The sequence below is a fragment of the Pollutimonas bauzanensis genome (assembly GCF_900129885.1).
Taxonomy (GTDB): Bacteria; Pseudomonadota; Gammaproteobacteria; order Burkholderiales; family Burkholderiaceae_B; genus Pollutimonas; species Pollutimonas bauzanensis.
In genome coordinates this window covers 1-56624 of sequence record NZ_FQXE01000001.1, presented here as the reverse complement: position 1 = coordinate 56624, position 56624 = coordinate 1, and the positions used below count along the sequence as shown (strand labels likewise).

At 62.0% G+C, this 56624-nt stretch carries 56 protein-coding genes and 1 tRNA gene (1 of these 57 running past the window's edge); 36 read left to right on the top strand and 21 right to left on the bottom strand.

What is annotated here, in order from left to right:
• The 4 genes in view from BUB23_RS00290 to BUB23_RS00275 are tightly spaced (at most 21 nt apart) and all read left to right on the top strand, a layout consistent with a single transcriptional unit that may run on beyond the window.
• Positions 1 to 35 carry the end of an ABC transporter substrate-binding protein gene (locus BUB23_RS00290; protein ID WP_073100887.1) on the top strand. The gene continues 1003 nt to the left of window position 1, outside the view, so 35 of the gene's 1038 nt are visible here — the last part of the coding sequence; its start codon lies beyond the left edge, outside the window; the stop codon is at positions 33 to 35.
• A 21-nt stretch (positions 36 to 56) separates the two neighbouring features.
• Entirely contained in the window at positions 57 to 1124 is a 1068-nt protein-coding gene (locus BUB23_RS00285; protein WP_073100885.1) for an ABC transporter ATP-binding protein, read from the top strand.
• Positions 1117 to 2013, top strand: coding sequence for an ABC transporter permease (locus BUB23_RS00280; protein WP_073100883.1), 897 nt, complete (start codon positions 1117 to 1119; stop codon positions 2011 to 2013). The genes BUB23_RS00285 and BUB23_RS00280 overlap by 8 nt, the downstream gene beginning before the upstream one ends.
• 11 nt (positions 2014 to 2024) lie before the next feature.
• Complete coding sequence (locus BUB23_RS00275) at positions 2025 to 2819, top strand: ABC transporter permease (protein ID WP_073100881.1); 795 nt, start codon at positions 2025 to 2027, stop codon at positions 2817 to 2819.
• Between the two features lie 41 nt (positions 2820 to 2860).
• Here the strand turns inward: BUB23_RS00275 and hisI are convergent, their stop codons facing one another.
• The 14 genes from hisI to BUB23_RS00205 all read right to left on the bottom strand — a co-directional run bounded on the left by hisI (position 2861) and on the right by BUB23_RS00205 (position 14885).
• The gene (hisI, locus tag BUB23_RS00270; RefSeq protein ID WP_245801114.1) at positions 2861 to 3397 is read right to left on the bottom strand and encodes a phosphoribosyl-AMP cyclohydrolase; all 537 of its coding nucleotides are present in this window, start codon (positions 3395 to 3397) and stop codon (positions 2861 to 2863) included.
• Positions 3394 to 3849 carry a ferric iron uptake transcriptional regulator gene (gene fur / locus BUB23_RS00265; RefSeq protein WP_073100879.1) on the bottom strand — a complete coding sequence of 152 codons (456 nt, stop codon included), beginning with the start codon at positions 3847 to 3849 and terminating at the stop codon, positions 3394 to 3396. Before fur ends, hisI begins: the two co-directional genes overlap by 4 nt.
• Positions 3846 to 5261 carry a dihydroorotase gene (locus BUB23_RS00260; protein ID WP_073100878.1) on the bottom strand — a complete coding sequence of 472 codons (1416 nt, stop codon included), beginning with the start codon at positions 5259 to 5261 and terminating at the stop codon, positions 3846 to 3848. The genes fur and BUB23_RS00260 overlap by 4 nt, the downstream gene beginning before the upstream one ends.
• Entirely contained in the window at positions 5258 to 5632 is a 375-nt protein-coding gene (locus BUB23_RS00255) for a hypothetical protein (RefSeq protein ID WP_073100876.1), read from the bottom strand. Before BUB23_RS00255 ends, BUB23_RS00260 begins: the two co-directional genes overlap by 4 nt.
• Before the next feature lie 6 nt (positions 5633 to 5638).
• Complete coding sequence (locus BUB23_RS00250) at positions 5639 to 6199, bottom strand: gamma carbonic anhydrase family protein (protein ID WP_073100874.1); 561 nt, start codon at positions 6197 to 6199, stop codon at positions 5639 to 5641.
• Positions 6196 to 7257 carry an arsenic resistance protein gene (locus BUB23_RS00245; protein ID WP_073100872.1) on the bottom strand — a complete coding sequence of 354 codons (1062 nt, stop codon included), beginning with the start codon at positions 7255 to 7257 and terminating at the stop codon, positions 6196 to 6198. The genes BUB23_RS00250 and BUB23_RS00245 overlap by 4 nt, the downstream gene beginning before the upstream one ends.
• Positions 7251 to 8372: an NAD(P)/FAD-dependent oxidoreductase gene (locus BUB23_RS00240; protein WP_073100870.1), complete on the bottom strand. Its 1122-nt coding sequence runs from the start codon at positions 8370 to 8372 to the stop codon at positions 7251 to 7253. The genes BUB23_RS00245 and BUB23_RS00240 overlap by 7 nt, the downstream gene beginning before the upstream one ends.
• Positions 8372 to 8518: a type B 50S ribosomal protein L36 gene (gene ykgO, locus BUB23_RS00235; protein ID WP_073100868.1), complete on the bottom strand. Its 147-nt coding sequence runs from the start codon at positions 8516 to 8518 to the stop codon at positions 8372 to 8374. Before ykgO ends, BUB23_RS00240 begins: the two co-directional genes overlap by 1 nt.
• 95 nt (positions 8519 to 8613) lie before the next feature.
• Positions 8614 to 8793, bottom strand: coding sequence for a membrane protein insertion efficiency factor YidD (locus BUB23_RS00230; protein ID WP_073100866.1), 180 nt, complete (start codon positions 8791 to 8793; stop codon positions 8614 to 8616).
• Positions 8790 to 9941, bottom strand: coding sequence for a CobW family GTP-binding protein (locus tag BUB23_RS00225; RefSeq protein WP_073100864.1), 1152 nt, complete (start codon positions 9939 to 9941; stop codon positions 8790 to 8792). The genes BUB23_RS00230 and BUB23_RS00225 overlap by 4 nt, the downstream gene beginning before the upstream one ends.
• A gap of 12 nt (positions 9942 to 9953) precedes the next feature.
• Complete coding sequence (locus BUB23_RS00220; RefSeq protein WP_073101591.1) at positions 9954 to 10451, bottom strand: SufE family protein; 498 nt, start codon at positions 10449 to 10451, stop codon at positions 9954 to 9956.
• A gap of 13 nt (positions 10452 to 10464) precedes the next feature.
• Positions 10465 to 11694, bottom strand: a complete 1230-nt coding sequence (gene zigA / locus BUB23_RS00215) for a zinc metallochaperone GTPase ZigA (protein ID WP_073100862.1) — start codon at positions 11692 to 11694, stop codon at positions 10465 to 10467.
• Between the two features lie 158 nt (positions 11695 to 11852).
• Positions 11853 to 12269, bottom strand: a complete 417-nt coding sequence (locus tag BUB23_RS00210; RefSeq protein WP_073100860.1) for a Fur family transcriptional regulator — start codon at positions 12267 to 12269, stop codon at positions 11853 to 11855.
• Positions 12270 to 12602: 333 nt separating this feature from the next.
• Positions 12603 to 14885 (bottom strand): TonB-dependent hemoglobin/transferrin/lactoferrin family receptor, encoded by a 2283-nt coding sequence (locus BUB23_RS00205; RefSeq protein ID WP_073100858.1) that lies wholly within the window; start codon positions 14883 to 14885, stop codon positions 12603 to 12605.
• Between the two features lie 70 nt (positions 14886 to 14955).
• Between BUB23_RS00205 and BUB23_RS00200 the strand changes: the two genes are divergently transcribed.
• The 8 genes from BUB23_RS00200 to BUB23_RS00160 all read left to right on the top strand — a co-directional run bounded on the left by BUB23_RS00200 (position 14956) and on the right by BUB23_RS00160 (position 25947).
• The gene (locus tag BUB23_RS00200; RefSeq protein ID WP_084135597.1) at positions 14956 to 19746 is read left to right on the top strand and encodes a cobaltochelatase subunit CobN; all 4791 of its coding nucleotides are present in this window, start codon (positions 14956 to 14958) and stop codon (positions 19744 to 19746) included.
• Positions 19743 to 20411, top strand: coding sequence for a hypothetical protein (locus BUB23_RS00195; protein WP_073100855.1), 669 nt, complete (start codon positions 19743 to 19745; stop codon positions 20409 to 20411). The genes BUB23_RS00200 and BUB23_RS00195 overlap by 4 nt, the downstream gene beginning before the upstream one ends.
• Position 20412: 1 nt before the next feature.
• Positions 20413 to 21015 carry a MotA/TolQ/ExbB proton channel family protein gene (locus BUB23_RS00190; protein ID WP_073100853.1) on the top strand — a complete coding sequence of 201 codons (603 nt, stop codon included), beginning with the start codon at positions 20413 to 20415 and terminating at the stop codon, positions 21013 to 21015.
• Between the two features lie 50 nt (positions 21016 to 21065).
• A complete protein-coding gene (locus BUB23_RS00185) occupies positions 21066 to 21377 on the top strand; it encodes a DUF2149 domain-containing protein (RefSeq protein WP_218598801.1) in 312 nt (103 codons plus the stop codon).
• Positions 21378 to 21856: 479 nt separating this feature from the next.
• Complete coding sequence (locus BUB23_RS00175; RefSeq protein WP_073100849.1) at positions 21857 to 22816, top strand: Bug family tripartite tricarboxylate transporter substrate binding protein; 960 nt, start codon at positions 21857 to 21859, stop codon at positions 22814 to 22816.
• A 144-nt stretch (positions 22817 to 22960) separates the two neighbouring features.
• A complete protein-coding gene (locus BUB23_RS00170) occupies positions 22961 to 24121 on the top strand; it encodes a mandelate racemase/muconate lactonizing enzyme family protein (protein WP_073100847.1) in 1161 nt (386 codons plus the stop codon).
• Between the two features lie 56 nt (positions 24122 to 24177).
• Entirely contained in the window at positions 24178 to 25128 is a 951-nt protein-coding gene (locus tag BUB23_RS00165) for an NAD(P)-dependent oxidoreductase (protein ID WP_073100845.1), read from the top strand.
• 93 nt (positions 25129 to 25221) lie between these two features.
• Positions 25222 to 25947 (top strand): GntR family transcriptional regulator, encoded by a 726-nt coding sequence (locus BUB23_RS00160; RefSeq protein ID WP_178372236.1) that lies wholly within the window; start codon positions 25222 to 25224, stop codon positions 25945 to 25947.
• A 194-nt stretch (positions 25948 to 26141) separates the two neighbouring features.
• On the opposite strand, the gene BUB23_RS00155 is transcribed toward BUB23_RS00160, so the two are convergent.
• Positions 26142 to 26218 (bottom strand) — tRNA-Val (locus BUB23_RS00155).
• A 365-nt stretch (positions 26219 to 26583) separates the two neighbouring features.
• Between BUB23_RS00155 and thrS the strand changes: the two genes are divergently transcribed.
• The 6 genes from thrS to ptsP all read left to right on the top strand — a co-directional run bounded on the left by thrS (position 26584) and on the right by ptsP (position 32638).
• Complete coding sequence (gene thrS, locus BUB23_RS00150; protein ID WP_073100841.1) at positions 26584 to 28506, top strand: threonine--tRNA ligase; 1923 nt, start codon at positions 26584 to 26586, stop codon at positions 28504 to 28506.
• Positions 28460 to 29110, top strand: a complete 651-nt coding sequence (infC, locus tag BUB23_RS00145) for a translation initiation factor IF-3 (RefSeq protein WP_143160828.1) — start codon at positions 28460 to 28462, stop codon at positions 29108 to 29110. The genes thrS and infC overlap by 47 nt, the downstream gene beginning before the upstream one ends.
• 63 nt (positions 29111 to 29173) lie before the next feature.
• On the top strand, positions 29174 to 30133 hold the full coding sequence (gene gshB, locus BUB23_RS00140) for a glutathione synthase (RefSeq protein WP_073100840.1): 960 nt from the start codon (positions 29174 to 29176) through the stop codon (positions 30131 to 30133).
• A complete protein-coding gene (locus tag BUB23_RS00135; protein WP_073100838.1) occupies positions 30134 to 30535 on the top strand; it encodes a PTS sugar transporter subunit IIA in 402 nt (133 codons plus the stop codon).
• Between the two features lie 43 nt (positions 30536 to 30578).
• Entirely contained in the window at positions 30579 to 30848 is a 270-nt protein-coding gene (locus BUB23_RS00130) for an HPr family phosphocarrier protein (protein ID WP_073100836.1), read from the top strand.
• A 98-nt stretch (positions 30849 to 30946) separates the two neighbouring features.
• A complete protein-coding gene (gene ptsP, locus BUB23_RS00125) occupies positions 30947 to 32638 on the top strand; it encodes a phosphoenolpyruvate--protein phosphotransferase (protein ID WP_143160854.1) in 1692 nt (563 codons plus the stop codon).
• Here ptsP and BUB23_RS00120 read toward each other — a convergent pair.
• Positions 32635 to 33861, bottom strand: a complete 1227-nt coding sequence (locus BUB23_RS00120) for an ammonium transporter (RefSeq protein WP_073100835.1) — start codon at positions 33859 to 33861, stop codon at positions 32635 to 32637. The genes ptsP and BUB23_RS00120 overlap by 4 nt on opposite strands.
• An 89-nt stretch (positions 33862 to 33950) precedes the next feature.
• On the bottom strand, positions 33951 to 34289 hold the full coding sequence (locus BUB23_RS00115; RefSeq protein ID WP_073100833.1) for a P-II family nitrogen regulator: 339 nt from the start codon (positions 34287 to 34289) through the stop codon (positions 33951 to 33953).
• 509 nt (positions 34290 to 34798) lie between these two features.
• On the opposite strand from BUB23_RS00115, the gene BUB23_RS26540 reads away from it, so the two are divergent.
• The 5 genes from BUB23_RS26540 (at position 34799) to BUB23_RS00090 (ending at position 41119) form a co-directional block, all read left to right on the top strand.
• Entirely contained in the window at positions 34799 to 35263 is a 465-nt protein-coding gene (locus tag BUB23_RS26540) for a hypothetical protein (protein WP_143160827.1), read from the top strand.
• A gap of 123 nt (positions 35264 to 35386) precedes the next feature.
• Positions 35387 to 35665, top strand: a complete 279-nt coding sequence (locus tag BUB23_RS00105; protein ID WP_073100830.1) for an accessory factor UbiK family protein — start codon at positions 35387 to 35389, stop codon at positions 35663 to 35665.
• Positions 35666 to 36048: 383 nt separating this feature from the next.
• Positions 36049 to 37209 (top strand): ATP-binding protein, encoded by a 1161-nt coding sequence (locus BUB23_RS00100; RefSeq protein WP_245801113.1) that lies wholly within the window; start codon positions 36049 to 36051, stop codon positions 37207 to 37209.
• A gap of 29 nt (positions 37210 to 37238) precedes the next feature.
• Positions 37239 to 38567: a response regulator c-di-GMP phosphodiesterase, NosR family gene (gene nosR, locus BUB23_RS00095; RefSeq protein ID WP_218598799.1), complete on the top strand. Its 1329-nt coding sequence runs from the start codon at positions 37239 to 37241 to the stop codon at positions 38565 to 38567.
• A complete protein-coding gene (locus tag BUB23_RS00090) occupies positions 38564 to 41119 on the top strand; it encodes an EAL domain-containing protein (RefSeq protein WP_084135594.1) in 2556 nt (851 codons plus the stop codon). The genes nosR and BUB23_RS00090 overlap by 4 nt, the downstream gene beginning before the upstream one ends.
• A gap of 33 nt (positions 41120 to 41152) precedes the next feature.
• Here BUB23_RS00090 and BUB23_RS00085 read toward each other — a convergent pair whose 3' ends face one another.
• The 3 genes from BUB23_RS00085 to BUB23_RS00075 all read right to left on the bottom strand — a co-directional run bounded on the left by BUB23_RS00085 (position 41153) and on the right by BUB23_RS00075 (position 43742).
• The gene (locus tag BUB23_RS00085) at positions 41153 to 41752 is read right to left on the bottom strand and encodes a 2-hydroxychromene-2-carboxylate isomerase (protein WP_073100822.1); all 600 of its coding nucleotides are present in this window, start codon (positions 41750 to 41752) and stop codon (positions 41153 to 41155) included.
• 72 nt (positions 41753 to 41824) lie between these two features.
• Entirely contained in the window at positions 41825 to 42820 is a 996-nt protein-coding gene (locus tag BUB23_RS00080) for a tripartite tricarboxylate transporter substrate binding protein (protein WP_245801112.1), read from the bottom strand.
• A gap of 52 nt (positions 42821 to 42872) precedes the next feature.
• A complete protein-coding gene (locus BUB23_RS00075) occupies positions 42873 to 43742 on the bottom strand; it encodes a fumarylacetoacetate hydrolase family protein (protein ID WP_073100818.1) in 870 nt (289 codons plus the stop codon).
• A gap of 108 nt (positions 43743 to 43850) precedes the next feature.
• Between BUB23_RS00075 and BUB23_RS00070 the strand changes: the two genes are divergently transcribed.
• The 11 genes from BUB23_RS00070 (at position 43851) to BUB23_RS00020 (ending at position 52844) form a co-directional block, all read left to right on the top strand.
• A complete protein-coding gene (locus tag BUB23_RS00070; RefSeq protein ID WP_073100816.1) occupies positions 43851 to 44582 on the top strand; it encodes a FadR/GntR family transcriptional regulator in 732 nt (243 codons plus the stop codon).
• Positions 44583 to 44843: 261 nt separating this feature from the next.
• A complete protein-coding gene (locus BUB23_RS00065; protein WP_073100814.1) occupies positions 44844 to 45131 on the top strand; it encodes a BrnT family toxin in 288 nt (95 codons plus the stop codon).
• A complete protein-coding gene (locus BUB23_RS00060) occupies positions 45103 to 45369 on the top strand; it encodes a BrnA antitoxin family protein (RefSeq protein ID WP_073100812.1) in 267 nt (88 codons plus the stop codon). Before BUB23_RS00065 ends, BUB23_RS00060 begins: the two co-directional genes overlap by 29 nt.
• A gap of 147 nt (positions 45370 to 45516) precedes the next feature.
• Positions 45517 to 47028 (top strand): YifB family Mg chelatase-like AAA ATPase, encoded by a 1512-nt coding sequence (locus BUB23_RS00055; RefSeq protein WP_073100810.1) that lies wholly within the window; start codon positions 45517 to 45519, stop codon positions 47026 to 47028.
• A gap of 286 nt (positions 47029 to 47314) precedes the next feature.
• Positions 47315 to 47512, top strand: coding sequence for a 50S ribosomal protein L35 (rpmI, locus tag BUB23_RS00050; protein WP_073101588.1), 198 nt, complete (start codon positions 47315 to 47317; stop codon positions 47510 to 47512).
• A gap of 19 nt (positions 47513 to 47531) precedes the next feature.
• Entirely contained in the window at positions 47532 to 47891 is a 360-nt protein-coding gene (rplT, locus tag BUB23_RS00045; protein ID WP_073100808.1) for a 50S ribosomal protein L20, read from the top strand.
• A gap of 70 nt (positions 47892 to 47961) precedes the next feature.
• Positions 47962 to 48984 carry a phenylalanine--tRNA ligase subunit alpha gene (gene pheS, locus BUB23_RS00040; RefSeq protein ID WP_073100806.1) on the top strand — a complete coding sequence of 341 codons (1023 nt, stop codon included), beginning with the start codon at positions 47962 to 47964 and terminating at the stop codon, positions 48982 to 48984.
• A gap of 116 nt (positions 48985 to 49100) precedes the next feature.
• On the top strand, positions 49101 to 51509 hold the full coding sequence (gene pheT / locus BUB23_RS00035; RefSeq protein ID WP_073100804.1) for a phenylalanine--tRNA ligase subunit beta: 2409 nt from the start codon (positions 49101 to 49103) through the stop codon (positions 51507 to 51509).
• Between the two features lie 14 nt (positions 51510 to 51523).
• Positions 51524 to 51844: an integration host factor subunit alpha gene (locus BUB23_RS00030; protein WP_178372235.1), complete on the top strand. Its 321-nt coding sequence runs from the start codon at positions 51524 to 51526 to the stop codon at positions 51842 to 51844.
• A gap of 81 nt (positions 51845 to 51925) precedes the next feature.
• Entirely contained in the window at positions 51926 to 52324 is a 399-nt protein-coding gene (locus BUB23_RS00025; RefSeq protein ID WP_073100800.1) for a MerR family transcriptional regulator, read from the top strand.
• A gap of 103 nt (positions 52325 to 52427) precedes the next feature.
• The gene (locus tag BUB23_RS00020; RefSeq protein ID WP_073100798.1) at positions 52428 to 52844 is read left to right on the top strand and encodes a helix-turn-helix domain-containing protein; all 417 of its coding nucleotides are present in this window, start codon (positions 52428 to 52430) and stop codon (positions 52842 to 52844) included.
• 19 nt (positions 52845 to 52863) lie between these two features.
• On the opposite strand, the gene prpR is transcribed toward BUB23_RS00020, so the two are convergent.
• The gene (gene prpR / locus BUB23_RS00015) at positions 52864 to 54798 is read right to left on the bottom strand and encodes a propionate catabolism operon regulatory protein PrpR (protein WP_073100796.1); all 1935 of its coding nucleotides are present in this window, start codon (positions 54796 to 54798) and stop codon (positions 52864 to 52866) included.
• 228 nt (positions 54799 to 55026) lie between these two features.
• Between prpR and prpB the strand changes: the two genes are divergently transcribed.
• Together prpB and BUB23_RS00005 are read left to right on the top strand one after the other, a co-directional pair.
• Positions 55027 to 55932: a methylisocitrate lyase gene (gene prpB / locus BUB23_RS00010; protein ID WP_073100794.1), complete on the top strand. Its 906-nt coding sequence runs from the start codon at positions 55027 to 55029 to the stop codon at positions 55930 to 55932.
• Positions 55933 to 55952: 20 nt separating this feature from the next.
• Positions 55953 to 56624, top strand: a 672-nt coding sequence (locus tag BUB23_RS00005) for a citrate/2-methylcitrate synthase (RefSeq protein WP_281255526.1), incomplete at its 3' end; no start/stop codon positions are given.

The following is a 56624-nucleotide window of genomic DNA, read 5'->3' as shown; positions in this document are numbered from 1 at the left end:
GGACTACCCGCTGGAATCGCACCGTCGAACGTTGATTGCGCTGTAGAGGACTTGCCATGAGCTATCTGACACTGAACGGATTGAACAAACGCTACGGCGATCTCACCGTGGTCGAAGACGTCGGCCTGGAGGTGGCGCAGGGCGAGTTCGTATCGCTGTTGGGGCCTTCGGGCTGCGGCAAAACCACCACGCTGCAGATGATTGCCGGTTTCGTCGAACCCACGCGCGGCAGGATTCTGCTCGAAGGCCACGACATCACCGGCTTGCGTCCCGAGAAGCGCGGAATGGGAATCGTGTTCCAGAGCTATGCGCTCTTTCCGCACATGACCGTGGCCGAGAACATCGGCTTCGGTCTGGAAATGCAGGGCATGGCAAGTGCTGAGCGCAAGCGTCGAATCGATGATACGCTCGATCTGGTGCGTTTGAGCGGCCTGGGCGCACGTTACCCGCGCAATCTGTCGGGCGGACAACGCCAGCGTGTGGCGATTGCCCGCGCGTTGGCGATTCGTCCCAAGGTGCTGCTGCTCGATGAACCCATGTCCAATCTGGACGCAAAGCTGCGCGAAGAAATGCACGGTGAGTTGCGCGGCATTCAGAAAACCCTGGGTATTACGACGATCCTGGTCACGCATGATCAGGTTGAGGCGATGACGATGAGCGATCGTATCGCCGTCATGAATGCCGGTCGCCTAGTGCAGGTGTCGGCCCCGTTCGATGCATATGAGCGACCGCAGTCCGCGTTTGCCTCGGGCTTTCTGGGCAAGACCAATTGCATCGACGCAAGCCTCGTGCAACGGCATGCGTTGTGCTGCGAAGTGCAGGCGGGTGCGCTTGCATTGAAGATCCCCCACGGTGGACTGCCCTGTCCGGAGCAGATACAGGTGTACGTGCGTCCGGAGAAGATCCGGCTTGTACCTGCCAACGAAGCACGCGTCACCAGCATCGTGCGTACACGCATGTTCCTCGGCAGTCATTGGGCGCTGGAAGTGGAAGGCGAATTGGGCCGCCTGCGCATCAGCGTGCCTAATGTGGGCGTGGCACCTGCGGCCGAAGGCGGTCAGGTGTACCTGGGCTGGCAAGACGACGATATGCGCATGCTGGCCCCGGAGGCCAACCATGGCTAGCGCTCATCCGGTCGTCGCTGTGCTTATCCGTCCGCGTTTCAACCCGGTTCCGCTGCTGCTCTCGGCACCCGCCCTGTTGTTGTTCATGGGCTTGCTGTTGCTGCCCCTGGCGCTGACGGCCGTATTGTCGTTCTCGGTCTACGACAGCCAACTGGGTGTCGGCGAGGGCCATACGTTCGCCAACTACATGGCGGTGCTGACCGACGATTATTACCACGAGATTTTCACGCGCACGCTATTGATGTCGCTGACGGTCACGGTCTTGTCTGTCGTGCTGGGCGTGCCCGAGGCCATCATTCTGTCGCGCATGCGCAGCCCCTGGCGCGCGATTTTTCTGGTGATCATCCTGGCGCCCCTGCTCATCTCGGTCGTGGTGCGTACGCTGGGCTGGGCGATCCTGATGGGCAATGAGGGCTTGATCAACACCGGCCTGCTGAACCTCGGACTGATCCCGTCACCGATGAAATTGCTCTACACCATGACCGGTGTGACCATCGCCCTGACGCACGTGCTGATTCCGTTCATGATCATCTCGATCTGGGCCTCTCTGCAAAAACTCGATGACTCGGTGGAAAACGCCGGCCTGTCGCTTGGTGCATCGCGCGCCACGGTATTGCGCAGGGTAGTACTGCCGCAAATCATGCCGGGCATTTTGTCCGGCGGCATCATCGTGTTCGCGCTCTCTGCGTCAGCCTTCGCCACGCCGGCAATCCTGGGCGGCCGACGCCTCAAGGTCGTGGCCACCGCCGCGTACGACGAGTTCACCGCCACGCTGAACTGGCCGTTGGGCGCCGCCATCGCCGTGCTGTTGTTGGCAGGCATGCTCGCCGTCATCCTGGGCAGCAATCGCATTATCGAACGGCGCTATGCGCAAGTGTTCGAGAGCTAAGGAGCGACGACATGCAAAAAAATGGCTGGCTGGGTCTGGCGTTCCACGCGCTTTTCATCCTGTTCATTCTGGCGCCGCTGGTGGTCGTGGTGGCTGTATCATTCACCTCGCTGGGCTATATCTCCTTGCCCGCCGCCGGGTTGTCGCTGCGGTGGTTCGAGGAGATTCTGGCGCAACGGCAATTCATCGCTGCTTTTCTGATGTCGGCATGGCTGGCGCTGGTGGCCGCTTCGGTGGCCACCATCATGGCGGTGCCTGCCGCACTGGCGTTGGCGCGCTATCGCTTCCCGGGGCGGGGGGCGCTCACCGCATTTTTTCTGTCACCATTGATGATTCCACACGTGGTGTTGGGGATCGCCTTTTTGCGGTTCTTCAATCTGGCCGGGCTATCGGGATCATTCGAATGGCTCTCGCTCACACACGTGATCGTGGTTTTTCCGTATGCGCTGCGGCTCACACTGGCGTCGGTGATCGGGCTGCCACGCGATACCGAGCTGGCCGCGATGTCGTTGGGCGCGAGGCCTGCCACAGTCTTTCGTCGCATTGTGCTGCCGCTCATCATTCCGGGGGTGGCGGGCGGCTGGATGCTGGCGTTCATTCAGAGTTTCGATGAGGTGACCATGACGATTTTTGTGGCCACACCGGGCACTACGACTTTACCGGTAGCGATGTACAGCTATATCTCGCAGAGTATCGACCCCCTGGTCGCCTCGCTGTCTACAGTGTTGATCGTAGCCACGCTTATCGTCATGTTCTTGATGGACAGGTTGGTTGGCCTGGACCGCGTGTTGGTCGGAAATGGTTGAGGGTAGGCGGTTCATCCGGATGCGGCCATGACAGCTTATGTTCATAGGATAGTGGGATTGGGCGCGTCACCGTAGACCTGCTTCGGGTCAAATGTCTTCTCAGCCTCTGTGTAGATCAGTGCATCGCCGTCCTTGCGCGCCTGACCAATGGGAACCCGCCGGTAGAAGCAGGAACGGTAACCTACATGACAGCTCGCTTTTGTGCCTGCGATACTTACACGCAGCCAGACGGCATCCTGATCGTCATCGATACGAAGCTCCTCGATCCGCTGTATGAGGCCGCTGGTGGCACCCTTGCGCCAGAGCGTTCGGCGTGAACGGCTCCAATAGTGCGCCTCACCGGTCTCAATCGTCATGCGCAACGCTTCGGCGTTCATATAGCCTAACATTAGTACTTCGCCGGTCTGCATGTCCGTGGTGACGCAGGCTATCAAGCCGTCGCGGTCGAACTTGGGGGCAAGGACATGGCCTTCTTCGACCTGCTCAATCGAGATCCTGGGCGCGAATCCGGTATCTGAACGTTGGCTCGTTTGCGGATTGGGTTCAGCCCGCTCTGGGTGAATGTCTCGATTCATCATAATGTCCTTATCGTGTTGTCTGCGGATCCAGAGCGATGCTCGCAATTGGTTTTCATGCAGCGTCCATAGAGAATGAGCGTATGGTCATACAGCTCAAATTCCAGCCTTCGCGCAATACGGCGCTGCCCTTGCCCGATCGCCTGATCCCGAAACTCTTTGACCAGTCCACAGTCCGTACAAACCAGGTGGTCATGATGCTGCCCGTCGTCCAGTTCATAGAAGGCCTTGCCGGTTTCAAAGCGTGCCTGCTTGAGCAGGCCAGCTTGCTGCAACTGCGCAAGCACGCGGTAAACAGTTGCCAAGCCGAATTGAAAGTCGCTCTCCAATAGAAGGCGGTATACGTCTTCGGCGGACAGATGTCGTTGACCCGTCTCTTCGAAGATGTCCAGAATGCGTAGGCGGGGCAGGGTCGCCTTCAGCCCCGCGTCTTTTAGATCTGCTGATTCGCTCATGTACTCTCCTGGCGAGAGTGCTTATGGGTGGCGCGCTGAGCTGAACGTGCTGCGGCGGCCTCCAGGAACTCAATGGCGCGGCCCTGTGGTTGGCCCACCAGCGCTTCGTCCCGCATGACGACGGCACCCCGCACGGCAGTCGTTACAGGCCAGCCTAGCACCTTCTGGCCATCATACGGTGTCCAGCCCGCCACGCTGGCAATCCAACCATTTGTGATGTGACGGCGCGCCGATAGATCGACCAGCGCCAGGTCAGCGTCGTAACCCACCGCAATCCGCCCTTTGCCTGCCAAGCCGAAAATTCGGGCGGGCCCGGCGCTGGTCAGATCCACCAGCCGCTCCAAACTCAGCCGGCCTGCATTGACGTGATTGAGCATGATAGGTAGCAAAGTTTGTACACCGGTCATGCCGCTGGGGGAGTCGGGATAAGGTTTCGCTTTCTCCTGCCGTGTATGAGGGGCGTGATCGCTGCCCAGCACGTCCACAATTCCGCTCCTGATGGCTTGCCAGAGGGCCTCCTGATGGTGGCGCTCGCGCACGGGTGGATTCATCTGCGCAAGACTCCCTAAGCGTTCATAGCAGTCCGGAGCGCTCAATGTCAGATGATGCGGCGTCACCTCGACGCTGACACGGCGCTTGTGCTCCGATAAAAACACCATCTCCTCGGCGGAGGATACGTGCAGAATGTGCAGGCGGCGGTCCACTTCGGCCGCAAGGCGCACGATCCGCCGTGTGGCCGACAACGCGCTCGAGACGTCACGCCACACGGGATGCTGGCATACATCGCCGCTGGCTTGCGCCAGCGCCTTGCGCTCGCGCAGTCGCGTTTCGTCTTCGGCATGGATGGCCATGCGCCGGTGGCCGCGACGGACGATGCGGCGCAGCACGGCTTCATCGTCGGCTAGCAGGTCGCCAAAGGAGCTGCCCATGAAAACCTTGACACCGGCGCAGCCGGGCAGACGCTCCAGATCGGCCAGCTGTTCGGCGTTCACCGCCGAACCTCCGATGTAAAAGGCATAGTCGCACCAGGCGCGGCCTTCGGCGTGATCGAGTTTGGCTTGCAGGTCGGCAGCCGTCAGCGTCAAGGGGTTCGTGTTGGGCATCTCGAAGACCGATGTCACACCACCGAGAATCGCCCCACGGGTACCCGCCTCAAAGGTTTCCTTATGTGTCAGGCCGGGTTCGCGAAAATGGACCTGGCTGTCGATGACACCTGGCAGCACATGCAGGCCGGTGGCATCGACCGTATCGTCGGCGGTCCAGCCGGCGCCATCCAGATCAACGATGCGACCATCCAGGCAAACGACGTTGCAGGCTGTCCGGCCGCTTGGGGTCATGACCGTGCCACCCCTTACCAATAAGTCAGCATGGCGCCGGCGTAGCCGATTCCCTACATCTGTGTGCAAGCTCATCGTGGTATCTCTCCGTAGGCGGGCAGGGTTTGAATACGTGGGCCGTTTTGTGAAGCGCCCACCGTGAAGCCGTAAAGGCTTTGAAAGGCCATGCCCGATAAGCCGAACGCCTCATGAATGACGTCATCGAAATAGCAGCCAATATGCAAGGTCCGCTCGAAATCAGCCAGCTCGGGCAGATGAGCTGCACGCCGGGCGCAAGCCCGTCCACGCGGCAGATTCATGTCGACCTGCATCGTGCCGCACTGCCAGTCTCCATCCATCCGTACCGCCATGGCGGTGCTGAGCTGATCGTGTGCGATCTCTTTCAGTATCTGGAAGGCCGGCAGGATGGCGTCCTGCGCCACGTGGTCCGCTGTGATGTCGTTCATGGAGGCTCAGAGTTCATTTTGGATGGTCTTGTAGCCTAAGACCAGGCTATTATTGATACGCGCCACGTCTTCGGAGAATTCGCTGGCGTCGGCCGAGGTACGGGGGAAGCTGGCCAGGTCCGTCGTCGCCCCGATACGTTCGGTGGACGGCACGTGGAATTTCGGCGGCAGGTGACAGCCGTCGACCACGGCGTTGTAACGGACCACACAGCCGTCCTCCACCGTACAGTTGAACAGCACGCTGTTGAATCCGATGAAGACGCCGTTGCCCACACGGCACGGCCCATGAACGATGGCGCGGTGGGCGATCGACGTGCGTTGGCCGATGGTCACCGGCGAACCGGATTTGGCGTGGATCACCACGCCGTCCTGGATATTGGAGTGGGCGCCGATCACGATCGGCGCAAGGTTGCCTTCGTCATCCACCTCGTCGGCCCGGATGACGGCGTAGGGGCCAATGAAGACGTTTTCCTCGACCACGACTTTGCCGCACAGGATGGCGGTCGGGTCGACGAAGGCGCTGTGGTGGACTTGAGGCAGATCGCCGCGGGGATTCTTACGGATCATGGGTTCCTGGAGGGTAAATTGCGCGGTGGGCCGTTTGACGCCACGGCATGCGGGGTTGGTATTGGGCCAAGCGAGTCGACGTGCCCGTGTTGGCCGCGCCAGCCAAGCAGCACCCGCTGCAATAGCGCGAGATGGGGGAACTCCACCAGCATGCCGATGACGATGGCGGCATAGACCAGCGGCTGGCCGGGTAGCGCCACCATTGTCACGGCGAGCATCAGCGGTGCATTGCGGGCCGCGATGGTCATGGTCAGCAGGGCGTGTTCGGGATAGGCGAGCCGGCCCAGGCGGCTGATCGCCTCGCCGAGCAAAAAGGTGGCGACGAAGAAGACGAATACCGCCAGCAATACCCAGCCGAACACGGCGCTGTGCTGGAGGATGACGGCGATGTTGCCGGCGAAGATCTCCACCACCAGCAGTGCGATGACCCAGGGCGTAGCGAGGTCTGCCCAGCGCAGCAATCGGTCGAACCGCTCGGCGACGAGTAGCCGGCGCAGGAAGTAATGGGCCGCCACCCCCACGGCGAACGGCAGAAAAAACCAGTGCAGCAGCGTGCTGCCGATGACGTCGGCCTGGACAGGAACGGCGTTGCGCGTGAAAAGATAGAGATAGACCGGATACAGCAGAAGCTGCAGCACCATATTGATCGGGATGAGGACCGCGCCCAAGGCAACGTTGCCGCCCGCGAGCCGCGTGAAACCCAGGAACCAGTCCGTGCACGGCGACATGAAGTAGATCACCAGCCCGACCATGAACAGGGGGTATGCCGACAACGCGACCGAGGCAATGGCGTAGCCGATGACGGGAACAAAAAGGTAGGTGGCAAGCAGGGTCAGGCCCAGAAAGCGCAAATTGCCCCAGGCGCGCACGACGGCCTCGAAGCGCACGCCGAAGAAAAGCAGCGCGACCAGCATCAAAAGCGTACCGTCCACGTAATTGCCCAGCGCCTCGCCGGCCGCTGGCCGCTGGTGGCCGACGACTGCGCCACCGAGGATGCTGGCGACGAGCAATACGGAAATCCACGATGATCGGGCAATGTTCTTGAGAGCGCTCAGCATTCGCAGCCCTCGCAGCATTCGCTGTTGCCGAATGGCCCCCAGGCGCCGGCGCCGATTTTCAACGTGCTCGTGTCCCGATCCAGGCACTGGCCGATGCTGTCCGCGATCAAGCCGAAACGCTGGCGAAACTTGTAGATGAAGCAGTAGATGCGCGAGTCGTGGCGCACCTGCGGGCCGACCAGGAAGAGGCCCGGGGTGATGGTCGATTCGTCGGCTTCGGACAGCACCACACGCCCGTCCCCGTCCCAGTCCCAGAGTTCGGCGATCTGCTGGGCGCCGCCGCCTTTGACAAATCCCGTGCCCAGAATGGGGGCCTGCTTTTCATCCCAATACCGGCCGTCGCCCGCATGAATGCGAAAGCCACCGCGGTCGTTCTGCGTCACCCCGATCACGTCGACCCCGAAGAGGATCTCCAGCCTGCCGGTATCGACCGCCTCGTAGAGCCGCTGCCGGGTGTAGGGCGAGAGCGACAGGCTAGGGTCGTGCGGACTTTGCGGGTCCCACGTGGATTTGCGCGCGAGCAGCCGTACCTTGCGCCCGAGCTTGACCAGGCTGACCGCCGCGTCCACGCCGCTCTCGTAGCCGCCGATCACGGTGTAGCGGCGGGCCTTGAAGGTTGACCAACCAGCGACTTGGGCGTAATGCGGGCACCATTGGGCCCCAGGGAAAGGAGCCAGATCGGGAAATTGAAATTCGCCCGTCGCCCAGATCAAGAAACCCGCCTGCAGCCTGCCCCTAGGGGTATCCAGGATGAAGCCGCCGCCTGGCACCGCCGCCACCGCTTCCACCTTGCAATCGCTGGCGATGGGCAGCTCATGCCCCTTGGCGATGAAGGTCAGGTACTCGGCGTACTGGGGGCCGCTCAGATGCTCGGCGCCGGCGTGAATCGCCGGCGAGCTGGGCTCGTTCACGGCGTTCAGGTCCGCCAAGCCGAAGGGGTTGCTGTGAAAGGAGGGCGTGATAAAGCGGGTCTGCGCCGGCCAGCGCCGGAACGATTCGCCGACGCGTCCGGCCTCCAGCACGCCATACTTCAGCCCCGGCACTTTCTGCAGCGCCAAAGCCATGCCTATCCCGGCGGCACCGGCGCCGACGATGGCGACATCCAGGCGGTGCATCAGGCGTTCCTGTTTTTGGCGCCGCCCTGGCGGGCCTTGAAACGAGGGTTGGACTTGCAGATGATGTAGATGCGGCCGCGGCGGCGCACCACCTGGCAATCGCGGTGGCGGGTCTTGGCGTCTTTCAGGGAGGAAAGGACTTTCATGCGGGGCTCCTTTGTAAGCAAAATGGAAGAATCAACAGGTTGGCTTCATGGCGTATCGGTCTTTATTTCAAGGTGGACAGGATCTGGCTCGCGGATCAGTGGGGTAGTTTTTCCGCCCCGCGTCTCGGCGGCACCGGGTCGTAGCCGCCTGGGTGCCAGGGGTGGCAGCGCCCGACCCGGCAGACTGTCAGCCAGCCCCCCCGCAACGCCCCGTGCGTGCGCAGCGGTTCCTTGGTGCGCGTCAAGGTGTTGTACAGATGGATTGCGGGCATCATGCGGCAGCCTCCCGCGCCTGGGGCAAGACATTGCGAAAGGCCCGAAAGGTGTCTTCTATATTTTGACGGCTCACATCCCGGGTGATGAACACCAGCCGCGAGCGCCGATCCGCGCTGGGCCAGGCCGGGAGCGTCGCGGGGGGATGAAAAATATGCTGCACACCGTGGATGACCACCGGCTGGTCGCTGCCTTCGATGTTCAGGATGCCCTTGACGCGCAGGATATTCTCGCCGACGAAACTCATCAGCACCTCCAGCCACGCGGCCAGCAGATCCTCGGGAATTGGTTCGTCCACTGCGAAGCAGAATGCGCGGATGTGATCGTCGTGGCGATTGACATCGTGGTGATGGTGGTGGGCCTCGTGCTCTTGCTCGTCATGCCCATGATGATGGCCGTGCTCATCCTCATAATGGTGGTCATGGGCGTTGCCGACTTCCTTGCCACGGTGATGCGTGTCGTCCGTGTATGCTTCTTCGCGCAGCCAGCGCTCGACGTCGGGCGCCTTGCCCTCGGTCGAGAACAGTCCAAGGTCCAGCACTTTGGCCGCGGCGATTTCGCCGTGGCGCACCTCCCAGCGCGGCGCGGCCGGGTTGATGGCGTCGAGCCGGCGCAGGAGCGCATTGCGCGTCTTGGCATCCACCATGTCCGCCTTAGTCAGCAGCAGGCAATCGGCGATCGCGGCCTGGCGCACGGCCTCTACGTGGCGGTTCAGGGTGGCGTTGCCGGTGGCCAGGTCAAGGGTTGTCACGATGCCGTCCAGGCGGTATCGGTTGACCACCTGGGGGTGGGTCATCAGCGTGTGGACGATCGGGGCCGGATCGGCCAAGCCCGTGGTTTCAATCACCACGCGGTTGAACTGGCGCTGTCCGTTGCGCGAGAAGCGCCAAGTCATGTCCGATAGCGTCTTGACCAAATCTCCCCGTATGGTGCAGCACAGGCAGCCGCTGCTCATTTCCATGACGAGGTTTTCGGCACTATGGGTGAACAGCAGGTGGTCCAGGGAGATTTCACCGAACTCATTGATGATGACCAGCGCGTCGGCCAATTCGGGCTGGCGTACCAGGTGGTTGAGCACCGTGGTCTTGCCGCTGCCCAGAAAGCCGGTCAGCAGCGTAACGGGTATGAGAGGGAAGGTAGAATGGTTCATGCTTATGCTCGATCAGTTGGCGGCATGCCCCAACCTGTCAGATGTATTCATATTGTTGATGGATGGCTGCCGGCTGTATTGCACAGCGAATTCGCGCATGCGCTCGACCATGCCGGCCAAGCCCGTGGCTCGCTGAGGCGATAAATGATGGTGCAGCCCCATTGCTTTGAGACACCAGGGGGAGGTCGTCAACACGTCGGAAAAAGTTCTGCCGGAATAGAGACGAAACAAGAGCGCCATCAAGCCTGCGGCGATCAACGAATCGCTTGTGCCGGTGAAGTAAATGCGGCCATCCCGGCACTCAGGCTTTAACCAGGCACTGGCTTGGCAGCCATGCAGCTTGTACCGGTCGATCCGGTATTCTTGCGCAAACCCCTGCAGCGTCCTTCCCAGATCGATCAAGTATTGGTAGCGTTCCGGCCAATCCGGCATGCAAGCGAAGGCCTGAACCAGCTCAGTCTGGATCGTTTCCTGATCAATATCCGGTTGCGGTTGCGGAGATGCCACCATGCGTATGATCAACTCAGAATGCGGGTTGACGTTCAGGCCACTGGGCGAAGGGGGATGGCCACTGTTGCCAGCCCTCCGGACCCAAGGCCATTTCCTCATCGGTCAGCAGACAGGCATCGAAGTGCGCGCGCAGCGCGCTCTCGTCCATGTCCATGCCGATCAGAACGAGTTCCTGGCGCGCGTCGCCCACACGCTCATCCCATTTTTCGCGGATCAGACGGACGGTTTCCGGGTCTTGCGGCCAGCGCTCTGGCGGCATGGCCGCCCACCAGTAGCCAGCCGGGCCGTGCCGGACGATGGCGCCTGCTTGTGACCAAGAGCCGGCCAGCGTGGGATGACTGGCCAGCCAGTAAAAGCCCTTGGAGCGCACCACGCCAGGCAATTCGCTTGCGACATAATCATGGAAGCGTTGCGGATGAAACGGCCGGCGCGCGCGGTAGACGAAGCTGCGGATACCGTATTCCTCGGTCTCGGGCGTGTGGGTGCCGCGCAGTTCCTGCAACCACCCCGGCGCCTTGGAGGCTTCCTGGAAATCGAACAGGCCCGTGGCCAGCACGCGATCCAGCGGCACCTTGCCGAACTCGGCCACCTCGATGCGCGCCCTGGGGTTCAGCTTGCGCAGAATCGCCATCAATCGTTCGCGCTCCTGCTCGTCGATCAGATCCACCTTGTTGAGCACGAGGACGTCGCAAAACTCGATCTGTTCGATCAGCAAGTCCACCACGGTACGCTCGTCTTCTTCGCCCAGGGATTCGCCACGTTCTTGCAGGCTGTCGCGCGAGCCGTAGTCGCGCAAGAAGTTGTAGGCATCGACCACCGTCACCATCGTGTCCAGGCGAGCCACCTCGCCCAGGCTGCGGCCGTCTTCCCCCTCGAAGGTGAAGGTTTCCGCGACCGGCAAGGGCTCGGAAATGCCGGTGGATTCGATGACGAGCTGGTCGAATCGGCCCTCCTTGGCCAAACGGTCCACTTCAAGCAGCAGGTCTTCGCGCAAGGTGCAACAGATGCAGCCGTTGCTCATTTCGACCAGCTTCTCGTCGGTGCGGGACAGTTCGGCCCCGCCTTCGCGGACCAGCGCGGCGTCGATATTGACCTCGGACATATCGTTGACAATGACCGCCACGCGCCGTCCCTCCCGATTGTTCAGGATGTGGTTGAGCAGCGTCGTTTTGCCCGCACCGAGAAAGCCGGAGAGGACGGTGACGGGCAATCTGGGGTCAGGTAGAAAAGTATTTGGATTCATCGCTCGATATCTAAAGGTGCTGTTCGATGACCGCAGGACGAAACTCGAATGCGCGGCCGTTGGCCAAACGTTGGACGGTTACAGGGAGTTTTTTTATCCGCAGCGCGGAAGGGGCTGACTTTCATCGTTATGGTTCATATAAGGTTGTAATCGGAGTATCAATGAGCGCCCGCTGCCCGGTTGCCTTGCGTGTTCGCTACGCTGACGCAGGCCGAGCACAGTCCCCGAATTTCCACTGCTGTGCTGGCAAGCACAAACTTCCGGCCCTGCGCGCACTGGCTCACACGCTTCCCGAGGTTCGAATCGGAGAGTTCATCGACGTGTCCGCAGTTGTCGCAAATGGCAAATAGCGTGAACGCCTGCGACGCATTAGCGCTGCGTGGGATGTAGGCGTTGATTGACTCCAGACGGTGGACTAAACCATGTTTGATCAACTGAGCCAGGATGCGGTATATCTGAATAGGCGTCTTGAAGTCCTCGTTACGCAAGCGGTCGAGCAAGGCATACGCGCCGAGCGGAGCTTCTGCACGTCGAAGGGCCTCGAGCACACGCTGTTGCTTGGCGGACAATCGCATTGCAATCCTTGAACAGTTCGAAGAATGAGTCCTATCGGGAGGCATATGTGTCTGTTATGTTATAACATAACACTATTGTAGTGGCAATCACACTGTCACTGATAGATGCTGATGCTTAGATCGCGGATCGCGCAACGCGGATGACGGGTTATCCCGGCTAGTACGGTGCGCCGTTACGCGCAAAGTCTCTTAATAGACGCTGCGAAGCCGTCACCGAACCGCCGCCACGGCGAAAGGCTGACGCTTCCCCGCATGCCGGCTATTCGGCGCATTGGCCGTCCCCTTGGGCTGCGATCCGGCATCGCCTTTGTCGAGCGCGCAGCCCCAAACCGTTCAGAACTCCATGCGTAGATTGGCCGACACCGTTCGCCCGGGCGAAGTGTACGCCGCAAGCCGGGCATCGTTGCCGGTCAAGCCGCTCACCACCGACCAATCGTAGTATTTGCGGTCAAAGAGGTTGAATACCGCAAGGTTGAGCGTGGCCTGCTTGCCCAGGCGCACGTAGCCAGTCATGTCGACTGTCGTGTAGCCGGCGGTGGTCAAAGGCACCGGGGCCGTGGGGCCGGTTTGCGTGAGCTCCTCGTTGACCCGTTTTTTGGCCGACACGAAGTTGCCGATCAATTGACCGCCGTACTGGCCGCCGGAGGCGTCCCAAGCGAGACCGGCGACCAGTTTGAAGGGCTGCACGCTATTGAGGGGCTGGTCATTGCTCAGGTCATTGCCCACTGACCATTGCGCCGCGCCAATCAGGCGCCATCTGTCCTTGCTGTCTATCCACTGATTCAAGGACAGGGAGCCTTTGGCTTCAACGCCGTAGATCTCGACCTCGCCAATGTTGCGCGACTGAAAGCGCCGGATGGCGCGCGGGCCGCCGCTCGCCCCGGGTGGAATATAGGCGATCATCTGGGTGTCGATGAAGTCCTTGTACCGGTTGTAAAACCCCGTCAATTCATAAGTACCCAGATCGGACTCGCCGCGAACGCCCAGCTCCATGCCCCGGCTGCGCTCGGGCTTCAGATCGGGCGAGGGGATGAAATCGTGGATGAAGGTGGCCACTGGCACTTGCCCAATCCGGTTCAACTGATCGTAAGTCGGCATCCTGAAACCCGTGACGTAGTTTGCGTAGACGACCTGCTTGGGGCGCCATTCGTAACTGAGTCCTAGCCGCGGCGTAATTGCGCTTTTCGATAGGCCCACCGGCACGCTGTTGGCCACATTGGCGTTGGCGAACTCAGCATCGGGCTTGGGGGAAAGCTTGTAGTAGTCGTAGCGTACGCTGGGCGTGAGTTTCAAGCGTCCGTCGCCGAAAGATATCTCGTCCTGGATGAATAGGCCGACGTTGCGCACGTCGGTGTCGGGCGCGATCTTGCGCGGATAGACCTCGCCGTCGACCACGTTGGTGGGGGCGCCGCCGGCGGCCGCGCGCTGGCTGGCATCGTTGTAGAAGCTGATCGATTTGGACAGCAGGTCAACGCCGCCCACCCAGCGGTGTGTGGTGGCGCCAGCTGTGGCGCGCCCGTCGAGTTGGAACGAACCGGACCATTGCGGCTCGCGGTACGAGAGCAGGGTATCGCGCAGCAGTACCGGCGCCGCGCCCGGTGGCTGACGGTTTTCGGCCGTGCGCTCTTTGCTCGTGCTGCGCTGATAGTCGATCTGCGCTCTGAATGTGTCGAACCATCCGGCATTGGCGTCCCAGCGGTAGGCCAGGCCCAGGCGCGAGCGTGTGCTGTCGTCGTCAGCGGTGCTGCGGTTGATGCGCGTGCCTCCGGCAATCGGCACCGCGAGCGAGTCCTGGCCGGTCTTGGCGCTCTGGTTGTAATGTTCGCCGGTCAGCGTGAGGGTCTGCGCCGAACCCAGATCGAAGATGGATTTGAGCAGCACGTTCTGCTGACGGATGTTCTGTGGGTTTGGCTGTACGCTGCTGTCGTTGTTTTCCAGCTCATGGCCTTCGCGCGTGGTCACCGAGATCAGATTCTGCGTAGGGCCGGCTCGAAACGCCAGATTTGCATTGGCTGACCGGCTGTTGTCGGCGCCGTCGTAGCCAATCGAGGCATTGCCCGCGAAGTTTCGCGTGTCATCCAGAAAGTCGGTGGGCGAAAGAGTGCGAAACAGCACGACACCGGCCAGCGCGTCGCTGCCGAACAGGCTTGAGGCCGGACCGCGCAATACTTCCACGCGCGACAGCGAGGCCGGATCCAGCTTGAGCTGGCCCAGATTGGCGCCGGCGGCCACGTAGCCGTTAGGCAGGCGCACCCCATCGACCAGCATGGCCAGGCGCTGCCCGCCAATGCCGCGCACTTCTATGCCCGCTTCCGCGCCCCGGCCGCGCGGCTCGCGCTTGACGGCGATGCCGGGCTCGTAGCGGAACAGTTCCCGAAAATCGGTGACCAGATTGTCCTGGATCTGCGTTTGGTCAATGACGCTGATGGTCGCCGCAGTGGTGAGGGCATCGGTAGCCTGGCGGGTGGCGGTCACGACCACGGGAGCCAGTTGCGCGGCGGGCGCTTCTGGCCTGGTGGCATTGGCGGAGAGGCTGCTTTGCTGCCCCTGGGCGCCGCCCGAGAAAGTGCTGGCGATGGCCAGGGCAAGAGGAGTCCAGTGGTGGGGTCGAATCATGAGAGCTCGTAAGAGGGTGTTAAAAAATGCTATGTTATAACATTGCATTTACATAAACGGAAGCGCATTGATGATTCGCGTAACATGGTTGGAGCGATACAGAGCGGGGCGGAGGCGCTCGCGCCGTGCGATCGGGTGGGGGTTGGCGGCGGCGCTGCTGCTGGGTCTGCTGGGGGCAGCCTGGCATTATTGGCTCGCGCCGACCCGCGTAGCGCTGGTCAACTATCCGGACTTTCAGGCCGCGCGGATTGTTCAGGCGCGTCCGAATGCGCTGATCCGCGTCGATCCATTAACGACCGACCAGCTGGATGGCATCCAGGGCTATGACCTGGCGCTGGTCTTTGGCCGCGGACTCAAGCTCGATGACGCTCAGCTCGAACGCTTGCGTGCAGCGCCGCTCAGCGGCACGCCTGTCTATGTGGATGGCGCAACCGACCCTCGCCATGATGTGACCAGCCTCAAGGGCGCGGACCTGGACGCGGTCTCGGGCTACCTGCGCAATGGGGGACGGCGAAACTATGCGCAATTGCTGAACTACGCGCGCCGCGTGTTCGATGGCAAGCGCCTATTTTCCGCCGACGTGCAGCCACCTCAGAAAATGCCCAAGGACGTGTTTTTCGGTCTGGAAGAGCTTGCGGTGTTTACCGACTTTCCGGCTTTTCAGGCATGGCACCGCCAGCAGCCCGGTTGGCGCGCGGGCCGGCCGCGCCTGGCGCTCTTGACCAGTGTGCCCGGCCCCTTTAATGCCAACCGCGAGCACGTCGATGCGGTGATCCGTGCGTTTGAAGCCAAAGGCTTTGACGTGGTGCCGATCTCGGCAGTGGGCAAGCGCCTGGCTCTACTGCAGCAGGTGGATCCGGCGGCGGTCGTGTACATGCCGCATGGCCGCTTGACCCTTGGGCAGGCCGACGAGGCCCAGGCCTGGCTCGCCAAGCGCAATATCCCGCTTTTCGCACCGTTGACGATTTTCGACGAAGAGAGCGAATGGCTGCGCGACCAGCGCAGCTATGACGGGGGGCTGTTGACCATGTCGGTGACGCTGCCCGAACTGGACGGGGCGATCGCCCCCATGGTGATTGCGGCGCAGGCGCGTGACGCGAACGGCTTGAAGGTGTTCCGCGCCTTGCCCGATCGCCTGGCGCGCTTTGCCAGCCTCGTGCAGCGCACGGTAGCTCTCAAGGACCTGGCCAATGCCGACAAGAAACTCGCCATTTATTACTACAAGGGCCCGGGCCAGAGCGCGCTGACGGCGGGCGATCTGGAGGTCGTGCCATCCCTCTATGCGCTGCTGACGCATTTGAAAGCGCAGGGTTATCGTGTCCAAGGGCTGCCCGATACGGTCGAGGGGTTCGCAAAGCTGATTCAACAGCGCGGACCGAATATCGGCCCCTATGCCAAGGGCGATTTCGCGGCCTTTGCGCGCGAGGCGCAGCCGGCCTTGGTGTCCGCCGACCAGCTTGGGGAGTGGTGCGGCACGAGCCTCGCGCAGTCCTTGTGCGACCAGGTCGCCCAGCAGTTCGGGCCGGCGCCGGGCAGTTATCTGCGCCTGGATGACAAGGTCGCCGTGGCACGCGTTCCGCTGGGCAATGTCGTGCTTTTGCCGCAACCTTTGCCCGGTATCGGGGACGATACGTTCAAGCTGGTCCACGGCACGAATCTGGCGCCGCCCTGGCCCTATGTCGCCTCCTACCTCTGGACGCGCAATGTGTTCCAGGCCGATGCCATCATGCACTTTGGCACCCATGGCAGCCTGGAGTTCACCCCCTGGAAACAAGTGGGCTTGTCCGATCGCGACTGGTCCGATGCGCTGATCGGGGAAACGCCGCACACGTATCTGTACACCATGGGCAATGTGGGCGAGGCTATGATTGCCAAGCGCCGCAGCTACGCGACCATCGTGTCGCACCTGACGCCCCCGTTTCGCGAGGGCGGTGCGCAGGCGGGCGCCAAGCAACTGGCCGACCGCCTGCAGGCCTGGGACAGCGCCGAGAGTGCCGCATTGAAGGCCGAGTACGCCAAGGATGTGCAGCGCGAGGCCGTGGCCCTTAAACTGAACGAGGATCTGCGCTTGCCGGCTGATACCGCCTGGAGCGCAGACCAGTTGCATACGCTGGCCGACCATCTTGAAACCGTGGAGAGCGCCAAGATCACGGCAGGTTTATATACCCTTGGTACTGCGTATTCCGCGCAGGACCAGCGCGGCTCGGCGCGGTTGATGGGGCTGGATGCCCTGATCCAGGCGCTGGCCGAACTGGATGTGGCGCGCGGCAAGGCGCAGCGCGCACAGCTCGATAGCGCCCAATGGCTGGCCAAGCATTATCGGGGTCAGGCCGACACATTGATCGCTGCTGTCAGCGCGGCGGGCCCTGAGGCAAGCGCCCAGGTGCTGGCAAGTATTGTCAGCCCTTCGGAACTGCAGCGCGCCCAAGCCTGGGAGCGCGCGCAACAAAAGCCCAGCGACGATGAGCTGGTCAAGGGCTTCATGGCCTTGGGCGCCTCGCTCTCATCCGAGCCCAGTCCAAGCCTGGCGGGTGCTGCTGCGCCCGACGATGGCGGCCTGCGGCAACACCTTGTCCGCTCCGTGTCAGATCCGGCCAAGCGTGCGTTCCTCGCGGCCTTGCGATCGGACCAGAAATTCAAGCAAGCCCTGCGCACGCTCGACCCGCAGGCGCTGGAGAAAGCCCGAAGCGTGGCCCGTGCCATCCCCGCGATGGCCCAGGGGCTCGACATTGCGGCCGATCGCGACGTGCGCGCGCTGCTGCTCGCCATGCGCGACGACCGGGTCCGCGCCAAGGTGCTAGCCTGGCTGGACGATCCTGGCGTGCTGGCGCGCGCGCGGGAACAGGCCGAGCAGGCGCGCCAGGCCTTGGCCGAGCGCGCGCGCGCCGAACTGCCTGCGCTTGAGCGCATGAGCGAGCAGGCCTCGGGCCAACAAGTGGGTACGATGCCTGCCGTGCAGCTTCAAACCACGTTGGCGGCAATCCGTTACTGGCGCGAAGCGCCGGCGCTGCCTGACGACCTGCAAACCCGCCTCGGGGCCGCGCAGCCTGGACTGGCGAGGATGCAGCGCGAGCTGGAACGGGAGTTGACCCAGCGCGAGGATCAGGAGCGCGAGTTTGCGCAAGCGGTGCTGACTTTGCGCGATCGGCTCGCGGCGATCCCCACCTACCAGAAAATGCTCGCAGAGAGTCCCGGGCGAGAACTTGCCGCCTTGGATAATGCCCTGGCCGGCGGGTTCACCCGGCCATCGTCGGGCGGCGACCCGATCGTCAACCCAGCCGCGCTGCCCACGGGCCGCAATCTGTTTTCCATCGACGCCGAGAAAACGCCTTCGGAGCAGGCGTGGCGGGTCGGCGTGCGCCTGGCCGATCAGTTGCTTGCTGAGCACCGGGCGGCACACGGCGGCGCCTGGCCCAGGAAAGTGGCGTTCACGCTATGGGCCGGCGATTTCATCCAGAGTGAAGGGGTGGCGCTGGCACAGGTTCTCTACCTCCTGGGGGTAGAGCCGGTGCGCGATCCGTTTGGCCGTATCGGGGGGCTGCGGCTGATTCCCGGCGACGAGCTCGGGCGTCCGCGCATCGACGTGGTTGTGCAGACCTCGGGCCAGTTGCGCGATCTGGCGGCGTCCCGCTTGTATCTGATCAACCAGGCGGTGGCGCTGGCCGCCAGCGCGCGCGGTCAGGACAACGCCGTGGCGCGAGGCGTTCTGGCGGTGGAGCGCCAGCTCAAAGACCAGGGCCTGTCGCCGGCCGACGCCCGGCGCTATGCCGCGGTCCGGGTGTTCGGCGGAGTCAACGGCAACTACGGCACGGGCATCATGGGCATGGTCGAGGCGGGAGACCGCTGGCAGGACGAGTCCGAGGTGGCGCGCACCTATCTGAACAACATGGGAGCGGCGTTCGGAGAGGGCGACCTGTGGGCGGCCTTTCAGCCCGGTGTCTTCGAGGCGGCGCTGGCCGGCACCGAGATGGTGGTGCAGCCTCTGCAATCCAATACCTGGGGCCCGATCTCGCTGGATCATGTCTACGAGTTCATGGGCGGGCTGAACCTGGCGGTGCGCCAGGTCACCGGCAAAGAACCGGCGGCGTACTTCAGCGATTTGCGCAATCCCTCGCATCCCGTTATGCGCGAGGCCGGCGCGGCGATCGCCATCGAGGCGCGCTCGACCCTGCTCAATCCGGCCTACATCGAGGCGATGGCCCAGGGCGGGGCATCCTCGGCCGAGACATTTGCCGAGACCTTCCGCAACGTGTATGGCTGGAATGTGATGAAGCCGTCGGTCATCCCGCCCGCGCTGTGGGACGCGCTGTACCAGACCTATGTCGAGGATGCGCAGAACCTGGGACTGCGGGGTTTTTTCGAGAAGGCCAATCCCTTTGCCCTGCAGGAGATGACCGCGGTAATGCTGGAGACGGCGCGCAAGGGATACTGGCAGCCTGATGCGCAAGCGTTGCGCACGGTTGCGCGCCTGCACGCTGATCTGGTCGGGCGCTTTGGCGCGAGCGGCACCGAATTCGTCAATGACAACCGGGCGTTGCGCGGCTTTATCGCGCAACAGTTGGACCCCTTACAGCGCAGGCCCTACGAGGATGCGCTCCAAGAGTCTAACGAGGGAGGCTTGATCGATACCGATGCTGGCGTGGTATTGCGAAAAGAGGGCGATGCCGCCGAGCCGTCGCGGGCCGTTGACAAGGCGGGTGAAAAGCCGGTTTCGGCCGCAAAAACAGACACCGCGGCGCCCCAGCCCGCATGGCGCAGGCTGGCCGTGCCGGTCAGCGCCGTGCTTGGGCTTTTGCTGGCGCTCGCGACGGCCATCGTCTGGATGCGCCGGCGCCACGCGAATCCGGGGAGCGGGTCGTGAGCCTGGTCCACATTCCCATGCTCATCCTTGCGACCGTTAGCCTTGTGCTGGCGGCAACGCAGATGGCGCAGTTGCGGCCGCTGGCCTTGCTGGCGTTGGCCCTGGCCATCGCGGGCGGCGTGCTATTGACCGGCGAGGCGGCAAGCCGCACGAGCCTGGCCGAAGTCAGCCGCTGGCTATCCGACCCTCAAAGACGGCTGGACCTGTCGGCGCTGCTGCTGCTCGAGGCGCTGCTTTTTGGCAGCCACGCGGTGATGGCCGCGCAAGGTGGAACTGGCCTGTTATGGCGCATCGTGGGCGGGTTTCCTCCGCCATCCATGCTGCTTGCGCTTTTCTTCGGACAGGTGGCGGCCATGTTGACGGTCGATGGCATGGACTACGGTCTTGTGTCGTGGGTATGCGCCACCACGTTCGGGGCGTTGTTCGCGGTCTGCGTCCTTTTTCTGCGTTGGCTATTGCCGGACCAGCTCATGCGCTCCGGCCTGCGCATTGTGCTGCACGTGGCGCAGGCGGGAGCTGGCCTCTGGTTGGCAAGGCCTGCGCAAGGCATGCCTGCGGACCCCGCGCCGGCCATGTGGGGGCGGCTGGGCGTTGTAGCCGCCGTGGTATTTGGATTAATGGCGCTCGGCTGGCTTTGGCAGCGCCGCTCTACTTGGAATCGATAAATTGGAACAGTTGATACAGACCCTTTCCTGGATCGCCGCCGCCCTGCAAGTGCCGGTCGTGGTCGCCATTCTCTACCTGCTCGCGCGCGGTCTGCTGGCCTTGGGCGGGTTTTATGGCCTCTGGTCGGATCGGCAGCGCTGGCGCCGCCGCATCGGCGCGGACAATGACGGCCACCTGCCCGAGGCCAGCATCGGCACGCTGGTTGCGGCGCTGGGCGGTGGGCGGCGCCAAGCTCAGCCGTTGCAGCTTGCGGCGGCGGCCCTGCAGCAGGCTCCCACCGACGCCGCCTGGCACGAGCGTGTCATCACCGCGTTCGAGCTGGACACGGATCGGCAATTGGGCTTGTACCGCACTATGACCCGCATTGGGCCTTTGCTTGGTTTGATGGGAACCCTGATCCCGCTGGGCCCGGCGCTGGTTGGCTTGGCTTCGGGCGACATCAGCCTGCTGGCGCGCAAGATGGAGGTCGCTTTTGCCACCACCGTCGTGGGCCTGGTGATCGGCGCGATGGGATTCCTGCTGCACCAGAGCGCGAGCCGCTGGGCACTCGATGATCTATCGCTGCTGGAATTCCTGAGCAGCAAGCTGCGAGAAAAACCATGAGCCGGCGCCGTTCTGTGCTTCGGGCCAGTCTGGGAGGGAATGGCGACGATATGGATCCGCTGGGCTTTCTGATCAATCTGTTCGATGTTGCGCTGGTCTTTGCGCTCGCGCTCATGATCGCGCTCGTCTCGAACCTGAAGATGGCCGATCTATTGACCTCCAAGGACTTCACGATGGTCAAGAACCCGGGCAAATCCGATATGGAGATCATCACGCGTGAAGGCGGGAAAGTCAGCCGGTATGTTGCAGGGGACGCCAAGGCCGGCAGCCGCCAGGGGCAGCGTGTAGGCACGGCCTATCGGCTTCAAAGCGGCGAAATTATCTACGTGCCGGACAGCCCCGGGTCCCCTGCGGCACAATAGGGTTGGACAGTGGGTAACTCCGCGCCTGTCGGGCGGCGATAGGCAGCGTATCTCGATTGGGACATGTAGTGGCCGATATGGCGTGTCCTTAGTTTGCCTTCGCTTCATACCAGCGGCGCGAACGGCCACGACCATGATCGCGGCATTGAGCGCTACCTGCGACAGTGTGAAATAGGGCTCGCCCTTGTTTTGCTGCGCAGGCGCGAGACATCGTAGCCAATCGCCTCGCATCGCTCGACAGCAAAAGGGCTGACCTTGCCCGTGGGGTGGCTGCCCGCGCTACAAGCGCGAAAGCGCCCCTTGCGCGGGCGTCCGTGCAGCAGGCATGGCCACCGGCGTGGCGACCCGGGCCGGCGAGCGGGCCAGGCGCGGGCATCCTGATTTATTGCTTGACGGGCGCTAAATCAGTGAGATAGTATACAATTTCAATAAATTAGATCAAATCCTCAAATAGAGGATCAAAACGAGGAGACAATGTCATGGCGTTTTTTTCCAGGCTGATCATCGCGGCCGCGGCGGGCGGATGGGCCTTCGTGGCCGCCACGCTGCCGGCGGCCGCCCAGGATTTTCCACGCCAGGCCATCCAGGTGGTCGTACCCATGCCGGCGGGCGGGCCGTCGGATACCGTGGTCCGGCTGCTGCAGCGGGCCACCCAGAAAGATTTGCCTCATCCTATGGTGGTCGTGAACATGGCCGGCGCCGGCACGTCGCTGGGCAGTCGCAAAGTCGCCACCTCTCCCGCCGACGGCTATACGCTGCTGATGAATCACGAGGGACTGTTTACCTCGTCCGCCCAGGGCATATTCAGTATGGGGCTGGATTCGCTCAGGCCCGTGGCGATGACCGGACTGGACGTCTATACCGTCACCGTCCAGGCTTCCTCGCCGTATCGCACACTCGCCGATCTTTATAAGGCGGCGCGCAGCAAGGGCGTCAACGCCGGCGTCAATATCGGCGGGCTCAATCACCTGACCTCGATCCTCGTCGGGCGCGCGGACTCGGTGGAATTCCAGCCGGTGCCGTACCGCGGCAATGCGGACGCGCTGTCAGCCCTGCTGGGCGGACACATCGACGTCATATTTTCTCCTCCCTCCGACGTCGCCGGCTACATCGAAACCGGCGACCTGCGCATCCTGGCCGTCCTGGGCTCCAAGCGCATCGCGTCGCTGCCGGATGTGCCGACCGCGATCGAGCTCGGCTACGACGTCGTCTCCGAACTCAGCCATATGTGGTGGGTCCCCGCCGGTACGCCGGACGAGGTCGTCGCCACGCTGGCGCGGATCTTGCAGAAGGGCTTCGAAGACGATGTGGTGCGCAAAGCATTTGAGGACCGGCGTGTCGAGCGGGTGTTTCTCGCCGGCGACGATCTCCAGGCGCGTGTCGATAAAAACTCCGCAATGATTCAAGGCCTGGTCAAAGAACTGGGCCTAGGCAAGTAAGACTGCGTCGAACTCGGAGAAGCTATCCATGTCGACCCAATCCTGGATCCGCGGCGACGGCGCGCTGATCCTGCATGGCGGAACGCCGCCGCCGTCGCGCACGCATCGGCGATCGGACGACCGCATTTCAACCGGGGCCTGAACTTGAAAATAACGCATATTGAAACCTTTATCGTCGACTGCTACCGAACCAACTGGGTTTTCGTCGAAGTCCACACCGACGAAGGCATCGTCGGTGTCGGGGAGGGCAGCATCGAATACCGCGAGCCGACCGTCTGCCAGGCGATAAACGAGCTGTCGCGCATCCTGGTCGGCGCTGACCCCTTCGCCATCGAAGGTCTGCACCGGCTCATGCAGCGCGACAGCTACTGGTGGTCGGGGCCGATCCTGAGCACCGCGATCAGCGCGATCGATCTCGCCTTGTGGGATATCAAGGGCAAGGCGCTCGGGGTTCCGGTCTACCAGCTTCTGGGCGGCAAGGTGCGCGATCGCATCAATGTCTATGCCAACAGCTGGTTCTTCGGCGCGCGCACCAAGGAAGAATTCGCCGAGAAGGCGGTCGCGACCGTGGCGCAGGGCTTCAAGGGCCTGAAATGGGATCCCTTCGGCCAGGCCTATCTGACCCTGTCCACCGCCGAGCTGAATGCGTCGATCGCCAATGTGGCGGCGGTGCGCGTTGCGGTCGGCCCGGACATCGATCTGATGGTCGAGGGGCACGGACGGTTCAATGCCATGACGGCGATTCAGGTCGGCCGGGCGCTGGCGGATTTCAACATCCGCTGGTTCGAAGAGCCGACCGTGCCATTGCGGTCCAGTGTCCTGGCCGATGTGCGCAAGTCCATACCGGTGCCGGTCGCAGCCGGCGAACGCAGCTATTCGCGGTTCGACTGCGCCGATCTGCTGGATTGCGGGGCGGTCGATGTGCTGCAGCCGGACATCTGCCATGTTTCGGGCCTGCTCGAGATGAAGCGCATCGCGGCGCTGGCCGACGCGGCTCTCATCCCCATCGCCCCCCACAACGCCAACGGGCCGATCTGCCACGCGGCGGGACTCCATTTCGCCGCCTCATGCAATAATTTCCTTGTCCTCGAAACCTTCGTGATCGACGTGCCATGGCGGCGCGATATCTCGACCGAGGGCTGGCGTTTCGAGGACGGCTGCTTTGTGGTGCCGGAGACGCCGGGGCTGGGCGTCGAGCTGCGCAAGGAGGCTTTCGCCAAGCACCCCTACAAGGTGCACGACCTGCGCCACTACACCGGCAAGCTGACGGACATCCGCCCGCCGGATTCCTGCCGCTGGTTCTGACTCCGACGAGGCCGGCTGCGACCGCGCCGGCCCGTTTTCCAACTTATTGAGAGAAGATGATGGCCCTTCGCGTCACCATAGCAACCGACGGCTTTCTGGAGCCGGATACCATGCCGCCGATGGCGCACGAGTTGATTTTCGTTCCCCATTCCGATCCGGCGGCGCTTGCCACCGCGCTCGCGGATTCGGATGCTTTGGTGAGCCGGCGTGTAAACGTCAGCCAGGCGTTCCTGGCCAGCGCGCCCGTATCGCGGCTGCGGCTGATCCAGCAGGTCGGCGTTGGCGTCGACCGGATCGATCTGGCGGCCGCGCGCGCGCGGGGCATCGCCGTCGCCAATACGCCCGGCGCCCCGACGACCGCCGTCATCGAGCAGACCTTCTTGCTGATTCTGGCCCAACTGCGCGACATCGCGGGTCAGTTCCAGACCTTGCATGCGGGGCGATGGTCTGACGCAGGTGACTGGAATAACGGCGAGATCGCGGGCCGGACCATAGGCATCTTTGGCCTGGGATCGATTGGCCGGGGCGTGGCCACGCGGGCGCTCGCCTTCGAGGCGCGCGTGCTCGCATGCGGCAGGGCATCCGCGCCGCCGGCCGACGTGCCAGCGGGGGTCATGATCGTGGGACTGCCGCAACTGCTCGCGCAAAGCGATATTCTGGTGATTGCGGCGGCGCTGACGCCCGAAACGCGGGGCGTGATCGACCGTCAGAAGCTGGCTCTGATGAAGACGTCGGCCGTTCTGGTGAATATCGCCCGCGGCGCAATCGTCGACGAGGCCGCGCTCGCCGACGCTCTCAAGGCGGGCCGGTTGGCGGGCGCGGCCCTCGACGCCTTCACGCGCGAACCGCTGCCGATGGAGTCGCCGCTGCGCGGACTGCCCGGCGTGGTGCTGACCCCGCATGCTGGCGGCGCGACCCGCGAATCCCGGGATCGCATCTGGGCGCAGATGCGGGCCAATCTCGACCGCTTGGGAAATGGACAGCCATTGGCGAATGTGGTTAACTGAGTTCGCTGCCTCATGGCAGGGACCATGCTGTGGCCCGCATGGCTTTTACGTTTGACGAGCAACTTGTGGCGCGTGCTATCGGAATCGAATCTCATGTCGGGTGAATTTCCTGAGAATGACCAGTTTGGCGCAAGAGCTGTCATCACGCCCAATCTGGAAATTCCGCCGGGCGTTCCGACCTATGCGGCACTGCGTGATCGCTTGCGGGCCGAGATTCTGTCCGGCCGGCTTGCCGCCGGTTCACGGCTGACGACGGCCTCGCTGGTCCAGCGGTTCGGGGTCAGCCAGATGCCGGTGCGCGAAGCGCTGCAGGCGCTCGAGGGCGAAGGGCTCCTGGAGATTGCGCCGCACAAGGGCGCGGCGGTGCTTCCTCTGGACGAAGCCCGGGTGCGCAATATCTACGATCTTCGCGGCGCCCTGGAAGCGCTCCTCATCCGGCTTGCTGTGCCGAACTTGAGCAATCGCGCGATGGCGCAGCTCGCCGCCGCGCATGAGCACATGAAGGAAGAGGCTAAAAAGGACGACCCCGCCCGGCTGTTCGCACTCAATCATCAGTTTCATGACTTGATCTACCGCCACGCCGACAACCCCGAGGCCTACGCCATGTACAACCGTTATGCCAGCCTCCTATGCTCGCTGCGCGAGAGATACGGTTTTGGCGTCCTGCGAATCAGGGACATGCTCGCCGAGCACGAGGAGATCCTGGGACTGCTCCGTTCGCAAGACGAGGGCCGGCTCAGCAGCCTCGCCGAGCGGCACTGCCAAGGCGCCAAGTTCGACCTGCTCAACCTCATGCGCGGTGAGTTGCGCCCGAACTGAACCCCGGCGGTGAGGTCTCGCTTGATGGCCTCGGCTCGCTGCCCGAAGCAATAAGAATGCTTGCGATTTTCGGCCTCGCCACGCTGGCAGTGCAGTGCGCCGTAACAGGGCCATGAAAAAACCCGCAAAGCGTTTAAGCTTGCGGGTTTTGCTGCCTTGTGATGACTTATCGAACATCACCAAAGGCAAGTGTCTGGTAGGCAGTACTGGGTTCGAACCAGCGACCTCTACGATGTCAACGTAGCGCTCTAACCAACTGAGCTAACCGCCTAGGAAGAAAGAGATTCTAACGCAATTATTTGGTGCTTGTCAAAGCGCTTTCCGGCCAGCGTTTTTTTTGCCTCGCAAGCCCGCCATCCAGGGAAGGGCGAATGAAGTATTTTAGCTTTTTCGCAACATACTGCCTTGCAATGGCGGCCTGAAGCCGGTTTTTGCGGCGGATTGGAGGCTTTCTTGCCGCAAGGTGTTACACTAATGCAACGATTATATTACTTATTTTTGATCATATGAACCGGACCACTACGCGAACTACGACTTGTTGTGCTTAATTGTCGCCGCGTATCGTTCCGTCTGATTGGCAGATCAAAAAACCCAGAACGCGGCTAGTGCCGCGTTTTTGCATTTTCAGGACATCTTATGGTTCAAATTACCTTGCCTGACGGCTCGCAGCGCGAGTTTCCGGGTCCCGTGTCGGTCAGCGACGTTGCCCATTCGATAGGGACCGGGCTGGGGCGCGCCGCGCTGGCCGGGCGGGTCGCGGTGGGCGGTGCCGAGCCGCGGCTGGTCGATACCAGTTTCGTTATTGAACAGGATGCGCGCCTGGCCATCGTTACCGCCAAGGATGCCGACGGCCTGGATTTGATCCGCCATTCAACGGCCCACCTGCTGGCCTACGCCGTCAAGTCGCTTTTTCCCGAAGCCCAGGTCACGATAGGCCCGGTCATCGAAAACGGCTTTTATTACGATTTTTCGTACAAGCGCCCGTTTACGCCTGAGGATCTCGAGGCGATCGAGAAGAAAATGGCCGAACTCGTCAGGAAGGACGAGGTCGTCACGCGCGAGGAATGGCTGCGCGACGATGCCGTGGCCTATTTCAAGGGAATAGGCGAGCATTACAAGGCCGAGATCATCGCGTCCATCCCGTCCAACGAACCCATCAGCCTGTACCGCGAGGGCGATTTCATCGATTTGTGCCGCGGCCCGCACGTGCCTTCCACCGGCCGCCTGAAAGTCTTCAAGCTGATGAAAGTGGCCGGGGCCTATTGGCGCGGCGACAGCAAGAACGAGATGCTGCAGCGCATCTACGGCACGGCCTGGGCCTCCAAGGAAGAGCAGGCCAGCTACCTGACGATGCTGGAAGAAGCGGAACGGCGCGACCATCGCAAGCTGGGACGCGAACTGGATTTCTTCCATTTCCAGGACGAGGCGCCGGGGCTGATTTTCTGGCACCCCAAGGGCTGGACCTTGTGGCAGCAGGTGGAGCAATACATGCGCGGCGTGTACCGCGATAATGGCTACCAGGAAGTCAAGGCTCCCCAGTTGCTGGACCTGTCGCTATGGAAGAAAACCGGCCACTGGGACAACTACGCCGAGAACATGTTCACGACGGAGTCGGAAAATCGCGTCTATGGCCTCAAGCCCATGAATTGCCCGGGCCACGTGCAGATTTTCAACGCCGGCCTGCATTCCTACCGCGAGCTGCCCATACGCTACGGGGAATTCGGCCAGTGCCATCGCAACGAGCCGTCGGGTTCGCTGCATGGCATGATGCGCGTGCGCGGTTTTACCCAAGACGACGGCCACATTTTCTGTACCGAGGACCAGTTGCAGGAGGAATGCGTGGCGTTTACCGCGCTGCTGCAGAAGGTTTATGCGGATTTCGGCTTTACCGAGATTCTGTATAAAGTGGCGACCCGGCCCGACAAGCGCATTGGCTCCGACGAGGTCTGGGACAAGGCGGAAAAGGCGCTCATGGACAGCCTGGACCTTGCGCAATGCGAGTACGAAGTGTCGCCGGGCGAGGGCGCTTTCTACGGCCCGAAAATCGAATATACGCTCAAGGATGCGATCGGACGCCACTGGCAATGCGGCACGATCCAGGTGGACTTTTCCATGCCGCAGCGCCTGGGGGCCGAGTATGTCGATGCCGCGGACCAGCGCAAAACGCCTGTCATGCTGCATCGTGCCATACTGGGGTCGTTCGAGCGATTCATAGGCATGCTGATCGAGAATCACGCGGGCGCTATGCCGGCATGGCTCTCGCCTGAACACATCGTGGTTTGCTGCATTTCCGAGCCATCGGCCGAATATGCCGCCGAAATTGTTCTAAGCTTGAAAAAACAAGGGTTTAGGGCCAGTTCCGATTTGCGTGCTGAAAAAATCACCCGTAAAATCCGTGAACACAGCATGCAAAAAATACCGTACATTCTAGTGGTGGGCGAAAAAGAACGCGAAACCGGTAAAGTGGCGGTACGAGGCAGGGGCGGAATCGATCTCGGGGTAATGCCCCTGGATGATTTCTCGGCCCGCCTGCAAAACGAAATCAACGCCCGGGTATGACCGGGCAAGCCCGCACAGGCCTGATTTTTTATTAATTCTAGGAGTTTTAGACATCGCAACCGAAAAACCACATCGCATCAATGGTGAAATCCGCGTCCCCGAGGTGCGTCTTATTGGAGTAGAAGGCGAACAGCTGGGGGTTGTCAAAACCGCCGATGCTCTCCTTCTGTCGGAACAGCACGACGTAGACCTGGTCGAGATTGCACCTAATGCGGAGCCGCCGGTCTGCCGGCTGATGGACTACGGCAAGTTCAAATATCAAGAACAAAAGCGCCAGCAAGAAGCACGATCCAAGCAAAAGATTATCCAGGTAAAGGAAGTCAAATTCCGTCCCGGAACCGATGAAGGCGATTACCAGGTCAAGCTGCGCAATCTGCGCCGCTTTATCGAAGAGGGCGACAAGGCCAAGGTGACTTTGCGTTTCCGCGGCCGCGAAATGGCCCACCAGGAACTTGGCATGCGCGTTCTCGAGCGCGTGCGCGACGATCTCACCGAGTTGTGCCTGGTCGAAGCCATGCCCAAGCTGGAAGGCCGCCAGATGGTGATGGTATTGGCGCCACGCAAGAAAGTGACTCCCGGCAAACCTGGCGACGCGACCTCCTGAACCTGAACTCTTTCATTCCCGCGCGCCGGCGGTTTACGGCGCACGGGTGCATGCAGGTATTTTATGCACGTTTTATTTGTTATTGATCCCTTGCAGTCTCTAAGGGCTTACAAAGACTCTTCAGTAGCGATGATGCGTGCTTTGGCTGCCCGGGGCCACACCTTGAGCGTGGCCCACCAGGGCGACCTGTATATCGATGAAGGCACGGTCAAGGGCTGGACCACCGGCATAGCCCTGGTCGAGGGCGCGGACCTGCGCGGCCATGCCTGGTGGCGCGAACGCACGCCGGCCGGCGATTACGCTTTGGCGGAATTCGACGCCGTGCTGATGCGCAAGGACCCGCCGTTCGACATGGAATATGTGTACTCGACGCATCTGCTCGAGTACGCCCAGGCCCAAGGCGCGCGCGTGTTCAATTCCGGCGCGGCGATACGCAACCATCCCGAAAAGCTCGCCATTACCGAATTCGCTTCGTTCACCTCGCCTACGCTGGTCACGCGCGACATGGCGCGCCTGCGCGCGTTCCATGCCAGGTACGAGGACGTGATCGTCAAGCCGCTGGACGGCATGGGCGGGACGGGGATTTTCCGCTTGCGCGAGGCCGAGCACAATCTGGGCGCCATACTTGAAACCCTGACGGACAACGGCACGCGCTCCATCATGGCGCAGCGCTATATTCCCGAAATCCTCATGGGCGACAAGCGTATCCTGCTGATCGCCGGAAAGCCGGTGCCTTATGCCTTGGCGCGCATCCCGCTGGCCGGCGAGACCCGCGGCAATCTGGCGGTGGGCGGCCGCGGCGTGGCGCAAACCTTGTCCACACGCGATCTTGAAATCGCCCATGCCATAGGCCCCAAGCTGGTCGACCGCGGCTTGCTGCTGGTGGGGCTGGACGTGATCGGCGACTACGTCACCGAAATCAACGTCACCAGTCCGACTTGCTTTGTGGAAATCACCGAGCAAACCAATTTCGATGTCGCCGACTGTTTTGCGGCGGCGCTTGAGCAGGCGGCGGGTATTTGAATGGCCCGTATCGTATTGGTCATGCACAAGCCGCTGGGGTCGGCCTTCGCTGCATGCGCCGAACATATCCTGGGCCAGAAGGCTGACCTGACCGTCTTCGATGTCGCGCCCGACGCCGAACCGGCGCCGCTCATAGCCGAGCTGTCGCGGCGGCTTCTGCAAAATGCCGACGAGGCGACACTGGTGCTTTGCGATATATTTGGCGCTACGCCGTTCAATATCGCCAAGCAGGCGCTCAAGCTGGCGAACGAACAAGGTCTGACCGCGCATTTGATTACCGGCACGAATCTGTGCATGGTGTTGAAGGCGCTGACCGATCAGCAGGAAAATCCGGATAAACTGAGCGAGAGCGTGCGCCTTGGCGCCCTGAGGGGTATCGTCAATGCCGACCAGGCGACCTGACCGGTGTCCTGGAGTTTTTGCCTGTCAAATAAACAAGAGCCTTATGCCATCCATCGACATCGTCATCAGCAATAAATTAGGTCTACATGCCCGCGCGGCGGCCAAGCTTACACAGCTGGCGGGCAAGTTCAGCAGCGAGATTTTCATTGCCCGCGGCGCGCAGCGGGTCAATGCGAAAAGCATAATGGGTGTCATGATGCTGGCCGCGGGCATGGGCGTCACGGTCAAGGTCGATGCCTCCGGCAGTGACGCCGAGCAGGCGCTGCTTGATATTCAATCGCTGTTCAATAATAAATTCGGCGAGCAGGAATAGCCCCGCCGCCGCAGCTGGAATCCAGGCGCTCAATGACTACGCATCCCATCTCCGATAGAAGCGGGCTTGGTCCCATGCTGTGCATGCAGGGCCAGGGAGTGGTCAAGGGCTATGCCATAGGCAGAGCCGCCATCATGAGCGCCGCTGCCCTGGAAGTCGTGCATTATCGCATCGCTCCCGAAGATGTGGAGGCCGAATGCGGGCGCTTGAAAAAAGCTTTGGCCACGGCGAGCGACGAGCTGCAGGTCATGGTCGGCGCGCTGCCTGACGATGCGCCGCGCGAACTCGGTCCGCTGCTCACGGTGCACAGCCTGCTGCTGGACGATCCCATGCTTCTGCAGCAAACCTGCGACCTCATCATCGAGCGCCATTACAACGCCGAATGGGCGCTGACGACGCAGGGGCAAATATTGGCCGAGCAGTTTTCCGTCATGGAGGACGAGTATTTGCGCGAACGCGGCGCGGATATCCGCCAGGTCATTGAAAAAGTGCTGCGCGTGCTGTCGGGCTCGACCGCCTTGCTGCCCAGTCTCGATGCGGGCGATTCCAACGATCCGCTGATCGTCGTCGCCCGCGATATTTCCCCGGCCGATATGCTGCGCTTGCGCGGCGCCCGCTTCGCCGCCTTCCTGACCGACCTGGGCGGCCCCACTTCGCATACGGCCATCGTCGCGCGCAGCATGAATGTGCCCGCGGTGGTCGGCCTGGGCCATATCCGGATGCTGGTTCGCGATGGCGACATGCTGGTCGCGGATGGTTTCACCGGCGCCGTGCTGGTCAATCCGTCGCCCAAGGTGCTGCGGGAATACCGGCAGCGCCAGGCCGCCTATGCCGACGAGCGCGCCGAACTGGCCTTGCTGCGCGATGCGCCGGCGGTCACTCTGGACGGTATACAGATCAGGCTGGAAGCCAATATCGAACTTCCCGAAGAGGCGGTCGCCGCCCTGCAGGCCGGGGCCGACGGCATAGGCCTGTTTCGCAGCGAATTCCTGTTCATGGGCCGCCGCGATTTGCCCACCGAAGACGAGCAGTACGAGGCTTATGCATCGGTGGTAAAGACCATGGCCGGACGGCCAGTCACCATACGCACCCTGGATCTGGGCGCCGACAAGACGCTGGACGGCGACATAACGGTGGCCACCAATCCGGCGCTGGGCCTGCGGGCGATACGCTATTGCCTGGCCAATCCGGAAATTTTCGCGACCCAGTTGCGGGCATTGCTGCGCGCTTCTTTGCATGGACACATTCGTATCCTGATACCCATGATCTCGCATATGCACGAGGTTCACGCCACGCGGCAGGCCATAGATTCCGCCTGCCGGGAACTGGACGCCAGCGGCATGCCTTACGCGCGCGACATTTCCCTGGGCGCCATGGTCGAGATCCCGGCCATGGCCATTGCCATCGAACCTTTTGTCGAGACGCTGGATTTCCTGTCCATCGGGACCAACGATCTTATCCAATACACCCTGGCCATAGACCGCGGCGACAGCGAGGTGGCGGACTTGTATGATCCCATGCATCCGGCCGTCTTGCGCTTGATCGCCCATACCATCAACGCCGGCGAACGCGCCGGCAAGCCAGTGGCCGTTTGCGGTGAAATTGCGGGGGATTCGCGCGTGACGCGCATGCTTTTGGGTCTGGGCCTGACCGAATTCTCCATGCATCCGCAGCAATTGCTCGATGTCAAGAAAGAAGTCCGGCAGGCCCATTCCAATGCCTTGAGGGTCAAGGTGGCGTCGGCGCTAAACCGAGCGGAGCGCATCGATTTAGCGGCCTTGTCCAATTAGTAGTGATAGGCGGTTTCGCCGTGGGAGTTGATGTCCAGCCCTTCGCGTTCGACTTCGGGGCTGACGCGCAGGCCGCATACCTTGTCGGCTATAAAGTAGGCAATCCAGGCGACCACTCCCGACCATACCAGGGTGATGACCACGCCTTCGAACTGTATCCAGACCTGATGGGGAATGGCGGCGGCGGTTTCCAGGCCCGGCCCGCCCAGCGCCTGGGCATTGAATACCCCGGTCAGCAGGGCCCCGACTATCCCGCCCACGCCATGGATGCCGAATACATCCAGGCTGTCATCGGCGCGCAACATGCGCTTCAAGCCATTGACGCCCCATACGCAGATCGCGCCGGTTACCACGCCGATGAACAGCGCGCCTGCGGGACCCACCAGCCCCGCTGCGGGAGTGATCCCCACCAGGCCGGCGACAGCGCCCGAAATAGCGCCCAGCAGCGAAGGCTTGCCCTTGTATTTCCATTCGATCAGCAACCATGCGAGAATCGCGCCCGCCGTCGCCACCATGGTGTTGAAGAACGCCAGGGCCGCCGTTTCATTGGCGCTTAGCGCCGAGCCGGCATTGAAACCGAACCAGCCGACCCACAGCAGGGCCGCCCCTATCATGGCCATGGGCAGGTTGTGGGGCTGCATCGATTCCTTGCCGTAGCCCACGCGTTTGCCGATGAAGTAGGCGCCCACCAGGCCGGCGATGCCGGCATTGATGTGCACCACCGTGCCGCCGGCGAAATCCAGCGCGCCGCGTTCGAACAGCCAGCCGCCCGGGGCCCATACCATGTGTGCGATGGGAACATAGGCGAAGGTCAGCCAGATTGCGGTGAACAACATCACGGCCGAGTACTTGGCGCGCTCGGCAAACCCGCCCACAATCAGCGCGCATGTGATGCCGGCGAAGGTGGCCTGGAATGCGGCGAAGGTCAGTTCCGGAATGGTGCCCGACAGCTCGAAGGTATTGCTGGCCAGGTTGAACATCCCGCCGAACAGGACGCGCGAGAATCCGCCCACCACGGCGCTGCCTTGCGTGAACGCCAGCGAATAGCCGTAAACGAACCAGATGACAAGGGCCAGGGCGAAAGTCGAGAGCACCTGTATCAGTATCGACAATACGTTCTTGGCGCGCACCAGGCCGCCATAAAAGAGCGCGAGCCCCGGTACAACCATTAGTAATACCAGCAGGGTTGAGACGCTCACCCATGCTACATCGGCTTTATCCATTTTTTACTCCTGAGTATCAAGCGCCGGCCTTATGGCAATGGCAGGACTTGGCGCTGGATGATGGTTGTGTGAAGAATTCGGGCGAAGGCTTATAGCGCGCTCTCGCCATACTCGCCGGTACGGATGCGTATGGCTTGCTCGATGGGCGTGACGAATATCTTGCCGTCGCCGATCTTGCCGGTATGGGCCGCCGTGCAGAGGTTCTCGATGGCTTGTTCCACCATGTGGTCGGAGACGGCCATTTCCAGGCGCAGCTTGGGCAGAAAGTCGACGGTGTATTCGGCGCCGCGGTAGAGTTCGGTGTGGCCCTTCTGCCGGCCGAAGCCTTTGACCTCGGTGACGGTCATCCCTTGTATGCCGATCTCGGAAAGAGCCTCCCGGACTTCATCCAGCTTGAAGGGTTTGATAATGGCGGTAATGAGCTTCATTGCAGTTTCCTCGTGAGGTTGACCACCAGGCATACGCAAAAGCCATGCCAATTCCACCACGGCTGGCATTTCGGCGCGCGCGCCGCAATCCGGCCCGCTATGGCGGCGATAAGCCTTCGCTTTGGGTGCTTGGGCGCGGCGGACGGGCGGCATCAAGCTCCATATTGGTGCAGCAGTGCAAGCTCGGCGCACCAAAGCGTGGCGGTATCTACGTTGTAGCCGCACAAAACTGTAACAAGAGCTTGGGGCTGGCTGGGCATTTGTATCACTATGTGTGAATGCAATCCGGCCGGAATATGAGTCCAACTCGTGATGCCTAAAGGCCTTTCATCCAAAAATGAACTCAATAAAAAATATTATTGAAATCAGTATTTACACTAGGTTCCGGGGTGAGGGCCTTTCTCTGGCTAGAATCGTTACTAGGCCAGTTGTAACAAGCTCGCTGCTGAACCGTTAGTCGCAGCGGATCAGATAGACAGTATCGCGACTTAGGATTAGTGAGGAATATTATGGAAAAGACTCGTACACATCTTGCCGTCATTGCAATGGTCGCTTCAATGAGTCTGCTTGCCGCATGCTCGAAAGGCGAGGACACTGCGCCTGCCAATGGCAGCGCTGGCACCGAAACTCCCGCTCCTGCGCCAGCTCCGGTGCCGGAACCCGCTCCAGCGCCTGCGCCAGCCCCGGAAGCCGAACCTTCGCCAGCTCCCGCGCCGTCGCCTTCTTCTTCGACAGACACGCCGGCCGCCACCCAGTCGTCCAGCGGCACGGGCGAGTCCGTCAAGGAATCCGCCAAACAGGCGGCCGACACCATTTCCGAAAAGGCCGGCGACCTCAAGGACGCCACCGCCAGGAAGGCCGGAGAAATGGGCGATTCCATCAAGGAAGGGGCTGCCAAGGCGGACAGGGCCATCCAGAACAAGGTGGATAATGGCCAGACTAATGTCACTCCTCCGGCCAACAACTCCCAATAACCGAGACCGCGGGCGATCGCTTGTGGCGGTGTTTCGCCGCCGCCAGCGCGCCACCGATAAAAAACGGGCCGACGATGCCCGTTTTTTTTATTACACTAGGTGCTGGCCCTTATGGAGACTGCCATGATCAACCGAACCGACTGGATTGAAGACTTTCAAAGGAATATGTCCGAGCTGATCGCCAAAAGCCCGGCCGCCGATATCGAGCGCAATGTCAAGGCCATGATGGCGCAGACCTTCGCCCGGCTGGACTTGGTCACCCGGGAGGAATTCGATATCCAGGCGCAGTTGCTGGAGCGCTCCATGGCGCGCATCGCCGCGCTTGAATCCAAAGTCCAGGCGCTCGAAGGGCGCCCCGATACCCCGCTGCAGCAGGGTGCCGCGCCCGGCGCCCCCGTCTAGGACGGGGGCGGGCGCCCAGGCGCCGGCCATCTCCCCCCGATATGCCGTCGCCAGCGTGAAACCGTTGGTTTGCGGCGCCCCGCAAGGGGCGTTTTTTCTGCAGCGGGCGCGTCGGGGGAGCCAATACGCATTGGTTTGGCGGGCAATGCCAGGCCGTATTTGTATTTAATTGTAGCCGATCAAATCGCGGTGTATTACACTGCTTCCTGCGCGGACGGGCTTCCCTGCCGTCCAGAGCCACCCCTATGGCATAAGATTCGAAGAAAAAGACGGCGAAATAACGTTCCCCTATGCAAAATTTCCTGAATGCATTGGACGACAACTCTCCCATAGGGCTTGTGGTCCTGGATCAGAATAGTGCGATCAAACACCTGAACCGCTGTATGGCTCGGTGGACCACGGGGGTGGCCGGGCAAGCGATCGGCAGGCATTTTCTTGCGGTGTTCCCCAATGTCGACGGCGCGGCGTTCGCCAGCATGCTGGCGCGCGACGAAACCCGGGCCGCGGCGCCGCGCGCGCCGGAAGAAGGGCTCGCCGAGGTCGAGATCAGGCTGGGCAGGGGCTGCGGACAGACCGCGCGGCTGCTCAGCCTGCTGTGCTTCTCGTTTTCGGGAGGCGATTGGGGCCTGTGCCATGCCTTATTGTTTTACGATCCGGACGAGATCGATGGGTTTCACCGGGGTTTCGCCCTGACCATACGCCGCCTGCAGGCCGTCCAGCTCGAAAAGCATCGCCTGCAGAAAAAATTCGAACGCACCAGCAATCATCTTTTACAATCCGAGAAACTGGCGGGAATAGGGCAGCTTGCGGCCGGCGTCGCGCACGAAATCAATAATCCGATAGGCTATGTATTCTCGAACCTCAGGACCCTGGCGGGCTATATGCAGGATCTGCTCAAGATTACCGACGCGGTCGATACCGCCAATAGCCTGGAGGAGTTGCGCCAGTTGAAACAGACCCTCGAATACAGCTATATCCGCCGCGATGTCGAGGCGCTGATAGACGAATCGGAAGAAGGCATAGGACGCGTAAAGAAAATCATCACGGCGCTGAAGGATTTTTCCCATATAGACGAAGAGACCTTCCGCCGGGTGGATTTGCACCGCGGAATCGAAACCACATTGAATGTCGCGAACAACGAGATCAAGTACAAGGCCAAGGTCGTCAAGGAATACGGCGTGCTGCCGGAGGTCGAGTGCAATGCCTCGCAAATCAACCAGGTCGTCATGAATTTGCTGGTCAACGCGGCGCAATCCATTTCGGGCTTCGGCACCATCACTATCCGTACCGGCCACGAGGATCTGTGGGTATGGCTGGAAGTGGAAGATACCGGCCGGGGCATGGATGCCAGCACGGTAAAGAAAATTTTCGACCCTTTCTTTACGACCAAGCCGCTGGGCCAGGGTACCGGGCTTGGCCTGTCGCTGTCTTACAGCATAGTTCAGAAGCACCAGGGGCACATCGAAGTCGTGAGCCAGCCTGGCGAAGGCGCGCGATTCAGGGTCTGGCTGCCCGTGATTCACACTGAATTGACGGATCTTTAGGGAAAAAGAAAATGGTCGAGTCGCAAGCGATGGAAGCTTCCACAACCCTGCTATTGGTGGACGACGAAAAAAACATCACCAGCAGCCTGCAACGTGTGTTGCGCAGACAGCCTTATCGCATTCTGACGGCGGAAAGCGGCGAGGCCGCGCTTGAAATTCTCGAAGGCCAGGACGTGGATCTCGTCATATCGGACGGCCGTATGCCGGGCATGGATGGCGCGACGCTATTGGCGCAGGTGCAGCATCGCTGGCCCGAGCGCCTGCGCATCATGCTGACTGGCTATTCCGATATCGACAGCACCATCAAAGCCATCAACGATGGGAAAATCCATCGCTATATCAGCAAGCCTTGGGACGATGACGAACTTTGCGTGGTGATAGAGCAAATGCTTCAGCGCCAGCAACAGGAGCGCGAGCTGGCGCGCCGGCATAGGCTGGCGCATGAACAGAATTCGGCGCTGCAGGACGCCAATGCCGCGCTGCAGGCGCGGGTCCGGGAGCGCACGGCGGAATTGGAGGCCACCGCGGATCTCCTGGCCGTGGCTCACGCCAACCAGCAGCGCAGCTATCTGACGGCGACGCAAGTGTTTTCTTCTTTGATCGGCCAGCGCCTGCCGCAGAACAGGCAGACGAACAAGGAGGTCGGCGCGGTGGTCCGGGCGTTTTGCAAGGCCCGCGAATTTCCCCAGAAACTGGCCGACGACCTGTCCATGGCGGCGGCCTTGTACAACATTGGCAAGCTCACCTGGGATGATGCCCTTATCGCGCTGCCGGTGGAAAAAATGGAAAAAGACCAGCGTGAGCGCTACCGCGATTATCCCGGCGCCGGCGAAAGCCTGCTGATGGCGCTGGAGCCCGCGCAGGACGTGGCGCTCTTCATCCGCCATCACCAGGAGCGCTGGGACGGCGGCGGCTTTCCTGACGGGCTGGCTGGGCACGCCATCCCCCTGGGCGCCAGGGTGCTGAAAATGGCGGTGGACTTCGTCGAGATGCAAAAAGGCATGGTGCTTGCGCGCAGGCTGTCGTGCGACGACGTGCTGGGCAATATGCCGAAATATTCGGCCCGCCTGTACGACCCCTTGCTGTGCCAGGAATTCATAGGGGTGGCCGCCAGGATAGAAAACGAGGAAGCGGCGGCGGCGGGGGATCATGCCGTCCTGGAGCTCAATATACTGTCTTTGGAGCCGGGCATGATCATCGCCCGGGACCTGCATGCCGCCAGCGGCATGTTGCTGCTCAAGGAAAATACGATACTCACGGAACGCTTCATCGAGAAGCTCAGGGCGTTCGAAGAAAACGAAGGCACGAAGTACACATTTTATGTCCGCTGCGCGCAGCCCGAAGCGAGTCAGGAATGAGGCCGTCGAGGATAGGCGGGACGGGCGGCGCTCCCATGGAAACGCTGCCGCCCAACGATATTGCGCAGATCAATACCAAAAGCCATTTCAAGCAATTCCCTATTTTCCTGATCGCCATCACCCTCATGTGGGTCGGGGCGCTGACGTATGCGGACTATTTCCTGACGCGCATCCCCTCACTGCTGTCGCTGGGCTGCGCGGCCGTATTCTTCCTGTGCGGCGCTGCGCTGCTCACGGCGCAGAGCAGGCCGGGGGTTTCGAGCGCACTGGCGACCGCCGCGCTCGCCCTGATTGCCTACAGTCTCGTTCATAACCTGGCGCAGGCGTTGGCGCTGGGACCCGACAGGGCAGGCCCTTTCGGCCTGCACCTCGAGATTGACGGGCCATGGGCCGTCCTGTCCGGCATTCTGTCGATAGCGATTATTTGCAGCCGGCGCGGCGCGGCCAGCCGGCGCCTGGCGCGTTGTCTGGGCTTCATTGTCATTGTGGGCGCGGTATCGTTGCGCCTGGCGCCGGGGCGGCTCGCCTTGAGCGCCTACAGCACGCCGGACATGGCCAATCTGGCTGCGCTGCTTGGAATCATGGCCGGATATGCGGTCGTGGCCTTGTCCCGCAGGTGGAAGGCCGAGAGCGCTTTCGCCGACCGGACCATCGCGGCAATGGGCATTATGGGCGCCCTGGTTTCGGTTTTGGCCTGGTACGCCATGACCGAGCAGGACCGCTCATGGCTGGAGCCGCTGGCCAAGTTTTTGCCCGACCTGGTCTTGCTGGTCTGTCTGACCTTCACATTCTTCCTGACGCGGTCGCAAAAGCTCGCGACCATACTGCATTACCGCTCCATACAGTTGCATTATGGTTCGCTGCATGATTATCTGACCGAACTTCCCAACAGGAAATACCTCGAAGCCAAGCTGAAAGAGGCTTGCCGGCTGACCAGGCATTGCGGCGGCAAGCTTTGGGTCGTCGTGTTCGATCTGGACGGAATGAAGCTGATCAACGACTCCATGGGCCGCGATGTCGGGGACGAAGTCCTCAAGAAGGTTGCCGTGCGCATCGTCCAGGGCGTAGAAGGCAAGCAGTTCGTCGCCCGCATGGAAGGCGCCGAATTCGTCGTGCTGTTCACCAACGCCGATAACGACGCAATGCTCGAGACCACCAACCGCATCATCGCCGCGCTGGCCAAGCCGTATTGCGTCGAGAACATGGAGCTGCGCTTGACGGCCAGCGCCGGCATCACCGTCAGCAATGGCCATGTGGACCGCCCCATGGAAGTCGTGCGCGAAGCCGACCTGGCAATGGCGCGCGCCAAACGCGAAGGGCGCAGCACCTGGCACGCCTATACCGCCGACCTGAGCGCATCGGTCGCCGAACGCCTGGCCTTGCGCAACGACCTGCAGACCGCCCTGGATGATGGCGGCTTCGATCTGCATTATCAGCCCCTGGTCGACGGGCATACCGGGCGCATAGTGGGGGCCGAAGCGCTGTTGCGCTGGCCCCATCCCGTGCGCGGGCAGATTCCTCCCTCGCATTTCATACCGCTGGCCGAGGAAACCGGCCAGATCATTCCCTTGAGCGATTGGGTGCTGGAGACCGCCTGCCGCGACATCGGCCGGCTGCGGACAGGCAATTTGTCGGATTTCCCGGTAATGGTGAACATCTCTCCCTTGCACTTCCAGCGCAGCGACTTCGTCAGCAGCATACGGGCCAAGCTGCAGGCCTATGCGCTGCCCGCCAAATGCCTCGAACTCGAAATCACCGAGGGCGTTCTGCTGGACAACGCCGCCCATACCATCGCCAAGCTGGGCGAGTTGAAGGAGCTGGGGGTGAGGGTATCCATCGATGACTTCGGCACCGGCTACTCGAGCCTGAACTATCTGAAGAACCTGCCCATAGACAAAATCAAGATCGACCGCTCATTTGTCAACGAGGTCATCAGTGACAGGCATGATGCCGCGATCACCAAGGCGATCATCGGCCTGGCACATCACTTGAGCCTGAAGGTCGTCGCCGAAGGGGTGGAAACCGAGTCGCAATTCTGGTTCCTGAAGCGCAATTTCTGTGACGAGTTCCAGGGCTATTTGTTCGCCCGCCCCATGCCTTTCGCGGATTTTTCCATAAGGCTGCGCGAGCGCGGAGGCCGTGAAGTCCTGCCCGAGCCGTATCGCGAGAAAGAATCGAACCGCACTCTGCTGTTGCTGGACGACGAAGAGAACATACTCCGGGCGCTTACCCGCCTGTTGCGGCGCGACGGCTATCGCGTCCTGACCGCCACCACGCCGCAGGAAGCGTTTTCCCTGCTTGCCCGGTATAACGTGCATGTCGTGGTGTCCGACCAGCGCATGCCCGATATGAACGGCACGGAGTTCTTCAGCAGGGTCAAGGAAATGTATCCCGATACCGTGCGCCTGATTTTGTCGGGCTATACCGATTTGAAATCCGTCACGGAAGCCATCAATCGCGGCTCCATCTACAAATTCCTGACCAAGCCGTGGGATGACGAAGACTTGCGTGCGGAAGTGGCGCAGGCTTTCAAGGGCCTGGCATTGTCCTGAGACGCCGCCGAACGCCAGGCAAACCCGGCCCCATCATTTTTCGGCCAGCGCGCGGTCCAGGAAATCCAGCCTGTCCTGCCCCCAAAACGATGCGCCCTCGTATTCATACCAGGGCGCGCCGAATACCTGCAGGGCCAATGCTTCCCGGGTGTAGCGTTCGTATAGCGCCGCGGCAGCCTCGCGCCCGGAATACAGCGCCTGGCCGTCCAGTTTGCATTCATTGCCGATCTGGATGAGAGTTTGAGGGTCGGAAATGTCCCGCTCTTGCGCCCAGACGCCTCGCAGCAGGCCGCCGGCGAGCCTGAGCGCCGCATCGTTGCCTTCGAGCTGGACCGCGGCCGCCACCATTTTCGCCGCGTCCACGTCGTCGACCGGAAAGAATTCCGGATGAAGATTGAGGGGCAGGCCCAGGTGCTCCGACCATCGCTTCAACTCGACAAGCCGGTAGGCCTGCCGTTGCGGGGGACGCTGATTCAGCGGCAAGCCGCCCGATGCCGGAAAAATGCTTTCGCTCAAGCCCATCGGCCTGGGCTCCACGGTGGCGCCGTGCCGCTGGGCTATGGCCAAGAGCCTTTCGTGGCCCAGATAAGTCCATGGCGATTTGGGCGTGAGGTAATAATGTATGGTCTTCATGGGTGGCGCGGCCTCGTTCTTCCATAGTGGTGGCGGTTACTTTATCATGCGCTTGCGGCGCTCCTGGACGGCCTACTCGATTTTGCCCATTTTGTTCACCGCCCTGGCGATGGTCCGGGAATCCTCTTTCCAGTAGGCGTCGAAGTCGGCGGCGGACATGTATTCGAGCGGGCTGCCCAGGTTCAGCATGGTCTGCCTGAATGCCGGGTCCGCCGCTATCTTCGCCATGCTCTGGTCCAGCTTGGCGGCGATTTCCCGCGGGGTGCCGGCCGGTACGAATACGCCGGACCACTGGATGAATTTCGCGTCGTAGCCCAGGGAGTCCAGGCTGGGCACATCGGGCAAGGCCGCGAGGGGTTTATCGCCCCAATGGGCCAGGGCGCGCAATTTGCCGGCCTTGATTTGCTGGATGGCGCTGGCCGGCCCAGTGGCCAGGGCCTGGACATGGCCTCCGAGCAGGGCCGCTACGGCCGGACCCGCGCCGGTATAAGGTATGTGCGCCAGCTTTACGTCGGCGGCCTGGGCAAGCATTTCCATCGGCACGTGCATGGTGCCGTAGATGCCTGAACTGCCATAGGTGATCTCGTTGGGATGCTTCTTGGCGTATTCGATGAATTCCTGCGCCGTTTTCCATGGCGCGTCGGCACGCAGCACCAGGACCGTCGGGTCGGCGGTGATGCGGGCCACGGGCTTGAACTGGTCAAGCTGGAATGCCGCCTTGCGCCCCAGTATTTTGTCGGCTTCCGGCAGAATGGAAATGGATGACAGGCTCAACAGGATTGCGTAGCCGTCCGGCTTGGCATGGGCGGCCGCGCCTATGCCTATGGCGCCGCCGGCGCCAGCCTTGTTCTCAATGACCACCGTCTGGCCCAGCTCTTTGGACAGGGCGTCCGCCACGGGCCGCGCAACGGTGTCGGCTACGCCGCCCGGCGGGAACGGCACGATCATGGTGATGGGGTGTTGGGGATATTGCGCCATGGCGTGGCTCGACAGGACGAGCGCCGCCGCGGCGCAAATCCCCTTGAGCGCCATTGTTGTATTCGACCAATTTCCACGCTTGATAGTCATGAGTGTCTCCTCCGGCCATGCAAATAAGAAAAAATTAAGGGAAGTCGTTTTTTTAATTGAAGGTATTTTCCAGCACGCCGATGCCGTCGATCTCGATGCGGACGACGTCGCCGTTTTTAAGGTATTGCGGCGGATTCATGCCCATGCCCACGCCTGCCGGCGTGCCGGTGGCAATAATGTCCCCCGGAAAAAGAGTGATGCCGCGCGAGCAGGTCTCGATCAGCGCGGGCAAGTCGAAGATCAGGTCCGGAGTGGCGCCATCCTGGCGCAATTCGCCATTGACCCAGCAGCGCACGCGCGTATTGCTGCCGTCCAGTTCATCGCTGGTGACTATCCAGGGCCCCATGGGGCAGAAGGTGTCGAAGGACTTGCCCATATCCCATTGCTGGTGGCGCATTTGCACGTCGCGCGCCGTGACATCGTTGACGATGGTGTAGCCGAAGACATGATCCATCGCCGCGTGCCGGGAAATATTCTTTCCGCCCTTGCCGATGATGATGGCAAGCTCGGCTTCGTAGTCGATTTGCCCGGAGATTTCGCCGGGCAGCGCCACGCGGTCCGAGGGGCCGATCACGCACTCGGGTACTTTGGTAAAGACAATCGGCCAGCTCTGGGCATTCTTGTCATTGTCCTTGAATACCGAAGCGGCCAGCTCCTTGGCATGCGCATGGTAATTGCGGCCGACGCAAAAGATATTGCGCCGGGGCCGGGGTATGGGGGCCAGGATCGTGGCGCCGCGCAAATCCCGCCCTGGGGCGGAGATGTCTAGCTGGTCCTTGATTTTCTGATAATCGTGTACCAATTGGTTCATATCACCATGGAACCCGGCAACCATCTCGGAAATGGGCCAAAACAGCTTGCTTTCTGCGTCCACCACACATGGCTGGGCTCTTCCTCGATGCTGCAGCGTTGCGAATTTCATTTTCCCCTCGTCGAGAAATATCGTAAAGGCATTAAATTTACCATATGGGTGATACCAAATTGGGCTCATATAAAGCCCAATTACCGGCGCCGATTGCTACAATGCGCAATGGCATGGGGCAGGCAAGGGGGGATCGGCGTGAGAAAGGCAAATGCCCTGGAGGGCATACGGATGCAAGGCGGGCGGGCGCTGGCGGATCATCTGACGGCCGAAATGGCCGCGGGGAAACTCAAAGAAGGTATGAAGCTGCCTCCCGAAAGAGAGTTGGGCGAGCGCTTCGGCGTATCGCGGGGCGCGGTGCGCCGTGTGCTGGCCACGTTCCGCGAACAGGGCTTGATCACCCAGATGGTGGGCAGCGGCACATTTGTTTGCGCCAAGGCGGAAACCTTGTTCGAGCCCCGGGCCGTCCCCGCGGCCACTGCCCACACCAGTCCGGCGGAACTGATGGTGGGGCGCCTGCTGCTCGAGCCTTTGATGCCGGGGCTGATCGTGCAGCATGCCACCGCCGCCGATTTCGAGCGCATGGTCGAGTGCCTCGGCCAAGCCGAGTCCGCCCCGACTATCGAAGCGTTCGAGCATTGGGACGAGGCCCTGCACAGGTCGTTCGCACTTGCCACGCACAATTCGTTTTTCGTGCAGGTTCTGGACCTGACCAACAGGATACGCGAGCAGGGGGAGTGGGGGCGCCTGAAGCGCATTTCCTTGACGGACGAAACGCGCAAGCAATACGAAATCCAGCACCGGGCCATTGTCAATGCGCTCCGGGATAGGGATGCGGAGCTGGCCAGGAAGCTGTTGACCGAGCATTTGCGGCAAATCCAGCGCAATTTGTTTGGCTAGGGCTGCGTCGTAATCTCCGGACGGCTCCTGGCCGCTGCGCATCGCCGGCGGGCTCTGCGTACTAATTCTCCTGGGCAAATCCTGGAATGTGCGCCCCGCGCGACCGGCGGGCGGGCCATACTTGGTGACTTTGGCGAGTCAGCCCGCGGGCGCGGGTGCCAGCGCGGCGGTGACGCCATGTCTCTAGCGTGCCGGATATGCGTCTGGATGCAATCCGCGGTGCTTGCCTGTGCCTATTTAATGAAGCTACAATAATCAAAAATGCTTGTCCGCTACGACTGGAATGAAGCCAAGCGCCGCGCGAATGTCGCCAAACACGGCGTGGATTTTTCCGATGCTCCAGCATTTGAGTGGGCCGATGCGGTGGTCGAGCTCGACATCCGGCAAAACTATGGGGAAATGCGCTGGATCGCTTTTGGCCCCATCGGGCGGCGATTGCATGTAATGGTGTACGTGGAACGTGACGGCGGTATCCGGCTCATCAGCCTGCGCAAAGCCAATCAGCGGGAGTTTGATTATTATGTCTCTCAAATTGATACGACCGAGTAATGCCGAGGATGCTGCCATTACGGCAGCGGCCCGCAATGATCCTGATAATCCGCCATTTACGGACGCCGAGCTGGCCGCCTTGCGGCCACGTCGCGGCCGGCCGCCCAAGGCCAACCCCAAGGTGCAGATTTCGATACGCTATTCCGCCGAGGTCATTGATTTTTTCAAGTCGACCGGCGCGGGATGGCAAGCCCGCATGAATGCCGTGCTCGAGGATTACGTGAGCTCGCGCCGTTAGGCTGCGCATCGCCGGCGGGCTCTGCGTACTAATCCCCCTGGGCAAATCCCGGCCTGTGCGCCCCGCGCGACCGGTGGGCGGGCCATACTTTCTGCTTTGGCAAGTCGCCCCCGCCAGCGGGGGAGCCCAGCGTAGCGGAGGTGCGTCATGTCTTTAGCGGTGCTGGCAAGCCGGGCGCTTTGCGGCCTGGACGGCCTTCCGGTGCGGGTCGAAGTCCATGTCGGGCCGGGCTTGCCGGCCTTCCACGTGGTGGGCCTGCCCGACGCCGGTGTGCGTGAAAGCCGTGAACGCGTGCGTTCGGCGATCATCAGCAGCGGCTATGAGTTCCCGGCGGGCCGGATCACGGCCAATCTCGCTCCCGCCGATCTGCCCAAGGAATCCGGCCGCTTCGACCTGCCCATAGCGCTGGGGGTGCTGCTGGCGTCCGGCCAGGTGCAGCCCGAGGCCGGCGCCGGCATGCCGGAACTGCGGCACTATGTGTTCGCGGGAGAATTGTCGCTGACCGGGGCGATCGTGGCGGTGGGGGCACCGCTGGCCATCGCCTTGGCGGTGGCGCGAGGCGAGCCCGGCGCCCGGCTGGTGATGCCGCCCGATTGCGCGCGCATTGCAGCAAGGGTGCCGGGGCTGGCCGTCCTGGCCGCCGGCAGCCTGTTCGACGTGGTGGAGCATTTTTCAGGAAGGGCGCCGCTGGCGCAGGCGCAGCCCCTGCCGCCGGCCGCCGCGACGGCCGCCGCCCCCTGCCTGTCCGAAGTGCGCGGGCAGGCGCTGGCGCGGCGGGCTCTTGAAATTGCCGCGGCGGGCGGCCATAGCCTGCTGATGGCGGGTCCGCCGGGCACGGGCAAAAGCATGCTGGCGCATCGTCTTCCCGGCCTGCTGCCGCCCTTGAGTCCCGACCATGCGCTGGAAGTCGCCGCGCTGGCCGGTATCAGCGGGCGCGACCCGGTCTTCAGCGATTTGCCGCCTTTCCGGGCGCCGCACCATACGGCATCGGCGCCGGCCGTGGTAGGCGGCGGCGTGCATCCGCGCCCCGGCGAAATCAGCCTGGCGCATCGGGGCGTCCTGTTCCTGGATGAACTGCCTGAATTCGAGCGGCGCGTGCTGGAATCCTTGCGCGAGCCTTTGGAGACCGGCTGTGTCTCGATCGCCCGGTCGTCCCGGACCCTGACTTTCCCCGCTGCGTTCCAATTGGTGGCGGCCATGAATCTCTGTCCCTGCGGATGGCTGGGCCACAAGAAAATGCATTGCAGCTGCAGCATCGACCGCATTCAAAAGTATCGCGCCAGGCTTTCGGGCCCTTTGCTGGACCGGGTGGATCTGCAGATCGCGCTGCCCGCGGCCGGCGCCGACTGGATGGATGCGCCGCCCGGCGAGGCCTCGGCAGCGGTGCGCGAGCGGGTCCTGCTTTGCCGGGAGCGCCAGGCGCATCGCCAGCCGCAGCTCAATGCCGCCCTGGGCGTGGGCGAAATCGAGAAATATTGCGTCTTGCGCAAGCCGGCACAAGAGCTGCTGCGGCAAGGCATGCTGCGCTGGGGCTGGTCGGCCCGGGTGGCGCACCGCGTGCTGCGGGTCGCCCGAACGCTGGCCGACCTCGCCGGCGAGGACGTGATCGGCGGCGCGCATGTGGCCGAAGCGATGCAATACAGGCAGCCTTGGGGCTGAGGGGACTCTCATCGCCCGCATTGCCCTGGACCAGGTTCCCCATCCGGGCGCGGCGCCGCCCAAAGTCAAGCGAGGGCCTGCCCCAACGCGTTTAGCGGCACATCTGGACAGCAGCTTTGAAAGCATCGTATAATCAAGGGCTTTTCCAGCTATTTTGGGAAAGATCAAGAAGATTAAGCCCAGGAAACCATTCCAGGGCGCCCCCCAATAAGTGATTGCTGGGTCATGCAAGCACCGCCAGTTTGGTTTGGCGGTCACCTACATTCATAAACAACAGAGTTACATCATGCCTAAGATGAAAACCAAGAAAGGCGCTGCCAAGCGCTTTAAGGTTCGTGGTAGCGGGTCTATCAAGCGGGGCCAGGCGTTCAAGCGCCACATCCTCACCAAGAAAACAACCAAGAGCAAGCGCCAGTTGCGCGGCTCAACCGCGGTGCACAAGTCTGATGTCGCCTCGGTCAAGGCAATGTTGCCTTTCGCTTGATTAACGGAGATCTCATACCATGCCACGCGTAAAACGCGGCGTAACTGCCCGTGCTCGTCACAAAAAAGTTATTAAAGCAGCTAAAGGTTATCGCGGTCGCCGCGGTAATGTATTCCGTATCGCCAAACAGGCGGTAATGAAAGCTGGGCAATATGCCTATCGCGATCGTCGCAACAAGAAGCGCACTTTCCGCGCCCTCTGGATCACCCGTATCAACGCGGCTTGCCGTGAATTGGGTGTGTCGTACAGCGTGTTCATCGCTGGCACGAAAAAAGCCTCGATCGAACTGGATCGCAAAGTACTGGCCGATATGGCCGTCAACGATAAAGCCGGCTTTGCCGCGGTGGTTGCCCAAGCACAATCTGCCTTGGCTGCCTGATCGATTTCGATTCTGTATTGCTGCAAACGGGGCTCAAGTGGGCTCCGTTTGTATTTGGAAAAGCGACACTATGACTCCTCCGGTTGATGACCTGATTGTTCAGGCAAAAGAACAATTTGCCCAAGCTGCCGATGCGGCGGCGCTGGAAAACGCCAAGGCCAGGTTTCTGGGCAAGCAGGGCGCCCTGACCGCCATGCTCAAGGGGCTGGCGCAGCTCGACCCCGAGCAGAAAAAGGCGCAAGGCGCGCGCATCAATCAACTGAAGCAGCATATCGAAGGCCTGCTCAACGCGCGCCGCGCCGAAATGGCGCAGGCCGAGCTGGACAAGCGCCTGGCATTGGAAACGATAGATGTCAGCCTGCCGGGACGGGGCAGGGGGTTTGGCGGCATCCATCCCGTCATCCAGACCTGGCAGCGGGTCGAAGCGATTTTCCGTTCCATCGGTTTCGACGTGGCGGACGGCCCGGAAATCGAAAACGACTGGACCAACTTCACCGCCCTGAACAATCCGGAAAACCATCCCGCGCGCTCCATGCAGGATACCTTCTACGTCGACATGCAGGATGCGCAAGGCTTGCCCTTGCTGCTGCGCACCCATACCAGCCCCATGCAGGTGCGCTACGCGCGCATGCACAAGCCGCCGATCAAGGTGATCGCCCCCGGGCGCACTTACCGGGTCGACAGCGACGCCACCCATTCCCCGATGTTCCATCAGGTCGAAGGCTTGTGGATCGCCGAAGATATTTCTTTCGCCGATCTCAAGGGCGTCTACACCGATTTCCTGCGGGCATTCTTCGAGACCGACGATCTCTCGGTGCGCTTCCGCCCGTCATTCTTCCCTTTCACCGAGCCCTCGGCCGAAATCGACATGATGTTCACCTCGGGACCCAATCAGGGCAAATGGCTGGAGATTTCCGGTTCGGGGCAGGTGCATCCCGAGGTGGTGCGCAACTACGGGCTGGACCCCGAGCGCTATATCGGCTTCGCCTTCGGCTCCGGCCTGGAACGCCTGACCATGCTGCGCTACGGCGTCAACGATCTGCGCCAGTTCTTCGAAGGCGACCTGCGCTTCTTGCGCCAGTTCAACCGCTAGCTTCCCGGCTGCGCCATTTGGCATGCCTGGTTTTCGCGCTGGATTGCAGGTCAGTGCATGCTTACAATCCCGCTGTTAAGTCCTTGCAGTAGTTAAACGAATCCAACGAGTCTCTTATGCAATTCCCCGAGTCCTGGCTGCGCGCTTTTGTCAATCCCGACCTCGATACGGATGCCTTGTCGCATCAGTTGACGATGGCGGGCCTGGAGGTCGAAGAAACGGCTCCGGCGGCGCCGCCGTTCAGCGGCATCGTGGTGGCCCGCATCATTGAAGTGGCGCCGCACCCGAATGCCGACAAGCTGCGGGTGTGCCAGGTGGATGACGGTTCGGGCGCGCCGCTGCAGATCGTTTGCGGGGCGCCCAACGCGGCGGCCGGCATCAAGGTTCCGCTGGCCCGCGTCGGGGCGCAATTGCCTGGCGGCATGATAATCGGCACCGCCACGATGCGCGGCGTCGAATCGGCCGGCATGCTGTGTTCGGCGCGCGAGCTCGGTTTGTCGCAAGACCATGCGGGCCTGCTGGCGCTCGACGCCGATGCTGTCGTCGGCATGTCGCTGCGCGAGGCGCTGGACCTGGACGACATGCTGTTCACCCTGAAATTGACGCCCAACCGCGCCGATTGCCTGTCGATACTCGGTGTTGCGCGCGAAGTGGCGGCCCTGACCGGCGCGGCGCTGACGCTGCCGGCTTTCGCGCCGGTGGCCGCGACGCTGGACGATCGCCTTCCCGTCGCGGTGGCGGCGCCCGACCTTTGCGGCCGTTTTGCCGGGCGCGTGATACGCGGCGTGAATGCCAGGGCCGCAACTCCCGCCTGGATGAAGACGCGCCTGGAGCGCGCCGGCCAGCGCTCGATTTCCGCTCTGGTCGATATTTCCAACTATGTCATGCTCGAACTGGGCCGCCCGACCCACGTGTTCGACCTGCAGAGAATACAGGGCGGCCTGACGGTGCGCTGGGGCAAGCCCGGCGAAACGCTCGAACTGCTCAATGGCCAGACGGTGGAGCTTGCCGCGGATGTCGGCGTCATCGCCGCCGGCGGGATCGTGGAAAGCCTGGCCGGCATCATGGGCGGGGCGGCCACGGCGGTGACGCTGGATACGACTGATATCTACCTGGAAGGGGCCTTCTGGTGGCCGCAAGCCATCATGGGCCGGGCGCGCCGCTACAAGTTCAGCTCCGAAGCCAGCCATCGGTTCGAGCGCGGCGTCGACTTCGAATCGATCACCGAGCATCTGGAATTCATGACGCGCCTGCTGATCGACATCTGTGGCGGACAGGCCGGCCCGCTCGACGACCAGGTGCTGGAGCTGCCGGCCCGCGCGCCGGTAAGCATGCGGCTGGATCGCTGCCATCGGGTCCTGGGCGTGCCGGTATCGCGCCAGGAGGTCGAACAGATCTTCACGCGCCTGGGCCTGCCCTTCCAGTTGCGGGATAATGTTTTCATCGTAACGCCGCCATCGTACCGCTTCGACCTGTTCATAGAAGAAGACTTGATCGAGGAAGTGGCGCGCATTTACGGCTTTGAGCGCATTCCCGACCTGCCGCCTATCGCCCGCGCCCAAATGCATACCGCGCCTGAAGCGCTGCGCGGGCCCCATGCGCTGCGCGAACGCATGGCCAGCCTGGATTACCAGGAAGTCATCAATTTCGCTTTTGTGGAAGAGGCCTGGGAACGCGACTACGCGGGCAATGCCGACCCCATCCGGCTGCTCAATCCTATTGCCAGCCAATTGGCGGTCATGCGTTCCAGCCTTATCGGCGGCCTGCTGGCCAATATTGTCCATAACGCCAACCGCAAGCAGGGCCGGGTGCGGGTGTTCGAGCTGGGCCGGGTGTTCATGCGTGATGCCAGCGTGCCTGATGGCGACCTGACGGTGGCCGGCGTGCGCCAGCCGCAGTATTTGTCGGGCGCCGCGTGGGGGCCTGCGTTCGAGGAGCAGTGGGGCGTGCCGGTGCGCCAGGTGGATTTCTATGATGTCAAGAAGGACCTCGAAACCTTGCTCGGCGCGCAGGCGAGCAAATTGATATGCCTTCCCGCCAGCCATCCGGCCTTGCATCCCGGCCGTTCGGGCCGGCTGGAGCTGGACGGCGTGGCGGTAGGCTGGATAGGGGAAATCCACCCTCGCTGGGCCCAGCAAAGCGACCTGGCGCACGCGCCCGTGGTATTTGAAATCGACGTGGCGGCGATTTCGGTCAACGAAATGCCGGCGCCCGCGGAATTGTCGCGCCAGCCGGTCGTGATACGCGACCTGGCGGTGTGGGCCGGCGCGGACGCATCGTATCAGGATTTGTTGAATACACTTACCCACACGATTGCATCTAATGCTACTCTTGGCATCGTCAAAGATATTAAACTGTTTGATGTGTGGCGCGACAAATCGGCGCAAACCGCGGAAAATAGCCTGGCCTTTCGCTTCTGGCTGCAAGGGCGCGATTCCACACTCGACGATGCCACGGTGGAACAGTGCATCGATTGCCTGCTGCAGGCGCTAGTTAGCGAGCATGGCGTGCGCCAGCGCGCCTAAGGAGTACAGACATAATGAATACGGACCGCACCCTGACCAAGGCCGAGCTTGCCGAGCTGCTGTTTGACCGCGTGGGCCTGAACAAACGCGAAGCCAAGGATATCGTCGATACCTTTTTCGAGGAAATCCGCGAGTCGCTCGCGCGCGGCGTCGAGGTCAAGCTGTCCGGATTCGGCAATTTCCAGGTGCGCGACAAACCGCCGCGCCCGGGGCGCAACCCCAAGACCGGCGAGGTCATTCCCATCGCCGCGCGCAGGGTGGTGACCTTCCACGCCAGCCAGAAGCTCAAGGGCGTGGTCGAGCAGGGCGGCAAAGCCGCCGCCAATCCGGAGTGAAGCCCTGGCCGCGCTGGCGCGGCCATGCTTGACTCGCTTTTACGAATACGTATCGTCTATTAATCGGCCCCCCATCCGCCCATGAGCCCTAGCGAAAATCCTGTCACCCTGCCTCCGATTCCTGCCAAGCGTTACTTCACGATAGGCGAGGTTAGCGATTTGTGTTGCGTAAAACCCCATGTATTACGCTATTGGGAACAGGAATTCACGCAACTGAAACCCGTAAAACGCCGTGGCAACCGCCGTTATTACCAGCACCACGAGGTGCTGCTGATACGCCGCATACGCGACTTGCTCTACGAGCAAGGCTTCACCATCAGCGGCGCGCGCAATCGCCTTGGCGATACGCACGATATTCCGCACGACCAGGACGCCGCCGTCCGTCTTTCGGGTGCTGAATTGCAGGGTTTGCGCAACGACCTGAATGCAATACGGGACATGCTGTCCGGCGCGCTGGAACAAAGCGTCAATAACGGTTAAGAAACGGCCAAAAGGTTGGACAAAACTCCAGGGCGAACTTAAGGTTGATGGCGTTAACATTGTTGCGTCCGCGTCGTCCGGGCGCTTTTGGTTGTCCAGCCCTATGCCTACCGCTCCAATTTCTTACGGTCTTGACGAGCCCGGCGATCAGATACTGATTCGGGCCGTCAAGCAATATATTTCCACTCGCCTGGCAGAGCCCGCCCGTCTCGATGAGCTGGCCCGGGCCCTGGGCGTGAGCAAGAAGCGGATTTCTGCGGCTTTTCGCCAGCGTCTGGGCGTATCGGTGGCCGAGTTCGTGCGCGCCGAGCGGATGCGCACGGCGCAGCGATTGCTGGCGCAGAGTTCGCTTGGCATCCAGGCGATCGCCGAGGCGCTGGGGTTTTCCAATGCCGCCAATTTTTCCACCGCTTTCCGCGAGCACGTGGGAATGTCGCCGACGGCCTTCCGCCGCAGCGCGCCGCTGGAATCCATGACCGCGCTGCAGGGCTCGCTGAGCTGGAATTCGCCCGCTGGCTGAGGGCAGTCCCTGACAACGGTCAGCCCGCCCGCTTCAGTTTGCGCCAGAGCGTGCTGCGGCTGATGTTCAGTCTTGCGGCGGCGCGGGCGCGGTCTCCCTGGCAATCCTGCAGCACGGCGCATATGTGCCGCAGCTCCGCGTCGTCGCGGCTATCGCGCAGCCTGGCCTCCGGCGCATGCGGGCCGTCCACGAATAGTTCGGGCGCGATATCTTTCAGTTCCGCCAGAGTCACATGATGTTCGCGCAGCTGCGGGTCGTGGAACACCATGGCGCGCTCGATCAGATTCTCGAGTTCGCGCACGTTGCCGGGCCAAGAGTAATGTTTTGCCGCCTCGGCGATGGCGTCGATGATGGTATTGTCGGCGGGGTTTTTTTGATTCAGGCGCTGCGCGATCTTTTCTTTTAGATGCATGGCCAGCAGAGGCAGGTCCTCGCGGCGCTCGCGCAGCGGGGGCAGGGCAATCAGCAGGATGTTGAGGCGATAGTACAAGTCGCTGCGGAATTCGCCGGCAAGCGCGCGGGCGCCCAAGTCGCGGTGGGTGGCCGCTATCACCCTTACGTCGACGGGGGTGGGTTCGGTTGCGCCGATGCGCAGGACTTCCTTTTCCTGCAGCACCCGCAGCAGCCGGGTCTGCAGCGACAAGGGCATTTCGCCGATTTCGTCCAGGAAAATGCTGCCGGTATGCGCCGCCTCGAACAGGCCGATTTTTCCGCCGCGGCTCGACCCTGTGAATGCGCCTTCCACATAGCCGAACAGCTCGCTCTCCAGCAGGGCTTCCGGAAAGGCCGCGCAGTTGATTGCGACGAACGGCTGGGCGCGGCGCGGACTGGCGTTGTGTATGCCTTGCGCCAGAAGCTCTTTGCCTGTGCCGCTTTCGCCGATGATAAGGACCGTGGCCTGGCTTTGCGCGCAGGTAACGGCGCGCGCCTTGGCCCGTGCGATCGAGGCGCTCTGTCCGATGATGTGGCTCAGTTCATATTTGGTCGGTGTGGGACGCGGCAGGACGCGCGCGCGCAGATGGCGGTCGAGCCGCTGAATGGCCACGGGGTCCTGGCATATCAGGACCGCGCCGGTGTGCTTGCCCTGCTCGACGATGGACATGCGGGTCGCCACCACGGCCTTGCCGTTTACCTGCTGGACTTGTTCTACCTCGTTTTGCGCATAGCGCAGGGTGTTGCGCAAGCTCAGCTCGGCGCACACGGCGCTCAGGCGCTGGCCCAGAAGCCGTTCCGCAGGCTGTCCGAGTATTCTTTCCATAGGCGGATTCAAGGTTTCGATGCGCTCGTCGAGGTCGACGGCGACGACACCGTCCTTGAGCTTGCCCAGAATGATGTTCAGCCTTTCGCGTTTGGCCGATTCCAGGCGCGCGATGCGGGCGACTTCTATTGCGTCGTCCATGGCTTCGCGCACGGAGCCTTGCGAATACAGCAATACGCCCTCCAGGCCGTAGGCGCGCGCCAGGTCCACCACCAGGCCGGGGGCAACGACCACATCGATCGCCATATTGCGCAATTCCTGCACGCAGATTTCCGCCTCCTGTTCTCCGCGGTAAGTGCGCAGTTCCAGCGCCAGGGAAAAGAATTCGTTGAAATGCTTTATTTCGGGCGGCACCGCGCCATAGGTGACCAGGGCAATGCGCCGCGAATGGCGCGATGCCTTGGTCAAGGCGTGCATCACATCGAAGCCGCCCACTTTGACGAGTATCACCGGAAGGTCCAGATGCTGGCGCAGAAAGCCGCCATTGGATCCCGCCGCCACGACGGCGTCTATCCCCACGTCCTTGCGCATTGCCGTGATTTCGGCGACGGCATCGCCATATGCCTTGTCCAGTATGCGTATCTCGGCGGCGGCGTGGTAATGCGGCGCGAGTTCCTCCAGCAGCGTGCGCAGGCCATGGAAGCCGACGGCCACGATGCGCAGCGGGGGAGTATGGGGAGTGTGGGGGATAGACATGATATGGGGCAGGGCGGGTAACAGGAATGAAACGATTGGAACATATGGATTGCATAAATGAAACGCCTATCTCGTGAAAACCGCCGCGTCCCCGGGTCTATGCGCGGCAGTTTCCTTTCTAAAACAAGGTGATAGAGAACAAAATATTCAGAACGGCGCAAGGGCGATGAATTTGGCATCGATATTGCTTTGAGTCCCATATTGACCACAGATCGAGAGTATTCCTCCATGTCCAGCTCAAATTTGAAACCACGTTCGCCAGGCGCATTGTTTCGCGAGGCGCTGAAAACCGAGCAGCCCCTGCAAATCATCGGCGCGATCAATGCCAACCACGCCTTGCTCGCCAAACGCGCCGGCTACCGCGCCATCTATCTTTCGGGCGGCGGCGTGGCGGCTGGCTCGCTGGGCCTGCCGGATCTGGGCATCAATACGCTGGACGATGTGCTCACCGATGTGCGCCGCATTACGGATGTCTGCGATGTGCCCCTGATGGTGGATATCGACACGGGTTTCGGGCCGTCGGCCTTCAACATCGCGCGGACCATCAAAAGCCTGATCAAGTTCGGCGCGGCGGCCTGCCATATTGAAGACCAGGTCGGCGCCAAGCGTTGCGGCCACCGTCCCGGCAAGGAGATCGTCACGACCCGGGAAATGGCCGACCGCGTCAAGGCGGCGGTCGATGCGCGCACCGATTCCGACTTTTTCATTGTGGCGCGCACCGATGCGATCGCCGTGGATGGCGTGGACGCGGCGCTGGAACGGGCGCTGGCATGTGTCGAGGCGGGGGCCGACGCGATTTTTGCCGAAGCCTCGTACGACCTGGCCACTTACCAGCGCTTCACCCAGGCATTGAATGTGCCGGTGCTGGCCAATATCACCGAGTTCGGCCAAACGCCATTGTTCAGCGTGCCGGAGCTGGCCAGCGCCGGCGTCGGCATGGTGCTCTATCCGCTGTCGGCTTTCCGCGCCATGAACAAGGCCGCCGAGACAGTCTATACGGCCATACGCCGCGACGGTCACCAGAAGCAGGTCATCGACATGATGCAGACCCGCGAAGAGCTCTACGACCGTATCGGATACCACGAGTTCGAATCCCGCCTTGATGCGCTTTTTCAGCAAGGCAAGGCGAAATAATCCTTTCAGGAGCATGAGACATGGCGATTAGCGACAGCAAAGAGACCAAGGCGGGCCCCAAGCCCAAGAAATCGGTGGCCCTGTCGGGGGTGGTGGCGGGCAATACGGCCCTGTGCACCGTGGGGCGCAGCGGCAACGACCTGCACTACCGCGGCTATGACATTCTGGACATTGCCGAGACCTGCGAATTCGAAGAGGTGGCCCACCTGCTGGTGCACGGCAAGCTGCCGACCAGGGCGGAGCTGGCCGCCTACAAGGCCAAGCTGCGCAGCCTGCGCGGGCTGCCCGCGGCGCTGCAAACGGCGCTCGAGGCGCTGCCGGCGGCCAGCCACCCGATGGACGTGATGCGCACGAGCGTGTCGGTGCTCGGCTGCATGCTGCCCGAGAAGGACGACCACAACGCGCCGGACGCGCGCGACATCGCCGACCGGCTCATGGCCAGCCTGGGCTCGGCGCTGCTGTACTGGTATCACTTCAGCCATAACGGGCGGGTGATCGATGTGCAGACCGATGACGACAGCATCGGCGGGCATTTCCTGCACCTGCTGCACGGGGCGGCGCCCAGCGAGGACTGGGTGCGCGCCATGCACACGTCGCTGAACCTGTATGCCGAGCACGAATTCAACGCCTCGACCTTTACCTGCCGGGTGATTGCCGGCACGGGCTCGGACATGTACTCGGCCATCGCGGGG

Bases quoted from the DNA above. Each gene is read 5' to 3' on its own strand.
- BUB23_RS00055 (WP_073100810.1), top strand. From the start codon at position 45,517: ATGTCTTTAGCGGTGCTGGCAAGCCGGGCGCTTTGCGGCCTGGACGGC.
- BUB23_RS00165 (WP_073100845.1), top strand. From the start codon at position 24,178: ATGATGGCCCTTCGCGTCACCATAGCAACCGACGGCTTTCTGGAGCCG.
- prpR (WP_073100796.1), bottom strand. From the start codon at position 54,798: ATGTCTATCCCCCACACTCCCCATACTCCCCCGCTGCGCATCGTGGCC.
- BUB23_RS00070 (WP_073100816.1), top strand. From the start codon at position 43,851: ATGGCATGGGGCAGGCAAGGGGGGATCGGCGTGAGAAAGGCAAATGCC.
- BUB23_RS00020 (WP_073100798.1), top strand. From the start codon at position 52,428: ATGCCTACCGCTCCAATTTCTTACGGTCTTGACGAGCCCGGCGATCAG.
- BUB23_RS00205 (WP_073100858.1), bottom strand. From the start codon at position 14,885: ATGATTCGACCCCACCACTGGACTCCTCTTGCCCTGGCCATCGCCAGC.
- BUB23_RS00220 (WP_073101591.1), bottom strand. From the start codon at position 10,451: ATGGTGGCATCTCCGCAACCGCAACCGGATATTGATCAGGAAACGATC.
- BUB23_RS00255 (WP_073100876.1), bottom strand. From the start codon at position 5,632: ATGAACGACATCACAGCGGACCACGTGGCGCAGGACGCCATCCTGCCG.
- BUB23_RS00105 (WP_073100830.1), top strand. From the start codon at position 35,387: ATGATCAACCGAACCGACTGGATTGAAGACTTTCAAAGGAATATGTCC.
- pheT (WP_073100804.1), top strand. From the start codon at position 49,101: ATGCAATTCCCCGAGTCCTGGCTGCGCGCTTTTGTCAATCCCGACCTC.
- fur (WP_073100879.1), bottom strand. From the start codon at position 3,849: ATGAGCGAATCAGCAGATCTAAAAGACGCGGGGCTGAAGGCGACCCTG.
- BUB23_RS00025 (WP_073100800.1), top strand. From the start codon at position 51,926: ATGAGCCCTAGCGAAAATCCTGTCACCCTGCCTCCGATTCCTGCCAAG.
- BUB23_RS00065 (WP_073100814.1), top strand. From the start codon at position 44,844: ATGCTTGTCCGCTACGACTGGAATGAAGCCAAGCGCCGCGCGAATGTC.
- BUB23_RS00135 (WP_073100838.1), top strand. From the start codon at position 30,134: ATGGCCCGTATCGTATTGGTCATGCACAAGCCGCTGGGGTCGGCCTTC.
- BUB23_RS00090 (WP_084135594.1), top strand. From the start codon at position 38,564: ATGAGGCCGTCGAGGATAGGCGGGACGGGCGGCGCTCCCATGGAAACG.
- pheS (WP_073100806.1), top strand. From the start codon at position 47,962: ATGACTCCTCCGGTTGATGACCTGATTGTTCAGGCAAAAGAACAATTT.
- rplT (WP_073100808.1), top strand. From the start codon at position 47,532: ATGCCACGCGTAAAACGCGGCGTAACTGCCCGTGCTCGTCACAAAAAA.
- hisI (WP_245801114.1), bottom strand. From the start codon at position 3,397: ATGATGAATCGAGACATTCACCCAGAGCGGGCTGAACCCAATCCGCAA.
- BUB23_RS00160 (WP_178372236.1), top strand. From the start codon at position 25,222: ATGTCGGGTGAATTTCCTGAGAATGACCAGTTTGGCGCAAGAGCTGTC.
- BUB23_RS00260 (WP_073100878.1), bottom strand. From the start codon at position 5,261: ATGAGCTTGCACACAGATGTAGGGAATCGGCTACGCCGGCGCCATGCT.
- BUB23_RS26540 (WP_143160827.1), top strand. From the start codon at position 34,799: ATGGAAAAGACTCGTACACATCTTGCCGTCATTGCAATGGTCGCTTCA.
- infC (WP_143160828.1), top strand. From the start codon at position 28,460: ATGATTTCTCGGCCCGCCTGCAAAACGAAATCAACGCCCGGGTATGAC.
- BUB23_RS00175 (WP_073100849.1), top strand. From the start codon at position 21,857: ATGGCGTTTTTTTCCAGGCTGATCATCGCGGCCGCGGCGGGCGGATGG.
- BUB23_RS00115 (WP_073100833.1), bottom strand. From the start codon at position 34,289: ATGAAGCTCATTACCGCCATTATCAAACCCTTCAAGCTGGATGAAGTC.
- BUB23_RS00100 (WP_245801113.1), top strand. From the start codon at position 36,049: ATGGCTCGGTGGACCACGGGGGTGGCCGGGCAAGCGATCGGCAGGCAT.
- thrS (WP_073100841.1), top strand. From the start codon at position 26,584: ATGGTTCAAATTACCTTGCCTGACGGCTCGCAGCGCGAGTTTCCGGGT.
- BUB23_RS00230 (WP_073100866.1), bottom strand. From the start codon at position 8,793: ATGATGCCCGCAATCCATCTGTACAACACCTTGACGCGCACCAAGGAA.
- BUB23_RS00240 (WP_073100870.1), bottom strand. From the start codon at position 8,372: ATGCACCGCCTGGATGTCGCCATCGTCGGCGCCGGTGCCGCCGGGATA.
- BUB23_RS00245 (WP_073100872.1), bottom strand. From the start codon at position 7,257: ATGCTGAGCGCTCTCAAGAACATTGCCCGATCATCGTGGATTTCCGTA.
- BUB23_RS00200 (WP_084135597.1), top strand. From the start codon at position 14,956: ATGATTCGCGTAACATGGTTGGAGCGATACAGAGCGGGGCGGAGGCGC.
- BUB23_RS00080 (WP_245801112.1), bottom strand. From the start codon at position 42,820: ATGACTATCAAGCGTGGAAATTGGTCGAATACAACAATGGCGCTCAAG.
- BUB23_RS00030 (WP_178372235.1), top strand. From the start codon at position 51,524: ATGAATACGGACCGCACCCTGACCAAGGCCGAGCTTGCCGAGCTGCTG.
- BUB23_RS00280 (WP_073100883.1), top strand. From the start codon at position 1,117: ATGGCTAGCGCTCATCCGGTCGTCGCTGTGCTTATCCGTCCGCGTTTC.
- BUB23_RS00075 (WP_073100818.1), bottom strand. From the start codon at position 43,742: ATGAAATTCGCAACGCTGCAGCATCGAGGAAGAGCCCAGCCATGTGTG.
- rpmI (WP_073101588.1), top strand. From the start codon at position 47,315: ATGCCTAAGATGAAAACCAAGAAAGGCGCTGCCAAGCGCTTTAAGGTT.
- prpB (WP_073100794.1), top strand. From the start codon at position 55,027: ATGTCCAGCTCAAATTTGAAACCACGTTCGCCAGGCGCATTGTTTCGC.
- BUB23_RS00185 (WP_218598801.1), top strand. From the start codon at position 21,066: ATGGATCCGCTGGGCTTTCTGATCAATCTGTTCGATGTTGCGCTGGTC.
- BUB23_RS00250 (WP_073100874.1), bottom strand. From the start codon at position 6,199: ATGATCCGTAAGAATCCCCGCGGCGATCTGCCTCAAGTCCACCACAGC.
- BUB23_RS00130 (WP_073100836.1), top strand. From the start codon at position 30,579: ATGCCATCCATCGACATCGTCATCAGCAATAAATTAGGTCTACATGCC.
- BUB23_RS00120 (WP_073100835.1), bottom strand. From the start codon at position 33,861: ATGGATAAAGCCGATGTAGCATGGGTGAGCGTCTCAACCCTGCTGGTA.
- gshB (WP_073100840.1), top strand. From the start codon at position 29,174: ATGCACGTTTTATTTGTTATTGATCCCTTGCAGTCTCTAAGGGCTTAC.
- BUB23_RS00210 (WP_073100860.1), bottom strand. From the start codon at position 12,269: ATGCGATTGTCCGCCAAGCAACAGCGTGTGCTCGAGGCCCTTCGACGT.
- BUB23_RS00275 (WP_073100881.1), top strand. From the start codon at position 2,025: ATGCAAAAAAATGGCTGGCTGGGTCTGGCGTTCCACGCGCTTTTCATC.
- zigA (WP_073100862.1), bottom strand. From the start codon at position 11,694: ATGAATCCAAATACTTTTCTACCTGACCCCAGATTGCCCGTCACCGTC.
- BUB23_RS00060 (WP_073100812.1), top strand. From the start codon at position 45,103: ATGTCTCTCAAATTGATACGACCGAGTAATGCCGAGGATGCTGCCATT.
- ykgO (WP_073100868.1), bottom strand. From the start codon at position 8,518: ATGAAAGTCCTTTCCTCCCTGAAAGACGCCAAGACCCGCCACCGCGAT.
- BUB23_RS00225 (WP_073100864.1), bottom strand. From the start codon at position 9,941: ATGAACCATTCTACCTTCCCTCTCATACCCGTTACGCTGCTGACCGGC.
- BUB23_RS00085 (WP_073100822.1), bottom strand. From the start codon at position 41,752: ATGAAGACCATACATTATTACCTCACGCCCAAATCGCCATGGACTTAT.
- nosR (WP_218598799.1), top strand. From the start codon at position 37,239: ATGGAAGCTTCCACAACCCTGCTATTGGTGGACGACGAAAAAAACATC.
- BUB23_RS00285 (WP_073100885.1), top strand. From the start codon at position 57: ATGAGCTATCTGACACTGAACGGATTGAACAAACGCTACGGCGATCTC.